The 57,671-nt window shown below is 35.6% G+C and carries 53 protein-coding genes and 2 pseudogenes (2 of these 55 cut by a window edge); 33 read left to right on the top strand and 22 right to left on the bottom strand.

What is annotated here, in order from left to right:
* Positions 1-1,170, top strand: the 3' portion of a protein-coding gene (locus IV494_RS08090; RefSeq protein WP_196079659.1) for a restriction endonuclease subunit S. 264 nt of this gene lie to the left of the window's left edge; 1,170 of the gene's 1,434 nt are visible here — the last part of the coding sequence; the start codon falls outside the window, past its left edge; the stop codon is at positions 1,168-1,170.
* Between the two features lie 133 nt (positions 1,171-1,303).
* Here the strand turns inward: IV494_RS08090 and IV494_RS08085 are convergent, their stop codons facing one another.
* The 6 genes from IV494_RS08085 to IV494_RS08060 all read right to left on the bottom strand — a co-directional run bounded on the left by IV494_RS08085 (position 1,304) and on the right by IV494_RS08060 (position 8,577).
* Complete coding sequence (locus tag IV494_RS08085) at positions 1,304-1,891, bottom strand: recombinase family protein (RefSeq protein WP_196079658.1); 588 nt, start codon at positions 1,889-1,891, stop codon at positions 1,304-1,306.
* A 38-nt stretch (positions 1,892-1,929) separates the two neighbouring features.
* Complete coding sequence (locus tag IV494_RS08080; protein ID WP_196079657.1) at positions 1,930-2,472, bottom strand: antirestriction protein ArdA; 543 nt, start codon at positions 2,470-2,472, stop codon at positions 1,930-1,932.
* 376 nt (positions 2,473-2,848) lie between these two features.
* A complete protein-coding gene (locus IV494_RS08075) occupies positions 2,849-4,399 on the bottom strand; it encodes a hypothetical protein (protein WP_196079656.1) in 1,551 nt (516 codons plus the stop codon).
* Between the two features lie 251 nt (positions 4,400-4,650).
* Entirely contained in the window at positions 4,651-4,959 is a 309-nt protein-coding gene (locus IV494_RS08070; RefSeq protein ID WP_196079655.1) for a helix-turn-helix transcriptional regulator, read from the bottom strand.
* A gap of 101 nt (positions 4,960-5,060) precedes the next feature.
* The gene (locus tag IV494_RS08065) at positions 5,061-6,170 is read right to left on the bottom strand and encodes a hypothetical protein (protein ID WP_196079654.1); all 1,110 of its coding nucleotides are present in this window, start codon (positions 6,168-6,170) and stop codon (positions 5,061-5,063) included.
* Positions 6,171-6,426: 256 nt separating this feature from the next.
* Complete coding sequence (locus IV494_RS08060) at positions 6,427-8,577, bottom strand: endonuclease MutS2 (protein WP_196079653.1); 2,151 nt, start codon at positions 8,575-8,577, stop codon at positions 6,427-6,429.
* Positions 8,578-8,751: 174 nt separating this feature from the next.
* Between IV494_RS08060 and IV494_RS08055 the strand changes: the two genes are divergently transcribed.
* Complete coding sequence (locus IV494_RS08055) at positions 8,752-9,258, top strand: GNAT family N-acetyltransferase (RefSeq protein ID WP_196079652.1); 507 nt, start codon at positions 8,752-8,754, stop codon at positions 9,256-9,258.
* 35 nt (positions 9,259-9,293) lie between these two features.
* Positions 9,294-9,935, top strand: coding sequence for a uracil-DNA glycosylase (locus tag IV494_RS08050; RefSeq protein ID WP_196079651.1), 642 nt, complete (start codon positions 9,294-9,296; stop codon positions 9,933-9,935).
* Here the strand turns inward: IV494_RS08050 and IV494_RS08045 are convergent.
* Both IV494_RS08045 and IV494_RS08040 read right to left on the bottom strand, forming a co-directional pair.
* Positions 9,922-10,554: a hypothetical protein gene (locus IV494_RS08045; RefSeq protein WP_196079650.1), complete on the bottom strand. Its 633-nt coding sequence runs from the start codon at positions 10,552-10,554 to the stop codon at positions 9,922-9,924. The genes IV494_RS08050 and IV494_RS08045 overlap by 14 nt on opposite strands.
* Positions 10,555-10,557: 3 nt before the next feature.
* A complete protein-coding gene (locus tag IV494_RS08040; RefSeq protein ID WP_196079649.1) occupies positions 10,558-11,049 on the bottom strand; it encodes a DUF456 domain-containing protein in 492 nt (163 codons plus the stop codon).
* Between the two features lie 69 nt (positions 11,050-11,118).
* Here IV494_RS08040 and IV494_RS08035 point away from each other — a divergent pair, with 69 nt between their 5' ends.
* The 6 genes from IV494_RS08035 (at position 11,119) to IV494_RS08010 (ending at position 17,931) form a co-directional block, all read left to right on the top strand.
* Positions 11,119-12,378, top strand: a complete 1,260-nt coding sequence (locus IV494_RS08035; protein WP_196079648.1) for a mechanosensitive ion channel family protein — start codon at positions 11,119-11,121, stop codon at positions 12,376-12,378.
* 4 nt (positions 12,379-12,382) lie between these two features.
* Positions 12,383-13,102, top strand: a complete 720-nt coding sequence (locus IV494_RS08030; RefSeq protein ID WP_196079647.1) for a pyridoxine 5'-phosphate synthase — start codon at positions 12,383-12,385, stop codon at positions 13,100-13,102.
* A 72-nt stretch (positions 13,103-13,174) separates the two neighbouring features.
* Positions 13,175-13,963 (top strand): alpha/beta fold hydrolase, encoded by a 789-nt coding sequence (locus IV494_RS08025; RefSeq protein WP_196079646.1) that lies wholly within the window; start codon positions 13,175-13,177, stop codon positions 13,961-13,963.
* A 66-nt stretch (positions 13,964-14,029) separates the two neighbouring features.
* Positions 14,030-15,046 carry an NAD-dependent epimerase/dehydratase family protein gene (locus IV494_RS08020; protein ID WP_196079645.1) on the top strand — a complete coding sequence of 339 codons (1,017 nt, stop codon included), beginning with the start codon at positions 14,030-14,032 and terminating at the stop codon, positions 15,044-15,046.
* 1 nt (position 15,047) lies between these two features.
* Positions 15,048-16,811, top strand: coding sequence for an AMP-dependent synthetase/ligase (locus IV494_RS08015; RefSeq protein WP_196079644.1), 1,764 nt, complete (start codon positions 15,048-15,050; stop codon positions 16,809-16,811).
* A gap of 67 nt (positions 16,812-16,878) precedes the next feature.
* Positions 16,879-17,931, top strand: coding sequence for a diphosphomevalonate/mevalonate 3,5-bisphosphate decarboxylase family protein (locus IV494_RS08010; RefSeq protein WP_196079643.1), 1,053 nt, complete (start codon positions 16,879-16,881; stop codon positions 17,929-17,931).
* Positions 17,932-18,458: 527 nt separating this feature from the next.
* Here the strand turns inward: IV494_RS08010 and IV494_RS08005 are convergent.
* From IV494_RS08005 to IV494_RS07965, 9 genes are all read right to left on the bottom strand, one after another.
* Positions 18,459-18,656: a hypothetical protein gene (locus IV494_RS08005; protein ID WP_196079642.1), complete on the bottom strand. Its 198-nt coding sequence runs from the start codon at positions 18,654-18,656 to the stop codon at positions 18,459-18,461.
* An 11-nt stretch (positions 18,657-18,667) separates the two neighbouring features.
* Entirely contained in the window at positions 18,668-19,264 is a 597-nt protein-coding gene (locus IV494_RS08000) for a MarC family protein (protein WP_196079641.1), read from the bottom strand.
* Between the two features lie 43 nt (positions 19,265-19,307).
* Positions 19,308-21,047: a BatD family protein gene (locus IV494_RS07995; protein ID WP_196079640.1), complete on the bottom strand. Its 1,740-nt coding sequence runs from the start codon at positions 21,045-21,047 to the stop codon at positions 19,308-19,310.
* Complete coding sequence (locus IV494_RS07990) at positions 21,047-21,790, bottom strand: tetratricopeptide repeat protein (protein WP_196079639.1); 744 nt, start codon at positions 21,788-21,790, stop codon at positions 21,047-21,049. Before IV494_RS07990 ends, IV494_RS07995 begins: the two co-directional genes overlap by 1 nt.
* Positions 21,791-21,878: 88 nt before the next feature.
* Entirely contained in the window at positions 21,879-22,886 is a 1,008-nt protein-coding gene (locus IV494_RS07985; protein ID WP_196079638.1) for a vWA domain-containing protein, read from the bottom strand.
* 195 nt (positions 22,887-23,081) lie between these two features.
* Positions 23,082-24,089: a vWA domain-containing protein gene (locus tag IV494_RS07980; RefSeq protein WP_196079637.1), complete on the bottom strand. Its 1,008-nt coding sequence runs from the start codon at positions 24,087-24,089 to the stop codon at positions 23,082-23,084.
* Positions 24,090-24,095: 6 nt separating this feature from the next.
* Complete coding sequence (locus IV494_RS07975; protein ID WP_230380022.1) at positions 24,096-24,992, bottom strand: BatD family protein; 897 nt, start codon at positions 24,990-24,992, stop codon at positions 24,096-24,098.
* A gap of 59 nt (positions 24,993-25,051) precedes the next feature.
* Complete coding sequence (locus IV494_RS07970; protein WP_196079635.1) at positions 25,052-25,915, bottom strand: DUF58 domain-containing protein; 864 nt, start codon at positions 25,913-25,915, stop codon at positions 25,052-25,054.
* An 84-nt stretch (positions 25,916-25,999) separates the two neighbouring features.
* Positions 26,000-27,004 carry an AAA family ATPase gene (locus IV494_RS07965; protein WP_039351605.1) on the bottom strand — a complete coding sequence of 335 codons (1,005 nt, stop codon included), beginning with the start codon at positions 27,002-27,004 and terminating at the stop codon, positions 26,000-26,002.
* 389 nt (positions 27,005-27,393) lie between these two features.
* Here IV494_RS07965 and IV494_RS07960 point away from each other — a divergent pair, with 389 nt between their 5' ends.
* The 6 genes from IV494_RS07960 to IV494_RS07935 all read left to right on the top strand — a co-directional run bounded on the left by IV494_RS07960 (position 27,394) and on the right by IV494_RS07935 (position 30,625).
* Positions 27,394-27,864 carry a DinB family protein gene (locus IV494_RS07960; RefSeq protein WP_039351603.1) on the top strand — a complete coding sequence of 157 codons (471 nt, stop codon included), beginning with the start codon at positions 27,394-27,396 and terminating at the stop codon, positions 27,862-27,864.
* 93 nt (positions 27,865-27,957) lie between these two features.
* Complete coding sequence (gene rlmB / locus IV494_RS07955) at positions 27,958-28,707, top strand: 23S rRNA (guanosine(2251)-2'-O)-methyltransferase RlmB (protein ID WP_230380020.1); 750 nt, start codon at positions 27,958-27,960, stop codon at positions 28,705-28,707.
* Between the two features lie 83 nt (positions 28,708-28,790).
* Positions 28,791-29,240 (top strand): hypothetical protein, encoded by a 450-nt coding sequence (locus IV494_RS07950; protein WP_196079634.1) that lies wholly within the window; start codon positions 28,791-28,793, stop codon positions 29,238-29,240.
* Between the two features lie 106 nt (positions 29,241-29,346).
* Positions 29,347-29,718 carry a hypothetical protein gene (locus tag IV494_RS07945; protein ID WP_196079633.1) on the top strand — a complete coding sequence of 124 codons (372 nt, stop codon included), beginning with the start codon at positions 29,347-29,349 and terminating at the stop codon, positions 29,716-29,718.
* Positions 29,719-29,758: 40 nt separating this feature from the next.
* Complete coding sequence (locus IV494_RS07940; RefSeq protein WP_196079632.1) at positions 29,759-30,277, top strand: nitroreductase family protein; 519 nt, start codon at positions 29,759-29,761, stop codon at positions 30,275-30,277.
* A gap of 54 nt (positions 30,278-30,331) precedes the next feature.
* A complete protein-coding gene (locus IV494_RS07935) occupies positions 30,332-30,625 on the top strand; it encodes a TM2 domain-containing protein (RefSeq protein ID WP_196079631.1) in 294 nt (97 codons plus the stop codon).
* Between the two features lie 52 nt (positions 30,626-30,677).
* Here the strand turns inward: IV494_RS07935 and hemB are convergent, their stop codons facing one another.
* On the bottom strand, positions 30,678-31,670 hold the full coding sequence (gene hemB, locus IV494_RS07930) for a porphobilinogen synthase (protein ID WP_196079630.1): 993 nt from the start codon (positions 31,668-31,670) through the stop codon (positions 30,678-30,680).
* Between the two features lie 122 nt (positions 31,671-31,792).
* Between hemB and IV494_RS07925 the strand changes: the two genes are divergently transcribed.
* The 8 genes from IV494_RS07925 (at position 31,793) to IV494_RS07890 (ending at position 40,724) form a co-directional block, all read left to right on the top strand.
* A complete protein-coding gene (locus IV494_RS07925) occupies positions 31,793-32,149 on the top strand; it encodes a T9SS type A sorting domain-containing protein (RefSeq protein ID WP_196079629.1) in 357 nt (118 codons plus the stop codon).
* A gap of 92 nt (positions 32,150-32,241) precedes the next feature.
* Positions 32,242-33,504: an NAD(P)/FAD-dependent oxidoreductase gene (locus IV494_RS07920; RefSeq protein ID WP_196079628.1), complete on the top strand. Its 1,263-nt coding sequence runs from the start codon at positions 32,242-32,244 to the stop codon at positions 33,502-33,504.
* Positions 33,501-34,175 (top strand): tRNA (guanosine(37)-N1)-methyltransferase TrmD, encoded by a 675-nt coding sequence (gene trmD / locus IV494_RS07915; protein WP_196079627.1) that lies wholly within the window; start codon positions 33,501-33,503, stop codon positions 34,173-34,175. The genes IV494_RS07920 and trmD overlap by 4 nt, the downstream gene beginning before the upstream one ends.
* A 55-nt stretch (positions 34,176-34,230) precedes the next feature.
* Entirely contained in the window at positions 34,231-35,178 is a 948-nt protein-coding gene (locus IV494_RS07910) for an endonuclease/exonuclease/phosphatase family protein (protein WP_196079626.1), read from the top strand.
* Between the two features lie 23 nt (positions 35,179-35,201).
* Positions 35,202-35,672: an Lrp/AsnC ligand binding domain-containing protein gene (locus IV494_RS07905; RefSeq protein WP_196079625.1), complete on the top strand. Its 471-nt coding sequence runs from the start codon at positions 35,202-35,204 to the stop codon at positions 35,670-35,672.
* Between the two features lie 150 nt (positions 35,673-35,822).
* Positions 35,823-36,821, top strand: a complete 999-nt coding sequence (gene deoC / locus IV494_RS07900) for a deoxyribose-phosphate aldolase (protein ID WP_196079624.1) — start codon at positions 35,823-35,825, stop codon at positions 36,819-36,821.
* Positions 36,822-37,159: 338 nt separating this feature from the next.
* Positions 37,160-39,553 carry an aldehyde dehydrogenase family protein gene (locus tag IV494_RS07895; RefSeq protein ID WP_196079623.1) on the top strand — a complete coding sequence of 798 codons (2,394 nt, stop codon included), beginning with the start codon at positions 37,160-37,162 and terminating at the stop codon, positions 39,551-39,553.
* 307 nt (positions 39,554-39,860) lie between these two features.
* Positions 39,861-40,724: a glycoside hydrolase family 25 protein gene (locus tag IV494_RS07890; RefSeq protein ID WP_196079622.1), complete on the top strand. Its 864-nt coding sequence runs from the start codon at positions 39,861-39,863 to the stop codon at positions 40,722-40,724.
* A gap of 53 nt (positions 40,725-40,777) precedes the next feature.
* Here IV494_RS07890 and IV494_RS07885 read toward each other — a convergent pair whose 3' ends face one another.
* Positions 40,778-41,956, bottom strand: coding sequence for a thioredoxin family protein (locus IV494_RS07885; RefSeq protein WP_196079621.1), 1,179 nt, complete (start codon positions 41,954-41,956; stop codon positions 40,778-40,780).
* A gap of 65 nt (positions 41,957-42,021) precedes the next feature.
* Positions 42,022-42,840 carry a carboxypeptidase-like regulatory domain-containing protein gene (locus IV494_RS07880; protein WP_196079620.1) on the bottom strand — a complete coding sequence of 273 codons (819 nt, stop codon included), beginning with the start codon at positions 42,838-42,840 and terminating at the stop codon, positions 42,022-42,024.
* A 277-nt stretch (positions 42,841-43,117) separates the two neighbouring features.
* Here IV494_RS07880 and IV494_RS07875 point away from each other — a divergent pair, with 277 nt between their 5' ends.
* The 8 genes and pseudogenes from IV494_RS07875 (at position 43,118) to rpoN (ending at position 54,423) form a co-directional block, all read left to right on the top strand.
* Complete coding sequence (locus IV494_RS07875; RefSeq protein WP_196079619.1) at positions 43,118-44,998, top strand: ABC-F family ATP-binding cassette domain-containing protein; 1,881 nt, start codon at positions 43,118-43,120, stop codon at positions 44,996-44,998.
* A 180-nt stretch (positions 44,999-45,178) separates the two neighbouring features.
* Complete coding sequence (locus IV494_RS07870; RefSeq protein WP_196079618.1) at positions 45,179-46,555, top strand: APC family permease; 1,377 nt, start codon at positions 45,179-45,181, stop codon at positions 46,553-46,555.
* Positions 46,556-46,708: 153 nt separating this feature from the next.
* On the top strand, positions 46,709-48,979 hold the full coding sequence (locus IV494_RS07865) for a TonB-dependent siderophore receptor (RefSeq protein ID WP_196079617.1): 2,271 nt from the start codon (positions 46,709-46,711) through the stop codon (positions 48,977-48,979).
* Positions 48,980-49,089: 110 nt separating this feature from the next.
* Complete coding sequence (locus IV494_RS07860; protein WP_196079616.1) at positions 49,090-49,605, top strand: hypothetical protein; 516 nt, start codon at positions 49,090-49,092, stop codon at positions 49,603-49,605.
* Positions 49,606-49,758: 153 nt separating this feature from the next.
* Positions 49,759-50,310 (top strand): annotated as a pseudogene (locus IV494_RS07855) (30S ribosomal protein S16); the annotation flags it as partial.
* Between the two features lie 290 nt (positions 50,311-50,600).
* Complete coding sequence (gene rimM, locus IV494_RS07850; RefSeq protein ID WP_196079614.1) at positions 50,601-51,143, top strand: ribosome maturation factor RimM; 543 nt, start codon at positions 50,601-50,603, stop codon at positions 51,141-51,143.
* A 290-nt stretch (positions 51,144-51,433) separates the two neighbouring features.
* Positions 51,434-52,879 (top strand): asparagine--tRNA ligase, encoded by a 1,446-nt coding sequence (asnS, locus tag IV494_RS07845; protein ID WP_196079613.1) that lies wholly within the window; start codon positions 51,434-51,436, stop codon positions 52,877-52,879.
* 68 nt (positions 52,880-52,947) lie between these two features.
* A complete protein-coding gene (gene rpoN / locus IV494_RS07840; RefSeq protein WP_196079612.1) occupies positions 52,948-54,423 on the top strand; it encodes an RNA polymerase factor sigma-54 in 1,476 nt (491 codons plus the stop codon).
* Positions 54,424-54,454: 31 nt separating this feature from the next.
* Here rpoN and IV494_RS07835 read toward each other — a convergent pair whose 3' ends face one another.
* Entirely contained in the window at positions 54,455-55,129 is a 675-nt protein-coding gene (locus tag IV494_RS07835) for a beta-carotene 15,15'-monooxygenase (RefSeq protein ID WP_196079611.1), read from the bottom strand.
* Positions 55,122-55,616, bottom strand: a complete 495-nt coding sequence (locus IV494_RS07830) for an RNA polymerase sigma factor (RefSeq protein WP_039351552.1) — start codon at positions 55,614-55,616, stop codon at positions 55,122-55,124. The genes IV494_RS07835 and IV494_RS07830 overlap by 8 nt, the downstream gene beginning before the upstream one ends.
* 130 nt (positions 55,617-55,746) lie before the next feature.
* On the opposite strand from IV494_RS07830, the pseudogene lptB reads away from it, so the two are divergent.
* Positions 55,747-56,472 (top strand): annotated as a pseudogene (gene lptB / locus IV494_RS07825) (LPS export ABC transporter ATP-binding protein); the annotation flags it as partial.
* Between the two features lie 465 nt (positions 56,473-56,937).
* Positions 56,938-57,671, top strand: partial view of an ABC transporter ATP-binding protein gene (locus tag IV494_RS07820; RefSeq protein WP_230380086.1) — the start only. The gene runs 994 nt beyond the window's last position; 734 of the gene's 1,728 nt are visible here — the first part of the coding sequence; it begins with the start codon at positions 56,938-56,940; its stop codon lies beyond the right edge, outside the window.

Raw genomic sequence — 57,671 nt, 5'->3', positions numbered from 1 at the left:
AGCTTATATAAAAAGATTGAAAAGGGTGATATTATAAAACCAAAAAAAGGTGATATTCTTATATCAAAAATCCGTCCATATCTTAATAAAAATGTTTTAGTAAAATCTGAGGATATATACTTCACAAAAGCATTTATTCAAATTAGACCCAAAATTAATGCTGAGCTACTTCACATTGCAATAAGAAGTAAATTTATAAATCTATTAAATGCAGTTTCTCGCCAAGGAAAAGGTTATCCAACACTAAAAGAGGATGACATCAAAGCAATTCGATTTCCAAAAACATTTGTTGATGTATTAATTAAAAATGAAACTGTCCTATTAAAAAAAATTCAACCTTGTAATAGAGAGATTTTAGAATTAAAGGTTAATAGAAAGAGTACATTAGATATACTCAATGACGTTTTTTCTTCTCACTATAAAATAAACCTCGCTGAAGTACAAAAGATTGATAAAACGAAAATGTTATCAATACCATTAAGCAATGTTAGTAATTACAATGCAGGATTGAGAGGAAGTTTTCGTTGGAATAAGATGCAGTATATACAAGATATTATTTATTCTAAAATTGATTGTATAGAAACTCTCGGCACATTTATTCAATCAACTAAAAATGGTTGGAGTCCTTTGTCTGTAGAAGGAGGCGAAGGAGTCCAAGTATTAGGTCAAGAACATTTTAGCTCAAATATAATATTGAAAATTGAACCTTCAAAATCAACTGAACAAACTAGAAATAACATTGAAGATTTTTTAATCAAAAAAGGAGATTTCTTTGTAAGTAGAGGAAATACCGTTGACTTGGTTGCTCTTGCCTCAATTGTTGAAGAAGAAATTGAAGAGGATATAATTTACCCTGACCTCTACATTAAACTTGAGTTTGATGAATCAAAAGTTGATAAAAAATATTTAGCTTTCCTTTTTAACTCATTTATTGGTAGGCTATATTTCAAATATGTAGCAAAAGGTAAAAACCAGACAATGGTTAAAGTTTCTTCTGCTGAACTTTTAAATTTTCGAATCCCTATTCCAAGTAAAGAACAACAAGTGATAATAGTTGAAGCTATTAAAACTCAACTTGATTCGCAAAAAGAAATCGATCGAAAAATTCAAGAAAAACAACAAGCAATAAACAAAATAATTGAAGATGCTATAAAAAACGAACAGATCTAAAATGTACAGTAATTTTTTAATACGTTTGAGAGTTAACCCGAAAACTAGAAAAAGAAACTATTTATAATCCCATATTTTTAAAATAAATATGACTAATTAAATTGCAGATATTAAATTGTGAAATTTTTGATTTTTAAAGCATGCTTTTAACTTTTTGCACAGTCCCAATGCTTACCCTACAAATCTTAGCAGTATCTCTTATGCTATTGCCCTTTTTAAGGCTTTTAACAACCTCTTTATATTTCGCTAAGAAGACAGTACCAGATTCCTTAGAACCTAGCTCTCTGCCTTTATAAACTCCTTTTGCTTTTGCTATTGCAATACCTTCTTTTTGACGTTCTGAAATTACTTCTTTTTCCATTTCTGCAATATTAGCCATCACAGATATTATCAATTTAAATGCTTGATTTTCTTTACCGTTTATTCGACTTTCAATTCCTAAATTATCAACTTTCAGAATTATCTGACTACTCTTAAAGTTCTCTAACGTTGTTAGAATATCATAGAGGTTTCTTCCTAAACGATCAATAGAGCTTACTGAAACATAATCTATTAAACCAAAATCAATTTCTTTCATGAGTTGCTTTCCCTGTTCTCGTTTATTAAATGGAATCGATCCACTCACAACATCAATGAAAACTTTTTCATCAAGGGATTTTTTCGCTTCCTGTCTTGCTGTATTTTGGTTTCCTGTTGAAACTCGGATATATCTTGCTTTCATAGTAAAAAGCACCCCACAATTTGCAGGGTGCATTAATTTTAAATATTTCTAAAATAATAATTGTTGCTTGCTGAGTAATCCATCATAACGTCTCTTGCTGTTTTTGTCCAATCAATGTAAACGTAGGAAGGAAGGTCAGATGGAATAGATACGGTATCAATCAACAGATTTTCGACAAAATCTTCATCAGAATCAAATTCTCCGTTATAGGATTGTTCGATTTTTTCCAAAACATCATCAAGACTGTCATAAATTCCGAAGCAGTCAACAAAAGATTCAATCACCTCCAAACTGTAATCAGATGATTTAATTTTTTCAATGACTTCATAAATTTGTGGGGAAATAAAACATTCAGAAATTAATCCGATCTGCTCAAGTAGAGCACTATTTTCATAATCCTGGAACATAAATTCGGGTTCTTCTTCACCTTGGTGAAGTTCCCGCATTGCAGTTTGCAATTCATGAAAATCTGAATAATCAGATAATTTCAGCCATTTGCCGAAAATAGAACCTTCTGAGTATTTTCTGTAGGTTCCGACATAGATTTGGATTTCATCCAAAGAAAGATGTACATTTGCCATTGTAACAAAGTTTTAATTAACGTTAGGATTTTTTACACTTGCCCCATCTGATATTCACGTATCGGTGGGGTTTTTCATTGACTATACTTTGCAGCAATCAGACCAAACTGTACTAAAATTAGGATGATTTCCAATAATACATCAACAATGTAAATAACATGCTGATTTATCTGAATCTTAACGTACTACATTAAAACTATAATCTAAAAATGATATTTGAAAACCGTAAAAAGTCAACCGAATTTTTTTAAGTTTATTAGAATTTAGATGGGGGTAGTCGAAAAAAACATTCGTGATGCCGTGCCGATTCGGGTTGGTAGGTATTGGAAGAAGATATATAAAAAAAATACCCAGAGATATCTCGGGGTACTATAAACTACGCTACATTCTCATAAGGAATTTCACTTTGCCAAATTTCACTTTCAGAAATCGGCGGTATGCCATTGGAATATTCAAGTAGAAGATTCTGAACTTCAATCTCTAATAGATCGAACCAAAACCATGTAGTTGCTATAGAATCATGTATTGTAAACAAAGGCATCTCAGGATGTTTTACTGAAATTTTCTTTGTAACAAAATCTAATACGCAGTCTGCTTCGAAATGTTGCAAAAGTTTTGGAAACTTTTTATAACTATCTATTTCCTCAGAGGATGTTTTCAATATTTCCATAAATTTACACATCATTGGAAATTTAGTTTTGAATGCTTCGTAATATTTTGATGGCTTACTCAACGGAGTATATAGAAGCTGCATCGATACTTTTTTCATCAAGTTTCTTTTACCAGAAAATCTTAAAGTTTTTAATTTTCCAGAATTCTTACAAAAAAATTTATCCTGATAGATTTCGATCCCATTTGTATCGATATAACTTGGTAAAGTATCTTCAAAAACATTACCTAAAAATTCATAATATTGACCTGATAGAATAGAGCCCTTAATTACCTCAAATTCCTTCATAAATAATTCATTATTAGCACATTGTGATAATCTCTCGAACATTGTACTCTTATTACCATAAATATTTCTCATTATTACTTCCAATCTTTCATTCTTATACTTTCCCTCTTTACTATAATTTAGGGTTTCTTCTATAAACAAAATCAAGAAATATGGTTGCGAATTTTTTATGTCCAAACTCTTGATTTCTTCACCCTGATATCTAACATATTTTCGAATATCCTTATCTAAATTTGTCAAGTTCGTATGAAGTCTATTATCGGATTCTATGTTTCTAGTAGCTCTCCAATTTTGCAAATGAAAGTCGTAACCACTGTAATAAAATGATCTTGCCTCCATTAATTTATTTTCTGAATCTCTTGGATCATCAAATTTATTTATTTTAAAGTTTTTACTAGATTCGTTTAAAAACTGCGGAAAATCCAAATGTAAACCGTGATCAAACCATTCAAGCAAATGTCTGCAAGTGGTTTGTGCTTCTAGGTTAATTGAGTTATATTTTAGTGTATTTTCTTTAAGCTTTGAGAAATCGAAAGTTTCAAAATTTAGGTAATCTGATCCTTGCATTTTGATATTTTTGTAATTGTACCGAAATGAATTTGATTTTTTTTGGTTTGTGCTGTAATTTAATTTTTCAATAATCCCTATCGACAAGAAGTAATCCCAATAGTCTTTGTAATTATACTTTATTTTCTCCATAATTTTTGAACTCAAAGGGACGAACCCTTTAAAATAGTTCGCATCTTTTTTTCTAGCAGGTACACTGGAAATCAATGATAAGAAGTATAAAGCTATCTCGCCCCTAAAATTTTTGAAAGGTTTCATTTCTTCTATTTTGGCAGCCAAAAAATTTACCACTTTGGTAGGAAGGATAACCTTCCAATTAAGCTCTTTGACAAACACTGATTGTGCTTTTAGCGTGCGACCATTAAATTTTAGGTTCGCATTATTTAAATGTTTTAATTTCATTTTTTTTGTTTTTTTGCACTAAGAATCACCACACATATTCATTCGTGCTATTATTTTAAGTTGTAAAATGTGGATTTATGAAATCAGGAGAAGAAGTCTCTGGTGATTTAATTAAAAACTAGTCCCAATCAAATGGAAACTTACCGTAATTGGTATCTAAAATACAAGGGGTTTCTAAATAGTTGGTGGATTCCAAGTTGCTGGAGACCACTCGATAGTGGATTTATTCATAATTTTGATTTTTGGTATTATTAAACAACACATGAACTATAAAGATGATTTAGAACGTCACTTTTTAAATAGATGGGATTTTTACCTGATTTACCTATAGGTTTTAAAATGCCTGTTTTGTTCCATTTCCAAATAGTGACCCTACTTTTTCTTGTGAGTTTGCAAACCTCACTTATCAGTAAATGTTCTTCACTTGTTAAAGGATTTGAGGTGACATTTTCCATGATTTCTAACTTGGAAAGTATTAAATCCATTTTTTCATTCGTCCTCTTTTCAGACGAATCGGCAACTAATATTTTTGCCATAATTTCTAATAATTCTTTTTTCATAACTTTTTTGTTTAAATTATGATACAAAGTTTGTGAAAATCCCACTGAAATTCAATCAGTGGGATTAATTAGAGATTAATTAGGGATAAGATGGAAATGGGTCAAAAAGAATTTTTAATACGTTCAGAATCTGGCAAATGCTTATTAGGTTTTAGCCATGTGGTGACTGAACTAACTGTGAAATTTTTATAATCACCAGCTTTTTTATATTGAAAGTTTTGAACGATCCATTCAGCAATTTCTTGTGGATTGGTAATTGAGGTGATTCCTTTTTCTCTTAATATACCAAAGAAATGAGATAATGAATTTGACTGACAGTTGAGACGTATTTTTGTTAATGAATTGTCTATTTCGCCAAAAATTAGTTGTTTCAAATTATTTCTAAAAGAAATACTTGAAAGATATAACTCAAGACAATCATAGACTTCCTGCGGGAAATTAAATGTAATTCTAACAATTGAGTGTTGAACAAATTCAGGAAACTCAAATTTTAAACCTCTTGAAAATAATTTGATATTTTTTTTATAATCTTTCAGTAACACCAATTGTGAAATATATTGTTTGTTAAGTTTTTCCAATTCAAAATTGAAAGTGTCACCATCAATATATTGTGGTTCAATAATCTCTAAAGATATGTCGTATTCAGTATACTTTTGCCGTGTTTCAAGTTCAATTTTTTCGTACTGGTATTGATAATGATCTTTCAGAATTTGTATTTTTTTTTCATTTTCTAATTCATCAAATTTTGTTAGATTTTCATGATAGTAATTAAATAAATAGACAGAAATTGAAGTAGTTTCTCTAGATTTAGATTTGCCAAAATGAAAATAGTAATCATGCGCTAACAAAAAATAATAATTTGCGGAAAGTACTTTAGTATGATTAAATAATCTCTGATTAAGGTCAGAAATATCATATAAATTACTTTTCAGAAAAGTATAATCCATTTCAATAAAAGCTTCATAATTATGATATGAATCTTTTAATTTGTCCCAAAAGATTGATTTTGTTTTATCAACGTCATATTCTAGACGGACAAGCTCAAAGGCAGATTTTATATCAAATGGAAATAAATCTTTATATGTTAAGTAAAACAATTTTATTTCTTCAATAAAAGCTTCTTCATTTTCAGAATTATTTTTAAATTGGTTTAAGAATAAAGATCTTAAATCATCCAAAAACACAAAAAATTTATTTATTTTTGTAATCATAAATCAGAACATAAGAGGGTTAAACAAATATCGGGAAAAAAGATACAATGTTGATGGAACTGTCCCTAATTTGTCCCTTTCGCTATATGATTTATATTTAAGTTGCTGAAAATCATCATTAAAGGAGATTCCTGGAGAGACCACTTTTTTAAATCGATAAAGCGTTTAGTTTCACAACTAGACGCTTTTTTTTGTTCTGTTTTTTAAATTTTTATGAATTTAAAATCGTGTGAAAAACTCGTTATCTGACATCAATTTAAATCCGTTCGAGTTCATCGCCACTAATCTGCGTTTTAAAAGTACCGTAATTCACCGAGACTTTGCCGTTCTTTTCAATTTTTTCAATCGTACCAACACTTGTGGAACCCGGAATTCTTACTCTCTGACCGATCTTCATCCAGACCGCGCGCTCTTTTTGGCGCTTGTCTTCTAATTTCTCGTGGGTTTCTACGATTTTTTCCTGTACATCTACTTTTCTGAGTTGCTGTGTAATTTTGCGCTTTACGATAAGCAGTTTTTTATTTTCATCTTTATCAGCACCGACTCTTCTGAATTTTTCCTGCTCCAGTATTTTTACAAAATCTCCGACTACTAATTTGCGGGATTTCCCTTTGACATAAGCCTCGATGAAGGTTTCCACTTTATTTCCGAATTGCAATTTACGGTGTTCGTCTTCGTAAAGCTTTTGAAAATTAAAGAGTTTCTGCTGCAGTTGTTCATTAAGCTTCTCCAGATTTTCTTTTCTCTCTTGTGTGGAATCTCGTTTTTCTGCTAAATCGGTTTTTATTTTCTCGACCTCAAATTTTTCCTGCTGCAGTTTTACAATGGTTTTGTCCAGGTTTAAAATATCGTGTTCAACTTTCTTTTTTGCACTTCTAATAATGAAAGCGGGGATTTTATTTTTCTCCGCTACTTCAAATGTAAAAGAACTTCCAGCTTGTCCGACTTCTAATTTATAGAGTGGTTCCAGAGAGTTTTCATCAAAAAGCATGGCTGCATTTTGCGCATTCGGAAGTTGTTCGATAACGAGTTTAATGTTCGTGTAATGCGTCGTAATGATCGCGAAACTTTTTTTGTCATAGAAAAATTCCAGAAAAGCTTCTGCTAAAGCGCCACCTAATTCCGGATCAGAGCCAGTTCCAAATTCATCAATCAATAAAAGCGTGTTTGCATCGGCTTCTTTAATGATTTTCGACATTTTCTTCAAACGGGATGAATAGGTCGAAAGTTGATTTTCAATAGATTGATTGTCTCCGATATCGGTCATCAAATGGTCAAAGAAAAACATCTCAGATTTCGGATGAACTGGAACCAGAATTCCGGTCTGAATCATCAGTTGAAGCAATCCTACCGTTTTTAAAGTGATCGATTTCCCACCTGCATTTGGTCCCGAAATACAAATGATCCTGTTGTGTTCCGTAAAAGTCAAACTCTGGGAGAAAATTTTCTTTTTTTCTGCCTGATTTCTCAACCACAATAAAGGGTGAAAAGCCTGCACCAAACGCATGGTTTTGTGACGGTTGATCTTCGGGAGAACGCCGTTGATTTTTTGGGCAAATTTTGCTTTGGCTCTCGTTAAGTCTAAATCAAAAATATAGGTTTGATACTCTGAAAGTTGAGGTTGAAATTCAGCGATTTCTGCGGTCAATACTCTTAAAATTTTATCGACTTCTTTTTTTTCTTCTTCAATATCTTCCCGAAGTTTAAACTGATGCCTCACAACAGATTCCGGCTGAATGTAAGTGATAGAACCCGTTTTTGAAAGTCCTAAAACCCGTCCCGCAACTCTTTTTTTGTATGCCGATTTCACAGCCAAAACCCGCTGATCATCAATGATACTTTCTCGTATTGCGTCCAGATATTCAGTGTTGCTCAGTCCAGTTAAACTTTTATTAAAATTTTCCTGAATGGCTTTTCTTGCGTGAGAAATATCACTTCTCAATTTCCGAAGAATCGGAGAGGCTTCACTTTTAACTTCTCCATATTTATTAAAAACTTTGTCAATTCGGTCGATGATTTCTTTCCGGTATTCCAGATCTTTTACATCTAGGAGTAAATGAGGGAATTGCTCTTCAAAATTGGGATAAAACTTTTGCAGCCGAAAGATCTGTTCCGTTAAACTTTTAATTTTCAGAAAAGCAGCATTGTCTAACCGAAAGTTTTCAATGATCATCAATTTCAATTCCTCTTCAATATCATCGTATTCATTAAAGGGAATGGCGTTATCACTTTCAAAACTTGAAAGAAATTCGGCTACTTTTTTTAAGGAAAGTTCGGCTTCTTCAATCGCAACAGGACGAAGCTGTGAAATTTTTTCTGCGGTTTTTTTGGAGAAAGCAAAAGGGGAAATTTCCGCGAGTAATTCTGGAAATTCGAGTTCGTCTAAATCATCTTTTTGTATATGCACACGCAAATTTAATTATTTTAAACCAACACTTACAAAAGTTTTAATCTATTGCAATGATGAACTTTGCAGGGTTGAATTAATTTCTGAAGTTTGTTTGAACTTTTTTGCGGAAATAAAATAGGTTTATTTTGAAATAGAAACGGTTATGAAATTTCAAAATTCTATCTTTGAGCCATGATATTTTCGACCGAAAGATTAATTTTAAGAACGGTGACTGAGCATGATTCCGTGGAGATTTTAGGCATTCGAAGCAATATAGAAATTAACCGGTTTCTCCAGAGAAATCCACCCAAGGATTCTTTTGAAGCTTTAGAATTCATTCTCAATATTAAAAGGAAGTCGGCCAATAACGAAATAGTTTTTCTGGGAATTTCTACTCAGAATAATCCGAAGTTGCTGGGAACGATCTGTCTCTGGAAATTTTCTGAAGATCGAAAAACGGCAGAATTGGGTTATGAATTATTGCCCGAATATCACGGCAAAGGAATTATGTCAGAAGCGGTCAACTTTATATTAAATTATGGTTTCAATGATTTAAATTTAAATAAAATCGAAGCTTTTACCAATAAAAATAATTTGAATTCTATAAAACTGCTTCAGAAATCAAAATTTGTTTTAAATGAAAATCGCAGCGATGAAAAGTTTCCGGAAAATATTATTTTTGAATTAAATGCAGTTTGATTCATGATCACATCAATAAATCACAACATCAACAAATGACCTGGACTGAAATTCTTGCCCCAATAAAGGAAACCGAATATTTTGAAAATCTTTGGCAAAAGGTAAAAGAAGAATATGCTTCTGAAAAATGTTTTCCCCCAAAAAAACAGATCTTTCGTGCTTTGGAATTAACGCCATTTGACCAAATAAAAGTCGTGATCATCGGGCAGGATCCTTATCATAATGATTTTCAGGCAAATGGATTGTGCTTTTCTGTTTCTGAAAATGTTGCGACTCCGCCTTCCCTGAAAAATATTTTTAAAGAATTACAGGATGATTTAGGGATTGAAAGAACCAAAAAAGAATTGGATGATTGGGCCGAACAGGGAGTTTTGCTTTTAAATGCAACGTTGACCGTAAAAGCTCATTCACCAAATTCTCATAAAGATCTGGGTTGGGAGAAATTTACCGATGTCATCATTAAAGAAATTTCCGATAAAAAAGAAGATGTCGTTTTTGTTTTATGGGGCGCATTTGCACAGAAAAAAGAGGAACTGATTAATTCCTCTAAACATTTTATCGTTAAATCTGCCCATCCATCACCTTTTTCTGTGTATCGTGGATTTTATGGGAGCAAACCTTTTTCTCAGATCAATGGCTATTTAAAATCTAAAAAAATTGAACCTATTTCGTGGTAGGACTATTTGAGGAAGTTTGTCCGGGTGCAAGCTTTTTAATTTTAATTCCGATTTTGTATTGTCCCTGCATTGCTTTGAATCCTCGATCGGATGTGGTATTTGGCGCAACGTCGGATAAAGAGATTTGATAACCGTTAAAATCCTGTGAATCTGCATAACCTCTACTTGCATCATCCATCGTACTTATTTTTATGATCACTGGTCGTGTCGCCAAACCCATTACTTCAACTTCGGCGGTCGCAACTCCGGCCCAAATACAGTTTACTCCTTCCGGACAACGGCTGTCTTCCAGCATTTTTTTGAAAGTAACATTCATTTCATATTCTTTCAAAAATTTATTTTCCCCTTCTTTCAAATAAATTACGCCGCTTTGGGAAACTTTGGCACTGGCTTCTTTTTCAGCTTGTTTTACCGCAGCTTTATCGGGTGGCATTCCTGTGGACATTTCAGGTTCACTGTTATTTGAAGTTTTCACTGGAGTAGATTTTGGAGTTGAAGCAGGAGTAGTTGTTGAAATCTCAGTTTTTTCTGAGGTATTTGAATCCTGGGAAATAGTTTGGTTTTTACAAGTTGCCAAAGCCAAAAATCCGAAAGTGGAAATAATTATTCGATGTACCATAATTTAATTTTTAAAGATATCTATCAAAACAACCAAAAACATTGCCAAACCAACAATGAAGTTGAAGCCTGTTCCATAAAGAAAGCCGATAAAAGCCCCTTTTGTTGAATTCCATGCTTTTTTCTTATCATTTGCGTCATGCAGTAATTCGCCAACGAAAACCCCTAAAAACATTCCGATCAGAAAACCAAAAGGGATAGGAATAAAAAACATTCCTACTAAAGTTCCAACAACAGAACCAACGCTTCCCCAACGTGTTCCGCCGTATTTTCGATTTGTTCTTGCCGGGATGACATAATTTAAAACAACAGAAAGCGCCGTTAGAACTACAAAAATCCAGATATAAATTATTGATAATGGCGTGTCTGTTCCAAATTTATAAATTAATAATCCGCAAAGACTCAACAATAATCCGGGAAGAACAGGTAGAAAAGTTCCCAAAATTCCTGCAACGAGTAAAATGACACTTACTAAAATAATTAAGGGATGATCCATTCGTGATTAATTTTGTTAAAAGTAGGTATAAATCGGGGAAAGACAAACAGAATTCTTATTTTTGCGTGGATGAACAACGAACTGAAAGATACCAAAGATTTTTTGCAGAACATAAGTGATTATATTCACTTTTTTGTGCGCGATAATATTCCTGATAGCTGGGTTTTATTACTGCAGATTCTCCTTAAATTTGCTTTTTTCGTGGCGATTATTTATTTGATCGATTTTCTTTTCAAATTATTGATCAATACCATTTTCAAACTTTTTTTTGCAAAGGATAAATATCCGGTGCTGAAATCGATTTATCAGTCAAGAATCACGAATTCATTTTCGCATTTAATGGCTTTGTCATTTGGCAGTTATGCCTTGGAATCAATCTTTTACAGACATCCGAAAAGTTTTGTTTTTCTGGAAAGAATGATTTATTTAGCCATCGTTTTTTTCGTAGCAGGAATGCTTTACCGCAGTTTAAGCGCTTTCCGGAATTATTTCATCATCAAACAAGACTACTACAAGATCATCGCTTTAAATGCAGTTTCGCAAACGGTGAAAATTTTTGGAATTTTTGTTTCGGCAGTCATTGCGATCTGTGTGATTTTCGGAATAAGCGGTTCTGCGATCGTTGGAAGTTTGGGAGCAATTACGGCAGTGATGGTTTTGGTTTTTCGGGACACCATTCTCGGATTTGTGACGGGAATTCATGTCGCGACTTCCAAGAATTTAAAAGTAGGAGACTGGATCGGAATTCCAAAATATAATTTGGAAGGAACCATTGAAGATCTGAATCTTTTGACCACTAAAATTCAGAATTTTGATAAAACAATTTCTACGATTCCGACCTATGATTTACTGACAACCGAAATCAAAAATCTTCAGGTGATGTCTGAAAGTAATACGCGACGAATTAAAAGATCCATCATCTTTAATATCAATTCCTTTAAATTTTTAAATCTTGAAGAGGTAAACCGCCTGTCAAAAATTAATTTAATTAAAGATTATTTGACCACCAAGAAAGAAGAAATTATCAAGGAAAGAGAATCTATAGAAAATTCAGAACTCGTCATCAATGGCCGACAATTAACAAACATTGGAGTTTTCCGCGAATATGCCTTTAATTACTTGAAAAAAAGTGAACATATCGACCAAAGCGGAACCGTGATGGTTCGACAGCTGGAAAATACACCGCAAGGAATGCCGCTCGAAATTTACTGTTTTACCAATGATTCTGAGTGGGGTAAATATGAAATAATTTTAGCCGATATTTTTGATCATCTTTTGGTTTCTTCGAAGGAATTTGATTTAGAAATAATGCAGTTTAATAAAATGTAATAAAATGACAAAACTCAGCGTAAATATCAATAAAATTGCAACCATTCGAAATGCGAGAGGTGCCGAATTACCGAGTGTGACAGAAGCTGCGATTAAGTTGCAGGAATTTGGCGCGCAAGGAATTACCATTCATCCAAGACCTGATGAAAGACACATTACCCGAAAAGATGTTTATGATCTAAAACCTTTGGTGCACACCGAATTTAATATTGAAGGAAATCCGCACCGACCATTTATCGACATGGTTTTGGAAGTGAAACCAGAGCAGGTGACTTTGGTTCCGGATGGTGAAGATGCCATTACTTCGAATGCTGGTTGGGATTGCGAGAAGAATTTAGGGTTTTTAAAAAATGTGATCGCTGAATTTAAAAACGCCGGAATTCGAACTTCAATTTTTTTAGATCCAAATCCTGAAATGGTGAAATTTGCCGCCGAAACTGGAACTGATAGAATTGAACTTTACACCGAAGCTTACGCAAGCAATTATTCGAAAAACAAAGAAGACTCCATCAAACCTTATATCGAAACCGCGTTGGAAGCTCAGAAATATGGTCTTGGTATTAATGCCGGTCACGATTTAAGTTTAGAAAATTTAAAATATTTCGCCGATAATATTCCGAATTTATTAGAGGTTTCAATTGGTCATGCCTTGATTTCTGAAGCTTTGTATATGGGAATGGAAAATACGGTTCAAGCCTATTTGAAGCGTTTGGCAAAATGGTAAATAATTTAGACAATCTAATATTAATAGGCTTTCGCCGAAAATTACATTAATTTTGAACTTTAATTTTTATTGATGCAAATTCTACACTCAAAAATATACGGAGAAGATCAACCCGAAACACCGCTTTTAGTATTTCACGGCTTGTTTGGAATGCTAGATAACTGGGGAAGTTTCGGTAAAGAAATGGGCGAATTTTTTCCCGTGCATTTAATTGATTTAAGAAATCACGGCAAGAGTTTTCATTCGCCGGAAATGTCGCATGATGATCTGGCCCACGATATTTTGCATTACATGGAATTCCATAAAATCGATAAATGCAATTTATTAGGACATTCTCTCGGCGGAAAAGCCGTGATGCAATTCGCAATAAAATATCCTTTAAAACTTGAGAAATTAATTGTAGTCGATATTTCACCAAAAGCTTATCCGCCGCATCATCAAGGAATTTTGAAAGCTTTGGAAAGTGTCGATTTTAATAAAATTAATACAAGACAGGAAGCTGAAGAAGTTCTTCACCAATACATTCCGGAGAAATCGGTGATTCAGTTTTTGACCAAAAATCTTTACTGGACCGAAGAGAAAAAACTGGCGTGGCGATTTAATCTGAAAACGCTTTCTGAAAAGTATGCTGAATTTGTTTCAAACGCTATAAAATACGGTGTATTCACGGGAAAAACTTTATTTATTTCCGGTGCGAATTCTAATTATATTTTACCTCAGGATGAGTTTCAGATCAAGCAGCAATTTCCCAATTCTTCCATTGTGACTATAAAAAATGCCGGACATTGGGTGCAGGCAGAAAATCCGAAAGATTTCAATGAACTTGTTAAAGATTTTCTTTCTCAAACAGATATTGACTAAAAAGTTTTATATAATTAAGGTGAAAAAATCACCGTTCATCGTTCACTTTTCACCACTCAGAAAATTATGATTTTAGTTACGGGCGCAACAGGAATTCTCGGAAGAGTCATTGTTTTAGATCTACTGAAACAAGGGAAAAAGGTGCGCGCAACAAAAAGAAAATCGAGTGATATTGAAGATGTCAAACATTCATTTCAATTTTACACCGAAAATTCTGAAGAGTTTTTTAATCAAATAGAATGGACCAACGTCGATTTTGATGATATCGATTCTTTGAAAACCGCTTTAATTAATGTTGAAGAAGTTTATCACTGTGCAGCAAAAGTAAGTTTTCATCCGGATGATCGTAAAGAAATGTATCGTTCTAACATTGTTGGGACGCGAAATCTTCTTTATGCCTGTGAGAATTCAAGTGTGAAAAAGTTTTGTTTTGTAAGTTCAGTTGCCGTTTTAGATGGAACTGATGAAAACGGAAAAGTCACTGAGGATTCTAATTTTAATCCGAAACTTCATCATTCAAAATACGCAAAATCCAAACATTTTTCCGAAATGGAAGTTTGGCGCGCTTCAGCTGAAGGTTTAAAAACCGTAATCGTTAATCCCGGAGTTATTATCGGAAGTGGAAACTGGAAATCGAGTAGTGGAGAGATTTTCGGCACATTCGAGAAGTTTCCTTACGCCATGAGTGGAAGTTCAAATTACGTGGATGTTCGAGATGTTGCCAATATTGCGATCACTTTAATGAATAAAGAAATATTTGACGAAAGATTTATACTCATTTCAGAAAATAAAAAATTAGTAGATGTCGCCAATCTGATCCGCGATAAATTTGATAAGAGCAAAGCCAAAGTAATTCCGAAATTTATTTTGAATGTTGGTTACATTTTGAATCTATTATTGGGCTGGCTTATTCCACCTTTACGATTACTCAACAGAATCAATATTCAAGCGGTAACTTCGCATCATATTCTTTCCAACAAAAAAATTAAGGAAAAATTGAATTATCAGTTTATTCCAGTTTCAGAAAGCATCGACTTTCATTTAAAAAATTATATTTTAGACCACCAGAATTCCCCCAAATAATATGAATACTGCAGAATTTTTAAATACAAATGCCGAAAAATTTCCACGGAAAGCCGCGATAGGTTTTAAAAAGAGAGACAGCTGGACAGAAATTCATTGGGGAGATTTCCAGAGAATGGTATTCAAAACCGCCAATGCTTTAAGAAAAGCCGGGATTTTGGAAAATGATAAAGTAGCTATTTACGCCGATAATTCTGCAGAATGGATCGTTTTTGATTTGGCTATTTTGTCATTAGGCGCGGTAACAGTGCCGATTTATTCTACCAATAATCAGGAACAGGCTGCGTATATTTTGAATGAATCTGAATGCAAAATAATTCTTGTTGGTAATCAGGAACAGTACGATGCTTCTTACGGGATTTTAGAAAATAGTTCTTATTTAACTGAAATTATTGCTGCAAAAAGATTGATCAGGATACAGAAAGATCGCAGTCAACATTATCAAAATTTCATTAAATCAGCTGCTGAAAATTTCGATATTGTACCGAAAGACGATGATGATTTAGCAACTATTATTTATACTTCAGGAACCACAGGTGTTCCAAAAGGAGTCATGTTAACGCACGGAAATTTTCATAAATCGGTCGAAGCACATTTCGAATTTTTTAAGTTTAAAAACTTTGAGAATGAAACGTCGCTCGCTTTTTTGCCTTTAACTCATGTTTTCGAACGCAGCTGGACTTTGCTCGCTTTACACGGTGGTGCAAAAGTTTATTTCCTAGAGAATACCAAATTGATTGCAAATGCTTTGGTAGAGATCAAACCAACGATGATGTGTGCGGTTCCGAGGTTTTATCAGAAGATTTATGCGGGCGTTCATGAAATGGCACAAAACAGTTCAGACCAGAAAAAGAAAATTTTCAATTGGGCGATCGAAACAGGAAGTCAAGTCGCAGATCTGCGACGTTTAGATAAAAATATACCGATTTCCTTAATGCTTAAAAATACAATTGCAAATGCTTTGGTCTTTAAGAAAATTAAGAAAAAAATGGGTGGAAGACTTTGGTTCATGCCGTGTGGCGGCGCTTCTGTATCTGCGGAAGTGACGAGGTTTTTTGAGGCTTTGGGAATTCATATTACGGTTGGTTATGGTTTGACGGAAACAACCGCGACCTTAACTTGTTTTCCGTTTCATCAGTTCGAACATGGTTCTGCCGGAATTCCAATTGGAGATACTCAGATCAAAATTGGGGAGAACGATGAAATTCTGGCTAAAGGAAGCGGAATTATGAAAGGGTATTACAAAAAACCAACTGAAACCGCTGAAGTCTTTACCGAAGATGGTTGGTTTAAAACTGGTGATGCAGGAAGATTTGATGAGAAAGGAAATCTTTTTATCACCGACCGAATCAAAGATTTGATGAAAACTTCGAACGGAAAATATGTTACGCCGCAACCGATCGAAAATATGCTTTCCGATAATAATTTTATCAATCAGGCGATGATCGTTGCAGAAGGAAAACCTTATGTTACCGCAGTCATAATTCCTAATTTTGAAGCTTTGACGGATCAGTTAACGAAGATGAATATTCCGTTCACCAATTGGGAGGAAATCGTAAATTCAGACAAAGTAAAAGAATTTTACCGGGAAAAAATTGAGGAAATTCAGAAAGGACTTTCAGGATTTGAAAAGGTGAAGAAATTTATTTTGATGCCTTCCGAATTTGAAGTGAACAGCGGGGAAATTACACCGACTTTGAAAGTAAAAAGAAATGTGGTTTTGAATAAATATGCAGACTTAATTGATAAAATGTATTCTCATTAAATCTAAATCAGGAAGTTTAAAAAAAATTATTAAGTCGATAGATATTGGCAACACAGAAATATTATTTATGGAAGAGTTTTTTGGATCAGATCATTACAAAATTACAAACGCAAAGGTTTCAGAATCTTGCCCTTCAAATATTGCCTTAATTAAATATTGGGGGAAATATGAAAATCAAATTCCTGCAAATCCCAGTATCAGTTATACTTTGAGTCAATGTAAAACCAATACGGAAATTGAATTTTTTGCGGAAAAGAAATTCTCTGTTCAAACTTTTTTAGCAGGAAAAGAAGAAGTAAAATTTGGTGAAAAAATTGAAAAATATTTCAGAAATATCGAAAAGTATTTACCCTGGATCTTAAAAGGAAGATACATCATTAAGACTGAAAATACTTTTCCCCACAGTTCCGGGATTGCAAGTTCAGCTTCTGGATTTGGCGCGATTGCAAAATGTTTGATGGATTTTGATGACCTTTTTAATGGAAAGTCTGATGAGGATTCTAAATTGAAGAAAGCCAGTTTTCTAGCCAGATTAGGAAGTGGAAGTGCGTGTAGGAGTTTGTACGACGGTTTGGTTGTTTGGGGCGAAACAAAAGAAGTTTCTGACAGTTCTGATCTTTTTGCAGTTCCCTATCCAGCAAAAGAAATTCACTCTGTATTCAAAAATTTCAACGACTGGGTTTTACTGATTCACGAAGGTGAAAAGTCGGTGAGTTCTACTGTTGGTCATGGTTTGATGAATACCAATCCTTATGCTGAAAAGAGATTTCAGGAAGCGCACGAGAATTTTTCTTTGTTAAAAGATATTTTGAAATCAGGCGATATGAAAAGTTTTATCCAATTGGTAGAACATGAAGCCTTGACTTTGCATGCAATGATGATGATGAGCGAACCTGCTTTTATTTTGATGAAGACAGGAACTTTAGCCGTGATCAACAAAATCTGGGAATTCCGGAAACAAACAAATCTGCCTTTATTCTTTACTTTAGATGCAGGTGCAAACGTTCACTTGCTTTTCCCGAGCAATAATGATGAAGATAAAATTAAATCATTCATCATCAAAGAACTGGTGCAGCATACTCAAAACAATGGCGTTGTAAAAGATGTGATGAGGTTTTGAAATGAAGTTTTGTAGAGAAAAAATTGCTTATAGAAAAACTCAAAGACTGTCTAAGTTTAGAGTTTTAGATGAAATACCTAAGAAGAAAATTTTTCGGAGAAGTAAAGAGCAGTTTTTCCTTCTAATTTTATTTTTAATTCTTATGTTTTATTTCAGTAAGCGGATAAATCATATAGAAGATGCGATAGGAATGTCGGTAAGTGTTTTTATGTCAGCAATCTTTGCTTTCGGTTTTGCTGTAAAACTTATTTTAAGCCTGATCTTCCCAATCATCGTTCTGAACGAAAAAGGAATAAAACTTATTGGTGATAAAATTATCAGATGGGATCAAATTAGAACGATTAAAGTAAAACATAATCTCAATTTTGAACAAGTGATTTACATTACTAAAGTAAATTCAAAAGTAATTAAAAAAAATATCAAACCCGACAATTTCTCGCGGTTAGATTTATATTGCAGGGGTTATTTAAGAAAACATAAAGGATTGCGAATGAAATCCTGTAATGATTTTAGAAGGATTTAAACGTTTATTTCTTAGCCACTGCAAGTCTGCTCATCGTGTGTAGTACTAAAACTACGATTATTCCTAAAACAGCAGCAGAACCGGAAAAGACAAATTTAGCATTTTCTTCATTCCAAAATCCTAAATCCCATTCGATTACATAGAGATTAAATCCGATGAAAATCACAAAAAGAGCTAAGAATATTTTATAAAACAATTGCATTTTTTTAAATTTTAAAATTTAACATATGTTGAGAAAAGTTGCGCAAAATTAGCGGTAAACAGTTTAATAGAGATCGCCAGTAAGATAATTCCGAAAACTTTCTGCAAAACCTGAAGCGTTCCGTCGCCTAATTTACGCTCCAACCAGTTAGAAGATCGAAGCACCAAATATACGAAAATAGTATTGAGAATAATGCCACAAATGATATTGATATCATGATATTCCGCACGTAATGAAAGCGTGGTCGTTAATGTTCCAGCTCCTGCAATCAGCGGAAAAGCAATAGGAACAATGGATGCTGACTTCGATTCTGTATTTTTCTGTATTTCAATTCCCAGAATCATTTCCAAGGCTATTATGAAAATTACAAAAGCTCCTGCTATGGCAAATGAGTTAACATCAACACCGATCAATTTCAGAATCTTATTTCCAATAAAAAGAAAGGCGATCATCAAAATTCCGGCAACAATCGAGGCACGTTCGGCTTCAATTTTACCAAACTTTTTCTTTAATCCAACAATGATAGGTATCGATCCTACAATGTCGATTACAGCAAACAAAACCATTGTCGCAGTCAGGGTTTCTTTTAAAGAGAAAGCTTCAAACATAAGATGAAATTATTAATTTCGCAAAAATATAAAAAAAATTTGGTTATTTTACAATATCGCTGTATAAAGAAATAATTGCTTCCAAAATTGAATCAATATGTTCTTCGGTATGAAAAGGCGCGAATTTTTCGATTTGAATTTTTTCAGAAAGCGCTCTGTATTGCTCAGCAATGTGCGCGCCTTTGTTTTGTTCCAGATATTTTCTGAATTCAGATTCATTTCCGACCGAAAAGAAATTTTTAGTTTCTGCATTCAATTCCTGATAAACCGCAAAGAAAGTTTTGAAATCTTTATTTTCTCTTAATTTTTTTAAATATTCAATATTTTCATCAAACTGGTGGCTCAGTTTTTTTCTGATGATCTCTTCGGTTTCTGCGATGGAAGTTGAGTTTCTAATAACTGGTTCAGGTTTTATTTTCTTCTTGTCCGTTTTCTTTTTCAACACAAGAAAGAGGGAAAAAACGGCAACCATTAAACCTAAATTACCGAAAACAATTTTCCAGTTGATCTTATCTTTATTTTTTATTTTTAAATTATGCGTTTGCAAAACTGGAGTATTCACGGTCTCTAAAACGATATTCGTATAATCATTTACTTTCTCGATGGTACTTTTTGCATCTGCAATTTCACCCGGTGTTTTTACATCTAAAACAATAGATTTAGGTCCCAGATCAACGTACTGTCTGACGTCAGGATTGAAGAAGTTGAAGTTTTCAAAATTGACCGAAATCGGGCCGGCTTTTTTTGGAATGACCACATAATCTGCAATCACATCTCCGCTAAGTCCATTGCTTTGCGTAGCGGTTTTCGTGGAAATTTGCGGCGTAAAAAAAATGTAATCGGGAGAATTAATTATTTTGGGCAAATGAAAAGTTCCAAAATTTCCTGCACCTGAAACCCGAACGCTTATGTTGATCGGTTTTTCCACTTCAGGAATTTCGTTTGCATTGGTTTGCGTCACCGCAACATCAAAATTTCCCACAGCATTTTTGAAATTTGAAGGCATTCCGTCGGGAAGTTTTTTTACACTCAGTCTAACTCTGTTAGAAGAAACCTTCGTTGGTTTAGAAGCATTTGCGACAAATGCAGAGATAGAATTTATTTCGATGTTCCCACTTTCATTCGGGAAGATCATAAATGTTCCGATAACCTGAGAAGCCATTCCGGCGTTGGTTTCAATTTCAGATTTTGTAAAGTTGATGGGTTTTATACTTGCATTTTTTTGGGAGGAGAAATTAATGTTACTCACTTTCCGGAAATTCCCGTAATCCTTGCTGTATGCACGAAGAACCGCAACTGCAGGTTCATTCTTATAGACCACTTTGTTTTTAAGTTCCAGGTTTAAAAAAACATCATTAACAGCATTTAAATTTTCGGCTACCGCGGATTTTTTTTCGTTGTCTTTTACGTTAATTTCAAAAGGCTCCGTTTTATAAATTTTTCCATTGACGGTTACCAAGACTGACCCGAATTTGATTTTTCCGGCTTCTTTCGGTGTTAAGACCCATTGATAGACCATTTGATTCAAAACGTCTCCTTTTTTTGCATCTAAAACAACTGTGTTTTGATCAGATGCGGAACCCAGAATTTCAAATTTTGACAGATCCGGCATTCTGAGCGGCGTTTCCTGTTCCATATTTTCCCCGCTGATCTCCAGGATCACCGTTAAATTAAAGCGCTGATTAACTTTTGGGTTTTTCACTTCAGAAACTGCAAGAGTAACCTGACCATAAGTGAAAATGGCAGAGAAAAGAAATAATATGTATGGAATTTTCTGTTTCATTACCAATCCTTCTCGTTGCTTTGCGGCGTAGAGTAGGAGTTTTTGTTGAGGATTCGTTTTGCGGTTTCCCGCTCTTTATTTTCTACGCGGTTAAGAATGGAATTTTCTAAATCTTTTGGCATTTTGCCTTCATTGTCACCCTTATTTTTATTGGGATCATCACCCTCACCTTCGCCTTTGTTTTTTAGTCCACTACCGGCTTGTTGTTCTGGGGTATTTCCTTTTTCCTGGCCTTTATTCTGATCCTTTTCCTGACCGTCTCCACCACCACCGCCAGATTTTCCTTTCTGTTTTTTCTGGTTTTCCTTCTCCTTTTCTTTCAGCATTGCAATTTCGTAATTTTTTCGAATGGCTTCATTGTAAGGATCCTGTTTCAAAGCCTGCTTGTAAAGTTCGGCTGCCTTTTTTGTATCATCTTTTTCAAAACTGCTGTTTCCCAGATTGTAAAGCGCTGCAGCTTTGTCGGGAAGAGAAGATGCGTGTAATTCGGCTTTTTCGTACTCGGCTTTTGCTTCATCGTACATTTTCCTCTTGTAAAACGAATTGCCTAAATTATAATGAGCCGTAAAATCATTTTCCTTCACTTTCACAGCTTCCAGGTATTTTGAGGAAGATGATTCGTAATTTTTATTATTAAATTCCTGATTGCCTTTATATACAAGGGTGTTGTAATTTTCCTGGGCGGAAAAAAAGGTGGTGCAAAAAATTGCTGATAAAATAGAAAAAAGTACTCTTAGATTCATTACTGCAAAATTATCCCTTTAAATGTTAAGATTCTTATGCGAAATTGTTAAATTTCGGTTAAAGTCTTTAGAAATCATTGATTATGAACTAAATATTGAATTCTTTTTTGGGATTGAAGAGAAAAATTATTAAAAATAAAAACAACGAAACCGCTAAAAAATATTGATAATAATGAATTGCATTTTGAGATTTCACGACACTTTCAGAAGTAGTTGAAGTTTTACTCAGACCATCGATAATTTGTGAAGTGGCATTTTCCAGATTATTTCCGTCGACATAAGTTCCACCAGTCTCAGAAGCGATATTTTTCAGCGCGTTATCCTGCCGTTTTGAAATAACGGTTTGACCGTTTTGATCAGTTTTATAACCCATCAATTGACCAAAAACATATTCGGGAATTGGAGCGCCTTCTTCAGAACCAATACCGACCGTAATTGCGGTGATGCCTTCTTTGTTTGCCAGTTTAATGGCCGGTTTCTCATTGCCTTCATTATCTTCTCCGTCGCTCAAAATAACAACTTTTCGGGATCCTTTTGGAATGTCCTTGAACTTTTCTGCGACAGTATTTATTCCGGTCAGAAAATCGGTTCCCTGCTTTTTTACAATATTCGTTTCAACACCGCCAATGTAAGTTTCAACTGCGGAAAAATCGGTGGTCAAAGGCATAATTGAACTGGCTTCACCCGCAAAAACTACGATCCCAACTTTATCATTCCGCATTTTGCTCATGGTGTTGATGATGATATTTTTTGCTTCATCGAGGCGGTTTGGTTCCACATCCTGAGCATTCATCGAGTTGGAAACATCGAGCATGAAAATGACATTGTTCATTTTCTGTTTTGTTTTTACTTCTTCACTTCCACTTAAAATATCGACGATGGAAAGGATAAGGAATAAGGTTGCCAACAAATAGAGAATCGGTAATATCTTTGAAAATCCAGATTTTTTCTCAAAAAGCTCTGGTTGAAAACGGGCTTCAGCAAATGCATTTTTTTTACGGTTTTTCCATTTGAGATAGGCGACCATAATGATCCCAAGCAACGGCAATAGCAGCAGCAAAAGTAAATACCAGTAATTTCCTAAATACCAATTCATTTTTATGATTTTGCGGGTTTTAAACTATTCCCGCTTTTTTATTTTTTCTAAAGACAAAATCTCTAAGATTCCAGCCCCGATCGCAGTGGTATCCTTTTTCTTCCCGATTTTGATCGGGAGGAAAAGATATAACGGAGAGCGGGTACCAACTTGTAAGAAGCTAAAATGGTTTTGCTCCTAAAAATTATCATTTCGTTAACTTAAAAACTTATATAAAACCCAGCGCAAGAGCGCATCGAACAACAAAGTGCCTAAAGCGATCCAAAGAAAAATCCGGAAATATTCCTGGTAATTATACAATTTGGTCGTCTTAAGTTCGGACTTTTCGAGTTGATTTATTTCGTCGTAGACCTGTTCTAAACTTTCGTTGGATGTGGCTCTAAAATATTTTCCACCTGTAGTTTGCGCAATTTCCCGCAAGATGGGTTCGTCAATTTTCACTTCGGCTTCTGAAAAGACCAGATCGCCGAAAATATCTGTAGAAGTAGGCATCAACGCATAACCATTGGTCCCAATTCCTATGGAATATACTTTGATCCCGTTGGTTTTTGCAAGTTGTGCGCCAACCTGAGTCGGCATCGCGTTTTCGATCGTATTTACACCGTCGGTCATTAAAATAATGATCTTCGATTTTGCTTTGCTGTTCCGCAAATGACTTACAGCAACAGAAAGTCCTTCGCCGATCGCGGTTCCGGGCTGTAATTCGAGCGGGTTCAGATGATCCAGTTCATCGATGACAACGGCGTGATCGGATGTGACGGGAACTTTGGTGAAAGCTTCGCCGGAATAGGTGACCAAACCAATGCGATCGCCGGGTCTTTTTTCCACAAATCTTTTTGCGATATTTTTCAGCGCGGTGAGTCGGTCGGGCTCCAGATCTTTTGCTAACATACTCAGAGAAACATCCACGGAGAGCATGATGTCGATTCCTTTGCTGTCATCCTGATCCTGAGAAATGGTGAAGGTTCTCGGTCGCGCCATTGCAATAATCAAGCACGTGAGTATGATATACTTTGAAATTTTCAACAGAAAAAGAACGAATAAAATTCCTTTATTTTCCTGCATATTTTTCGTCGTGGGAACTTTTATTCCGGCGCGTTTTTTCTTTCGAAGATCGAGAATAAAGAGCGGAATGAATGCCAGAAAAAGCAGTAAAAACCACGGACTGTAAAATTCAAAGTTAAAAAAATTAAATGCCATCATTTTCTGTTAAACTCCTGTTCGTAATTGGTCCATTTCCAGATCCTTTGAAGACCTTTTCACAAAGGTTTTCATATCCTCGAAATCTTTTTCCATCATTGTTTGATCTGGAAATGTTTTTGCAAATTTAACGAGATCTCCGCGCAGAAAGATATCTTCTACAATGGTTTCATTTTGGGGAGAAATTGCGTTGTTTAGCTTCATCACATCGATCAGATCATCCGTTAATAAAACATCTGCCGGAATTTGATATTGTTTCGTAATAAAGTTTCGGGAAATGTCGATCAGTTCTACATAAAAAGAACGGTAATCACCATTTTCGATAAATTTTTTCTTTCTTAAGATCTCCAGATCTTTTAATGTTTGATTCGTCATAACTACCGGCGAACTTTTTCTGCGTTTTCCGTATTTTACAATTTGATAGATGGCGAAGATCAAAGCCAGTAAGATCAGCACTCCTAAAATATAAAATTTATACAGCTGCCAATAGTCTTTTACATCAAGAGTGACCTCTTTGTTTTTCATGATGTCGTTGATCTGATCGCCTTTCTGCGCAGTATTTACGACTTCAATTTCATACGGAATGGTGTGGAAAATTTTTCCGCCAATTGTGAAATCTAAAGCCGGGATGGTATATTTTCCTTCTTCGAAAACGGCAAATTCAATGATCCGGTCGTAACGATCTGCCTGCTTGTTGATGCTGTCTTTTATCTCTTCAAAATGAAAAGGAAGCAGTTCGTTTTTTGGTGCAGAAACTACATCTTTGCCCTGAAGATTAGAAATATTTACGCGGAAAACTCCGGCTTCACCCAGAGCCAGGGTCTTTTTGTCGAGTGTAGATCCCAAAGTTTGCGAAAACGCGAAGACATTGAGAACAGAAAAAATGATAAAAAATATTTTTTTCAAAACTAAATTTCTTTTTGTGAATGCTGTTTGCATTTATAATAAGCAAGGGTATTTAAATTTTACCGCTTCCGAAAATACTGATAGAGGAATTTCGAATAATCTTCTCCGGTATTAATGTTCATCAATTTCGCAGAGGAGTTTTCAAAATCTTCTTCTAAATTTTTTACTTTTTGTTTTTGTTTTTCTGCAAATTCGTATCGCCATCTTGCGCTCGACGTATTCGCCCAAATTTGTTTGCCGGTTTCTGAATCTTGAAAAAGCGTGTAACCTACGTCCGGAATTTCGACATCTTTATCATCGAAGATCCGCATTCCTAATAACTGGTGCTTTCTGGATGCAACTCTCAACATTTTTACATCATATTCATCTTCAAAATCAGAGAACATAAAAAGCATTGATCTTTTTTTGAAAACGCTCATCATATATTCCAGAGCCATGTCTATTTTCGATTCTGCGGGAACGTAATCTGCGGTGAGAATGGTACTTATAATTGCCAGAATATGCTTTCTTCCTTTTTTTGGAGGAATGACCTTGTAAACCTTATCAGCAAATAAGATCAATCCCACTTTATCGTTATTTCCGGCAGCGGAAAATCCTAAACTTGCAGCGATCTCAGCGACGAATTCTCTTTTCAACTGCGTTTTTGTGCCATAATCCATTGAAGCTGAAATATCGACCAAAAGCATCATCGTCAGTTCGCGTTCTTCTTCCATTACTTTCACGAAAGGTTCGCGAAAACGAGCAGTTTTATTCCAGTCAATTCTGCGGATCTCATCGCCAAACTGGTAAGGGCGAACTTCCGAAAAAGTCATTCCCTGACCTTTGAAAGCACTGTGATATTGACCCATCAAAGTAGCTTCGGACTTTTTCTTCGTCCGAATCTCGATCTGTTTTACTTTTTTGATGATGTCTTTAATCTGCATTTCAACTATTTTAAATTTTGAATTTTAGATTTTAAATGATCGAGTTTGATTCATTTAAAATTTATAATCTACAATTTATGATTTTTAAGGAGCCTGAACTTTTCCTAAAATTTTGTCCACAATATCGTCTGCTGTAATTTCCTCTGCCTCTGCTTCGAAACTCAAACCAATACGGTGACGCAAAATATCTTTCGCGATCTCTTTGATATCTTCCGGAATGACGAAAGCTCTGTTTTTCAAGAATGCCATTGCTCTTCCGGCGATTGCTAAGTTGATCGAAGCTCTTGGTGAGGCTCCAAAACTGATCAGACTTTTTAACTCTGATAATCCGTATTTTTCCGGGGAACGGGTGGCAAAAACCATATCCAGAATATATTTTTCTATTTTTTCGTCCAGATAGATTTGATTGATGAGCTCTTTGGCTTCTACAATATTTCGCAGGGAAATAACGGGTTTAATTTCCGGTTGATGCGAAGTTGCAACCATTTTCATGATCTTTCTTTCATCCTCAAAATCTGGATACGTGATCGTACATTTCATCATAAAACGGTCACTTTGCGCTTCCGGTAAAAGATAAGTTCCTTCCTGATCAATTGGATTCTGCGTTGCCAAAACTAAAAACGGTTTCGGTAAAGGCATTGTTTCATCACCGATCGTTACTTGCTTTTCCTGCATGGCTTCCAAAAGAGCCGACTGTACTTTCGAGGGCGCTCGGTTGATCTCATCTGCCAAAACAAAATTCGCGAAGATCGGACCTCTTTTAATAGAAAAATCATTGTCTTTAATGTTGTAGATCATCGTTCCAACAACATCTGCAGGCAATAAATCGGGCGTAAACTGTATTCTCGAAAACTGACCTTCAACAGCATCAGCTAAAGTTTTGATTGCCAAAGTTTTGGCTAATCCCGGAACCCCTTCCAACAAAACGTGACCATTTCCCAGAAGACCGATGAGTAATCGATCTACCATGTATTCTTGTCCGATAATTGCTTTGTTGATTTCTTGTTTGAGGAGGGTGAAAAAATAATTTTGTTCTCTTACTTTTTCCGTGAGCTGTCTGATATCTTCCGCTTGATGTAGTTCTGACATAGTGTTTCTAAAATTTAAAGTGTAAATTTCTAATAAATACCCACACCAATCAACACAATTAATGCCAATGTAAAGTTAAAGTTTGTTAAAAGAAAAGCAGTAGTATAAATGGTATTCAATATTTTTTGATGTTTGGTGACTAAGTTTTTCCGTTAAATTTTTAGAAGCTGATCCCGCTTTCCGCTATATCTTTTTCTTTGCCATCCCACTTTCCAGCCGCCAAAAAGAAAAAGGATGCCGCTGCAATCGGGGCTGGTTACGATTTAGTCTTTTGTTGACAGTTCAATTTTAATTGATTAAAGATTCTTGAGTATTATCGTAAATGCGCATGCTGCAATTTTGTCTTTTTCAGTTAATTAACCTATTTTTGGGGCATTAAAAATAGTAAAATGAATTATCATTTTCAGGCACACCGCCAGGTTCGAAGAAATCTACTAGAAATTCTGCAAAATACTTCTCAAAAAGATTTAATGCTGATTCCCGATGGTTTCAACAACAATCTCTACTGGAATATTGCACATACTGTTGCGACACAGCAACTTTTGTGTTATTATCTGAGTGGAAATCCTTTTAGAATTGATAAATACTGGATCGAGACTTACAAAAAAGGAACGCTTCCAAATCTCAATGTTCAGCAATCTGAAGTTGATGATCTGGCTTTTCTGCTCACCGAAACGTCAAAAATTTTGATGAAAGATTATGATGCAGACTTTTTTGCAGATTACACGCCTTATACCACCAGTTTTGGTTTGGATCTGAAAAATATTCAGGATGCCATCATTTTTAATAACATGCACGAAAGTTTGCATTTAGGCTATGCAATGGCTCAGAAGCGAGCAATTTTAGGAGAAGGCTTTTAAAAGAGCAAAGTAAAAAGAGCCAGGTAAAAAGAATAAGGAATAAGAACTTAGGAAGCGACAAATTTGACTTGCTAAAAAATAAAAATTAAGACATTGAAAGAGAAAGACGACTTTATATTTGGTTTAAGACCCGTGATAGAAGCTTTGGAAGCTGGGAAAACCATCGACAAGATATTTGTGCAAAATGCCCTTCAAGGTGATATTTACCAGGATCTGAAAAACCTTTTGGCAAAACATAAGATTCGTCCAAACTTTGTTCCCGTGGAAAAGTTGAACCGTTTCACAAGAAAAAATCACCAGGGAGTTGTTGCATTTATTTCCGATGTTCCTTTTGAAAGAATTGAAGATGTTTTGCCGCAACTTTTCGAAGCCGGAAAAACGCCTTTTCTTTTAATTCTAGACCGATTGACTGATGTGAGAAATTTCGGAGCAATCTGTCGTACTGCAGAATGTGTAGGTATCCACGCCGTTATTCTTCCGGAAAAAGGAGCAGCCCCAATTAATTCAGATGCAATAAAAACTTCAGCCGGCGCCATTTATAATTTGAAGATCTGTAAGGAGAAAAATCTGGCACATGCTGTAGATTTCCTTCAGCAATCCGGCGTTCAGGTTTTTTCAGCCACTGAGAAAGCGCAGAAATTATACTACGATGTTGATTACACACAACCTTGTGCGATCGTTATGGGTAACGAAGAAACCGGAATTTCAAAAGAAGTTTTACATCATTCAGATGAAAAAATAAAACTTCCCATCGAAGGTAAGACCGAATCTTTAAATGTATCTGTTGCGTGTGGCGCAATTCTGTACGAAGCCATGCGTCAGAAAATTAGAGAGGTTTTATAATCCCGATTTCAAATCACCACCATTTAAAAACTAGATAACGCAATTCAAAAATATTTTTTACATTTATTAAAAAATTGACGTTTATGCTGAATAAGACAGTTTCAAAATCTGATGTACGGGATTACGTAAAGGAAACCATACTTGCAAAGATCGAGAAACTCAAAAATTTCTTAGAATTCACACTTGAAGCCAGTCGTGAAATTAAGAAAGCACCGAAATATGATTCTATGCGCGAAGAAATGCAGGAGGAAATTTACCAAATGCAAAAACAATTGGCTTCTCTCCACGATCTGCGACGAAAATTAAATAAGGTTTTAAATAGCCCTTCGGAACGGGTAAATATTGGGTCGCTTGTTTTTACGAATAAAGCCAGATTTTATATTTCAGTTTCTTTGGGGGAATTCTTTTTTGAAGGCGATCGTTTTTATGCGATCTCTGAGGAAAGTCCGATGGCTAAAATAATGTTCGGTAAAAAACCGGGCGATTCTTTTATCCTGAACAATATTCATCAGGAGATTATGGAGATCATGTAGATTTTTTTGAAAACTATAAATTAGACTTCCCATTTTTTTTCCATATTAAATGTCGACGTTATGAAATTTGACCAGTTGCGGAGAAATAAATGGAATAACTGGATCATTGTTCGCAATTATTACGAATATCTGGATCATCACCCTCAGTTTATATTTTAAAGGAACCTGGGTGATCACTTCATTGATGATGATCGCTGTTATCATCTTATTAATTTGGGATCATCAAAAATTGATTCCGCTCGTAAGCAATCAAAAAGATCTTGTTATTAAAGATTTTCCACCCGTCGATAAAATCTGGATCATTGCAGGAATTAGCTATACCATCTGTTTTACTTTTCTTTCCTTATTTAATCCGATGATGGAAGAAACATCAGGGTTACTAACTGCTATTTTACTGGGACTAATTTTCCTGACTTTTATGGTGAGCAATTATATCTACTTTAAAAATCGAAAAAAAATCCTTCAAACCCGACATTGAACCAGCTTTAAAATTTATTTACAATTCGTAATTTCGCCCCATGAATGAAGCATCAGTTTTAAAAGCAATTATAGAAAAGAGAAGAAGTGTTTTTCCAAAAAATTATTCTGAAACACCAATAAAAGAAGAGATTTTAGCAGAAATTTTAAACTCCGCGAACTTTGCGCCCAATCACAAGAAAACAAAACCCTGGAGATTAAAAGTTTTTCGCAATGATGAGAAAGATCAGTTAGGTGAAAAACTCGCTGAGATCTACAAAGCGACCGTTGCTTCTCAAAATTTTTTGGAAAAAAAATACCTTGATATTTCCAATAAGATTTCAATGTCCGATGCGATCGTTACGATCTCTGTAAACTTCAGTGGTTTGCTTCCGGAATGGGAAGAGATCGCTGCGACTGCAATGGCTGTTCAAAATATGTATTTGACTTCCACCGCGAATGAAATTGGCTGTTACTGGAGTACGCCGGGAATGATTCAGCATCTGAATGAATTTCTGGAACTAGAAGAAAATCAGCGATGTTATGGTTTATTCTACCTGGGAAACGTAGCGTCACTGTAACTTTTTAAATTTCCTGCCGACTACTTTTAGAACTAATAATTTAAAAAGTAAATCATGGAAACTTACGGTTACAACAAAGGACCTTCGCAAAATCAAAATTTTAGCAACACGAATTATCGTTCAGAAAAAAAATTGGCGGCAGGACTTTTAGGAATTCTTGCAGGACTTTTCGGCGCGAATAAATTTTATCTCGGCTACATCAATCAGGGATTAATTCAGATCGTTTTAAATATTTGTACGTGTGGAATAGCAACCGTAATTCCTTTTATTGAAGGAATTGTCTATCTAACGATGAGCGATGAGCATTTCGATCAAACTTATATCCAGAATAAAAAAACCTGGTTTTAAAAATGAAAAGAACTTCTAATTATAGAAGCTCTTTTTTTGTCTTAAATTGTTCTTAGTTGTTTAAAAGAATCGCAGCTTCCTTCGCAGCGTACGTGAAAATCATATCTGCACCGGCTCTTTTGATACACGTTAAACTTTCAATAATGGCTTTGTCATTGTCTAACCAACCATTTTGAGCCGCAGCTTTCAACATCGCATATTCGCCGCTTACATTATAAACTGCAATTGGAAGATCGATGACGTCGCGAACTTTTGCCACAATATCCAGATAAGGCATTCCCGGTTTGATCATAATGATATCTGCACCTTCCGCCACATCTTTCAAAACTTCATCGATTGCTTCCCGTGAATTATGAAAATCCATTTGATAGGTTTTTTTATCTTTTGGAATATCCTGATTATCAACAGGCGCTGAATCTAAAGCACTTCGGAAAGGTCCATAAAAAGAACTCGCGTATTTTGCAGCGTAACTTAAAATTCCAACATCGGTAAAGCCACTTTCTTCTAATCCGGTTCTGATCGCAGCAACGCGGCCATCCATCATATCACTTGGCGCTACAATATCGGCACCTGCTTCTGCGTGCGAAACTGACATTTTGACCAACGCATCATTTGTTGCGTCGTTGTCGATTTTTCCGTTCGTGATAATTCCGTCGTGACCATAGATCGAGTAGGGATCCAAAGCAACATCGGGCATAATGATCATTTCTGGAACGGCATCTTTTATCGCTTTAATGGTGTTTTGCATCAAACCATTCTTATTCCAGGATTCAGTTCCGCGATTATCCTTCAAGTTTTCTGAAACTTTCATATAAAGATTAACAGCTTTTACACCCAGAGAAAATAATTCCTGACATTCTTTCACCGTAAGATCTAATGTCCGCCTATAAATCCCCGGCATTGAGGCAATTGCTTCCTGCTTATTTTCGCCCTCCATTACAAATATGGGCATTACAAAATCGTTGGTGGTAAGAACTGTTTCCTGTACTAAAGCCCGCATGGAAGCACTTGTACGTAATCTTCGGTTTCTGGAATAGATAATCATTATTGGAATAGTATTTGATTTAACTGCTGCAAATTTAATTATAGTTTTATTAAAAAACTATTGTGTACTTAGACTAAATTCTTACATTTGTAAGGATATTATAAAATTTAAAGCGTTATAAGGTGAAAAAATTATTATTTTCTTTGATATTTATTGGCAGTTTAACAGTTTTCTCGGGATCAGTTTCCGCGCAATCTATTAGCAGAGAACCAGTTGCATCAGCACAAAAATCCGATGATGGAGTTTTGATGGCTTTTCCAAATCCAGCGAAAGATTTTATAATAGTAAAATCAAAAGACAGCAATTTAAAAGTTAAATCGGTTACCTTTTACTCTATATTAGGAATGCAGGTTGCAGAATATGTCGTTAATATGAATTCCGGTGAAATTCGATTGGATAAGTTGAGACCAGGAAAATATCTCATGAAATATACCTTGAGTGATAACACGCAGAAAGTCACCCAAATAATCAAACAATAAAAAATCAAATCCTTTTCACGAAGGATTTTTTTTATTTAAATCACCTTCCGATCCACGCTTTTGAACTGTAAAAAATTCCCTAATTTTGTAGTATGGAAACAAGGGAGAAAATTGTGATTATTGGTGGAGGCTTTGCTGGACTTCAATTGGCAAAAGCACTAAATAAAAAACGTAAAAAAGTATTAGTTATTGATAAGGTGAATCACCACATGTTTCAGCCGCTTTTCTATCAGGTTGCATGCGGAAGGATCGAACCCAGTAATATTTCTTTTCCTTTCCGGAAAATTTTTCAGCGCTCCCGGAATATCCAGTACCGTATGGTCGAAGTTCAGAAAATCGTTCCTGAACAGAATAAGATCATCACCGCTGAAGCAGAATTTACTTACGATAAACTCGTCATCGCCACTGGTTGCAAAACCAATTTCTTTGGTAACGAAAAAATGGCTCATCTTACTTATGGGATGAAGAATACGCAGGAAGCCATTTCCATTAGAAATAATATTCTCTTAACCTTCGAGAAATTAATTATTGAGAAAAGCAGATCAGATGACGGAAATTGGAATATCGTCATCGTTGGAAGCGGACCGACGGGAGTTGAACTAGCCGGAGCGTTTGCCGAGATGAAAAAAGATATTCTTCCACGAGATTATCCGCACATGAATTTTGATGATCTGAAAATTATATTGATCAGTTCTACAGAAATGCCTTTGAGCGTGATGAGTAAAGAAGCTCAGGATAAATCAGAACAATATTTGAAGGAACTTGGTGTTCAATTAATGAGTGATGAGTTTGTAACCGATTATGACGGCGATAGAGTAACCATGAAAAGTGGGAAAAGTATTCCCTCCAATAATGTGATCTGGGCCGCAGGAGTTACTGGTAATGTAATTGAAGGTTTAAATCCTGAAATCGTTATCAGAAACCGCTACAAAACCGATCGTTTCAACCGAGTTAATGGTTATAAAAATATTTTTGCAATTGGTGATATTGCGCATATGGAAACTCCCAAATATCCAGACGCTCACCCACAAGTAGCAAATGTGGCAATTCATCAGGGAACTAATTTAGCAGCAAATCTCCTTAAAAATTCGGAAAAAGATTGGGTGGAGTACGAATATAAAGATCAGGGAAGCATGGCAACCATCGGAAAGCACCGTGCAGTTGTTGATCTGCCTGGATTTAAATTTCAAGGTTTTCTTGCGTGGTATTTTTGGATGTTCCTCCATTTAATGCTCATTTTGTCCGTAAGAAACAAGCTTGCCATATTCTTTAACTGGATGTGGAGTTATATCAACAGAGATTCCTCCCTGCGTCTGATCATCATTCCAAACAGAAAAAATAATACCGAACAATGAGAATTGATATCATAAGTGTTTTGCCTGAATTAATGGAGAGCCCTTTTAAAGCATCAATTTTAAAAAGAGCGGTTGATAAAGGAGTTGTAGAAGTCCACTTTCACCAGCTGCGAGATTTTGGCTTAGGAAAACACAGGCAAGTCGACGATGAACCTTACGGTGGTTCTGCCGGAATGGTCATGATGATCGAACCTTTGGATCATTGTATTTCTGAATTGAAATCTCAGCGTAATTATGATGAGGTCATCTATTTGACGCCGGATGGAGAAACTTTAAATCAAAAGATAGCCAATACACTTTCTCTAAAAAATAATTTAATTTTTCTTTGTGGACATTATAAAGGAATCGATCAAAGAGTTAGGGAAATGCATATTACCAAAGAAATTTCGATCGGTGACTATGTTCTGACGGGCGGTGAATTAGCGGCCTGCGTTTTGGCTGATTCGATCATTCGGCTTGTTCCCGGCGTTTTAAACGATGAGCAAAGTGCCTTAACCGATAGTTTCCAAGATAATCTTCTTTCTCCACCTATTTATACGAGACCTTTCGAATACAAAGGAATGAAAGTTCCTGAAATTTTATTGAGCGGAAATTCCCGGAAAATTGAAGACTGGCTTCATGAACAAGCCGTGAAAATAACGGAAGAAAAGAGACCTGATATTTTAAGATAATTCATCCATAATGAATTATTTTTTTTATATTTGACAAATACGCGTTCAAATTTCAATGGAAAATAATGAAAGAAAAGGGCTTATTGCTTTTTATAATGTAGAAAATTTATTTTCTCCCGATCCCACTCCAAATCATCGATTAGACCCTACCATTTCTGGACTAAGAAATTGGGACGAAAAAAAATATAAGAACAAGTTATTCAAAATTGCACACGTTTTCGAGTTGATGCGGGAGACTGAAGAAGTCCTTCCAATGCTGATCGGTTTGTCAGAAATTCAAGGACAAGCGCCTCTGGATGAATTGATTACGATGCCGCCCTTTAATTCTGAATATGGCGTTATTCATTACGATTCGATGGATGAAAGAGGAGTTGATGTCGCTTTGTTGTACGACAAAAGTAAGATCGAGATTCTTTCCTCCGAACCCATCACCTATTTTTTCGAAATTGAAGACAACAATCCTGCGAATTACGACACTACAAGAGATATTTTACATTGCAGGATCAAATATGCAGCGGAAATCATCAATGTTTTCGTCTTGCATCTCCCGTCAAAGAGGGAAAAAGATGTGAATAAACCCAAACGTCAGTATATCTTAAATGACGTTCGCGGCAAGGTTATGAACATCATTTCAAAAACAGAAGAAGCGGTTCTTATTTGTGGAGATTTCAATGAAAATCCCGATGATGAAAATATAAAGAATCTTCTTTATGATGACGATTTAAGTAAAATACTGACGAATCCGTCTCTCGAATTGTTCGAAAATAAAAATTTTTCCACATTTTACTATAAAGATGGCTTGCTTTTTGACCAAATTCTGCTGTCAAATAATTTTTTTGATGGAAACTCTGCTTTACAATTTAAAGAAGCAAAAGTTTTCAATCATCCAAAATTAGCGAACTGGGAAGGTAATTTTAAAGGAAAACCTTTCCGAACTTTTGCAGGCACAAGATACCTTGGTGGTTACAGTGACCATTTTCCTGTTTTAGTAGAATTTTTGTAAACAAGTTAAAATATTTAAAATAAGTGAAAAACGCAACAAACACCGGTTATCATTTAGATACAGTCGATAAACAGATCATTTATATGTTGATGGATAATGCCAAAACTTCTTTGGCGCATATTTCCAAAAACGTCGGGATTTCTACGACTGCAGTACATCAAAGAATTAAGAAGCTGGAGCAGGCCGGAGTAATTGAGAACTCTATCTCTTTTCTGAATCCACGAAAAATTGGTTTCAAAGTAGTTTCATTCATAGGAATGTTTTTGGAACAACCAAGCCATTATCAAGATACGATCAAAGCATTGAACGATGTGAATGAAGTAGTAGAAGCGCATTACACCACAGGAAATTATACTATTTTCCTAAAAGTTCTCTGCCGCGACAACGATCATTTGATGGAAATTTTGAACAAACTTCAAAAAATGAAAGGAGTGACAAGAACGGAAACTTTTATTTCTTTAGAACAAAGTATAAACCGTCAGTTAAAAGTTTGATGTCCTTAAACTTCTCATAAATAATAAAATACATTTCTTCGGGAGTGTATTTTTTTTGATGAGATGAAGCTAATTTTCAAAACCAATTGCAGTAAATTGCTTAGAATTGGTTAAATTTACCATCCTAATTTTTATTAAAATTTTTGATTCATGACTAAAGTAATGGAAAAAAATCATACGCAACCTGTTCAATTGCATACCGAAGAAAGAAACCCCGGTTTACCTTTCAATACCAAATATTTCGACGCAATCAATATCAACCGAAGCGCGATCGAAAGACGGGTTTCAACCTTAGGCGGAAGAAGAAGTGTGAAAAAAGAATTTCAGGCAGCCTGGTTATTGAAAGCAATTTCAATGATCGATTTGACGACTTTAGCGGGAGACGACACCCGCGGAAACGTAATGCGCCTCTGTGAAAAAGCTAAAAATCCCGTTCGTGCAGATATCTTGCAAATTTTAGGAATGGAAAACGCGAATTTGACGACCGGTGCAGTTTGCGTCTATCACAATTTAATTCCCTTTGCAAAAGAAGCTTTAAAGGGCACGTCAATACCAATTGCCGCAGTTTCTACAGGATTTCCTGCAGGTAAAATTTCCCTCGAAGATAAAATTACAGAAATAAAAAAATCTGTCGCAGCCGGAGCAACCGAAATCGACATCGTTATTTCCCGTGATCTGGTTTTAGAATCCAAGTGGAAAGAACTTTACGATGAGATCAAATTATGCAGACAAGCTTGTGGCGATGCGCACATGAAAACCATTCTGGCAACAGGCGAAATCCCTACTTACACCAAAGTAGCAAAAGCATCCTGGGTCGCCATGATGGCAGGTTCAGATTTCATCAAAACATCAACAGGCAAAGAATCAGTCAATGCCACTTTAGCCGTGAGTTTGGTGATGATGCGATGTATTCGCGATTACTACGAATTAACAGGCGTGAAGATCGGTTACAAACCAGCCGGCGGAATTCAAAAAGCAAAACAAGCCCTCGATTATTTAATATTATTAAAAGAAGAATTAGGCGATGACTGGTTGACTCCAGACTTATTCCGATTTGGCGCAAGTTCCCTATTGGGCGACATCGAGCGACAATTAGAACATTTCGTAACCGGACGATACAGCGCAGGATTCAGACATCCGATGGCATAATCGTCTACTGAGCCTGTCGAAGTACGGTTAATAAGCCTGTTGTCGAAGTACGGTTACTGAGCTTGTCGAAGTACGGTTACTGAGCCTGTCGAAGTAGGGCGCCTTTTTCCGTCTTCCACTCCCGCTTTTTTGTTTCACTTCGTTACACAAAAAGAGCTCCGTTCAAGCCGGGGCGCAGTGAGAGATAGAAAGACAATAATTTTGTAAAACAAAGACTTAGATTTTTGACTGAGTAGAGACATAACACTATTTTGCTCTTTTGAAAAACTTAAAAAATAAAAACTTTTGTGACTTTTGTGGTTAAAATTTCCGCAACATCACATCAACACCTCATAAAAATGGAAATCAAAGAAATATACGACACCATGGTTTACGGTCCCGCTCCAGAAAGTGCAGCTGCTGCTGTGGAATTTTTAGAAAATCACAACAGAATTTTTGACCTTTTCATCGGCGGAGAATGGGTAAAACCAAACGCTAAGAAATACATGGATTCCAATAATCCTTCCAATAAAGAGTTTTTAGCAAAAATTGCCGAAGCCGACGAAACCGATGTTGACAAAGCAGTAAAAGCTGCGAACAAAGCATTGCCGGAATGGGTTGCAATTGGTGGATTTGAACGTGCAAAATATTTATATGCGATTGCAAGACAGATTCAAAAACATTCCAGACTTTTTGCTGTTCTTGAAACCTTAGACAACGGAAAACCAATTCGCGAAACCCGTGATATTGATATTCCAATCGTTGCCAGACATTTCTATCACCACGCAGGCTGGGCAAAATTGATGGACACCGAATTCAGAGATTACCAGGAAGTTGGCGTTGTCGGTCAGATCATTCCCTGGAACTTTCCCTTAATGATGCTTTCCTGGAAAGTAGCTCCGGCTTTAGCAATGGGAAATACCGTTGTTTTAAAACCAGCTGAATATACTTCTTTAACCGCTTTGCTTTTTGCAAAGATCTGTGAGAAAGTTGGTTTGCCAAAAGGAGTTGTCAATATAGTTACTGGTCGTGGAACCGTTGCCGGAAATGCTTTGGTTAACCATAAAGACATTCAGAAAGTTGCTTTCACAGGTTCTACCAAAGTTGGTAAAATCTTAAGAACAAATATTGCCGGAACAGGTAAAAAAATATCATTAGAATTAGGCGGAAAATCACCATTCATTGTTTTTGAAGATGCAGATCTAGATTCAGCAGTTGAAGGAATTGTTGATGCCATCTGGTTTAATCAGGGACAAGTTTGTTGCGCAGGTTCTCGATTGTTAATTCAGGAATCAGTTTCAGAGGTTTTCTACAAAAAACTTCGTGCAAGAATGGAAACGCTTCGTATCGGCGATCCAATGGATAAAGCAGTTGACATGGGTTCAATCGTTGATCCAATTCAATTGAAAACCATTAAGGATATGGTGCAAATTGGAATTGATGAAGGTTGTACCATTTACCAACCCAAAAATGGTGTTCCGGAAAACGGCTGGTTTTATCCACCCACTTTATTTACCGACGTTCCAACAAGTGCTGTAATTGCGCAGGAAGAAATCTTCGGACCGGTTTTAGTCGCCATGACTTTCCGTTCACATTCAGAAGCCGTGGCTTTGGCGAATAATACAAAATACGGTTTGGCTTCTTCAGTTTGGACAGAAAATATCAATTTAGCTTTAGATATCGCACCGAAAATTAAAGCAGGAAGCGTTTGGATCAACTGTACGAATCAGTTTGACGCTGCTGCAGGATTTGGAGGTTACAGAGAATCAGGTTTTGGTAGAGAAGGAGGAAAAGAAGGTTTGCATGAATACTTGAAACCTAGAGTGGAAGCAGAATTTACCTCAAAACCAATTTTGCCGAAAACTGAAAAACCAAAAGAGGGTAAAAAAGCAAAAAATACTTTAGCAGAAATCGACCGTACCACAAAAATGTACGTCGGTGGAAAACAAGCGCGTCCGGATGGAGGTTACAGTACTGAAATCAAAAATGCGTTTGGTGAATATATCGGTGAAGTTTCAGAAGGAAACAGAAAAGATATCCGAAATGCGGTAGAAGCAGCACATGCAGAAAAATCTTGGGGCGGAATGACAGGTCATGCAAGAGCCCAGGTTTTATATTATATCTCTGAAAATTTAGCCATCCGTTCAGAAGAATTTGCAGAAAGAATTGTTGAAATGACGAATCAATCTTTAGAATCTGCACAAGATGAGGTTGAGAAATCAATTGAAAGAATTTATACTTACGCCGCTTATGCCGACAAATACGATGGAGCAGCACATTCTACCGTTCAAAGAATGGTAACTTTAGCAATGCCCGAAGCAATTGGAGTAATGGCCATAATTTGCCCGGATGAAAATCCATTATTAGGATTTATCTCTACCGTAATTCCAGCGATTGCGATGGGGAATAGAGTGGTGGTCATTCCTTCTGAAAAACATCCGTTCTCGGCAACCGATTTCTATCAGATTTTAGAAACATCAGATGTTCCTGCAGGAACGGTAAATATCATCACCGGACCAAAAGAAGAATTAGCCAACGAACTCGCGAAACATTATAATGTTGAAGGGATTTGGTATTTTGGAACTGCGGAAGGAAGTAAAAATATCGAATTATTATCCACCGATTCTATGAAGCGTTCTTGGGTCAATTTCGGTAAATACAGAAACTGGTTGAATCCAAAACATGGGGAAGGTCAGGAATTTTTAAGACACGCAACAGAAATTAAAAACATCTGGATTCCTTACGGAGCTTAGAAATTTTAATAACAATAAAAATAAAGCCACGATATTTTTTCGTGGCTTTTCTATTGACAGAAATATGCGTATTCTGCGAGAGATTTGACGAAAAGTAAAATTCTCTAAGCATAAAGATTACAGGTAAAGAATTAAGAGCATTAAGATTTCCTTCGGAAATTTGAAACATAAAACTAATGTGAACTTTTACTTAGAAAACTTTTAATAAAACTAATGTGACTAATGTGTCAAACAGATTTGTGGTTTAAGTCTCAACAAGAAAATTTTCATGGTTTTTTGTCCTCAAAAAATCTATTTTTGCAAACCGATGGCGAAGAGAACTGTTAAAAGAAAAATAACCCGCAAAATTCACAAAAAGCGCAAAAGACATTTTCTTCTGCGTCGTGAGATTTTACTGCTGTTTTTGGCGATTGCCTTGTTGGGAACAGGATTGTATTTGAAGCAGAAAATTTCCTTTTACTACGCCATGTATTTCAATAAATTCGAACATAAAAAATTGTCGAATTCTGAAACTGAAGAAAACAGGATCAACCGAATTATCGGTGATTATGCCGATAAAACTTTCGGGATGGATGTGTCTCATTACCAAAGAAAAGAAGATATTACCTGGGATAGTTTAAGTATTGGAAACCGGACGATCCCTATAGAATTCGTGGTTCTTCGCGCAACAATGGGCAATAGATCTGCGGATAAACATTTCGATGAATTCTGGCATTTGTCAAAAAAGCATAAGCTCATTCGGGGTGCGTATCATTTTTACAGAGCCGATGAAGATCCTGTGATGCAGGCCAATAATTTTCTGGCCAATGTAAAATTAGAAGCGGGAGATTTACCGCCAATTTTAGATATTGAGAAAATCCCGAGACGGAAATCTACCAAAAAACTCATTGAAGACCTTAAGATCTGGTGTAGAATTGTGGAGGAAACTTATGGCGTGAAACCTATCATTTACACCTATTATCATTATTACAAAGATTTTCTTAAAGGCGAATTCGACGATTATCCAATTTGGTTGGCCAATTATAACGATGTTCCGCAACCTTCGCCCGACGCTGACTGGAAGATCTGGCAGTTCACAGAAAACGGAATCGTCTATGGAATCAATACCAAAGTTGATCTGAATGTTTACAATGGAAATCTATGGTCCCTAAAAAGATTGACTTTAGATTAACAAAAAAAAGGATGCTTTTCAGCATCCTTTTCTATAATAAATGAATTGGTTTTTTATTTAACCTTGTCAAATAAAGCCTGAGTTTCTGCATATTCCTCACCTTCTTTCTTTGCTAATTCAATTGCTTTGGCTGCCCACGTTTTTGCGTTTGCTTTATCGCCTATTTTGAAATAAAGATTTGCAACGGTATCAGTATTGGCATAACTTTCAGCAAGTTTTACAGATTGTTTTGCCCAAAGAACAGCTTTTTCTAAAGCCACTTTATTAGTGGTGTTTTCAAAAAAGTTCCAAGCTACCGTATTCAACTCGTCTGAAGTAAAAGTTGATGATGCTCCGTCTTTGTAATATTCTAAAGCAAGTTTTTCGTACTCCGCGTTGTTTTTTGTACCCGCAGCAATTCGCATTTTTGTTTTCAGAACCAATGTTTTTACCTGCTCTTCCGACATGGTTTTTCTCGCTTCTGAAGCGTATTTTTTCTCATCGAAAACCTTCGTCGTTTTATCGTAAGACGAATTGAATAAGGCGTTCAACTTAAAGTTTTCGAGCGTTTTATTATAACTTTCTTCGGGCATTACTTTTATCAATTCCGCTTTACGGGAAATAAATTCCGGATAAAGTGGTGAAGTACTGTCTTTCGTTAATGAGAACAAATAAGAAAAATCTTCCTGAGTCAAAGGCTCTGCTTTTTTGCCCGCAAAATATTTCGCTGCTGCTTTGCTTGCTAAATCAGGATCTGCAAAAGCGAAAACTTTGATAAAACTTTTCAGGAATTCCGGATCTTTATTTCCAGCTTCATATTTCGTTTTAAGCGCTCCCATTTGTTTAGAAGGATCTACCGCATCTTTTCCTACGTTGATAAATTCTTCCGGCTCATAATAAGAAGTCACTCTGTGAATCAATTCTCCGTCTCCATTGATGAAAAGATAAGTTGGATACGCTCTCACATTATATTTTTTTGCCAGATCGATTCCTTCGCCTTTTTCCATATCAATTTTAGAATTAATGAAATTGGCATTGTAAAATTCACCAACAGTCGGTTGTGGGAAAACGTTTTTTGCCATCAGTTTGCAAGGTCCGCACCAGGTGGTAAATGCATCTACAAAAAGTAATTTATTCTCTTTTTTTGCAACTGCGAGAAGATCGGTGAAAGATTTATTGTCTTCGAATTTCATTCCCTGAGCGAAAGTAATGATACTGAAAAGGACAAGTAAGAGTAATGATGTTTTCTTCATTTTTTTTAAATTTATTAGGATGCTAAAATAATGTATTCTGTGTAAAAGACGATTAAAAGTGGTATTTATTTTTGAACTTTCACGTCGAGATTAATTGCCGGACTTACCATAGGAATGTTTTGCCATTCTCCCAGATACTTTCTGTAAATAGTTTTATTTCCCATCAATGCACCACTCATATAAAATCGACCATTAAAGTTACTCAACAGCTGAATTCCCACATAGAAATTATCTTTCACCCAAATGTTGTTTTTTGAGACATCAAAATTATAAGTGTCATCTATAATTTTATCTGAAGTAATTTCGTCGTGCAAATCTTCGGTAAGAATTGGGTTTAAATTTCTATCATAAACCGTAAATCGTATAAAGACAGGTTTATCGCTTTCAAAACTTGAAATATTAATGTTGATCTTTTCAATTTTCGTCTTTTTATTCGTCTTAAAAAGCATGGCAACTTCTTTTGACTGATCGCCACTTTCTTTCGATGGATTATGACCGATCATTATCCTTTTTGTTTTCGTTGTAATTCCCCAATTTTTTCTGTCGAATTTTGCGGGATTAATTTTTACTTCTTCAATGTCTTTTACCTTTTCAACCAAAAAGATAGTTTGTGGATTTTGTTTTAGAAATTTTTCTACGGAAATCGTGAATTTTTCGAAACCGCCAACTTCAACTTGTAGATTTTTCTTTTGGTCAACAGCTGTCAAGTCGATTTTGAAATTTCCTTTATCGTCTGCGATCGAACCTGCATTGTGATTGTCGATTCCAATTTTTGCGTAAGGAATTGGCTGGTTTTCTTCTTTGGACAGGATTTTTCCGGCGATGATTTGCGCGTTCATTAAGAAACCGAAAAAGAGGAGAAAGAGTAAAGGTGCTTTGTTCATATATTAATTTCGGCAAATATTAGATAATTATTAATAATAATGTCCTAATGAATTGTTAAACAATATCGAATGAAAGTTATATTTATCTTAATAACAGAAAATTGACTTTTAAGCCAAATCTCCGCCCCGACCTGAATGGAGCTCATTTTTATTTTTTCCGGAAAAATAAAAATAGCGGGAATGGAGGGCGGAAACAGGCGCCCAAAAATAGAAGAAAATAGAGCCATTTAATTTCCGTACTTTTGCACCTTTCAAAAATCATCCATTCCTATATATAATGAATTACATTTCAGCCGAAAATCTTACGAAATCTTACGGAGTAAAAACGCTTTTCCGGGATATTACTTTCCATATTAACGAAGGTGATAAAATTGCGATCGTTGCCAAAAATGGTTCCGGTAAATCGACTTTGCTCAAAATTTTGATGGGTAAAGAAATTGCAGATTCGGGAACAGTTGCGATCAACAAAGATATTCAGGTCGTTTTGTTCGATCAGGAAATCGATTTTGAAGGCGAATTGAATGTTGAAGAATTTATGATGACTTTGGATTCTGCACCGATCATGGCGTTGAAAAATTATCATCATGCTTTGGTTTCAGAAAATCCGGATGATATGGATAAAGCGCTGAATGAAATGGAAATTCACGAAGCCTGGGATCTGGAAAATGAGATGAGTCAGATTTTGAGTCAGTTGAAAATTACAGATTTGACATCGAAAATGAAAACACTTTCCGGAGGTCAGATCAAAAGAGTTGCGCTGGCAAAACTTTTGGTTGAAACGCGCGCTCAACACCGTCATACATTGATTATTATGGATGAGCCGACCAATCACCTTGATGTTGATATGGTAGAATGGCTGGAAAATTATCTTCAGAAAGCGATGGTAACTTTGCTTTTGGTAACGCACGACAGGTATTTCTTGGATGCAGTTTGTGATATTGTCTGGGAAATTGAAGATTTCAATATGTACGTTCACAACGGAAGTTATGCGACCTATTTAGAAAATAAGATCATTCGCGAAGACAATATGAATTCGACGATTGATAAGGCGCAAAACCTTTACAGAAAAGAGTTAGAGTGGATGCGTCGTCAACCGAAAGCGAGAACTACGAAATCTAAATCTCGACAAAGCGATTTTTACGAAACTGAAAAAGTGGCAAAAACCGATACCAGAAAAGAAAAACTGGAGCTTGATTTTAAAATGAAACGTCTTGGGACAAAGATTTTAGAATTACATGATATCAGCAAAAGTTTCGGACAAAAATTATTATTAAAAGATTTTTCTTACCAGTTTCAGCGTGGTGAAAAAGTAGGAATTGTTGGGAAAAACGGGGCAGGAAAATCTACGCTTCTCAATATTATTCAAGGTTTTGAACCGTATGATTCCGGTTCCATCGAAACGGGAGAAACCATTAAATTTGGTTATTTCGCGCAGAAAGGTTTAGTATATAAAGAAGATCAAAGAGTGATTGACTTTATCAAAGATATTTCAGAAAATTTCCCATTGGCAAACGGAAGAACGATTTCTGCATCGCAGTTTTTGCGTCTTTTCTTATTTGATGATCAAACGCAATATGCGCCGATCTCAAAATTGTCGGGTGGTGAAAAACGTCGTCTGCATTTGATGCATGTCTTGTATCAGAATCCGAATTTCTTGATTTTCGATGAGCCGACAAATGATCTGGATCTGCCAACTTTAACAGTTCTAGAAAATTTCCTTTTGCAATTCCAGGGAAGTTTAATTATCGTTTCGCACGATAGATATTTCATGGACCGTATTGTTGATCACGTTTTAGCCTTTGAAGGCGATGGAGTGATTAAAGATTTCGTGGGTAATTTCACCGAATATCGTGAAAAGAAATCGCAGGAGAAAAACGAGAAAGTTGCTGCTCCAATCATTGAAATTCCGAAGAAAGTTGAAGCCGTGCAAACTTCAACACCAAGTGTTGCTGCGAAAAAATTGACTTTCAAAGAGCAGCAGGAATTAAAAGACATCGATAAAGAAATGCCGAAGTTGGAAAAAGAAAGAGCAGAAATTCTGGAAAAGTTGAACAATGAAAGTGATTACGGTAAGATCGCAGATTTTTCTAAAAAGCTCGAAACCATTGCAGATAAACTTCAGGAACTAGAAATGCGCTGGTTAGAACTTCAGGATTAATTTTTATATAAATAGAAGATTTAAAATAAAGGAACGGGTTTTTGCCCGTTCTTTTTTATTGTATTAAAAGGCACGAATTCAAGTATTTCATTTTTAATTAGTTGTTATTTTTGTATCTAAAAAGCTTTCACTTTCTTTGTAACAAACAATTCTTTCAAAATCCCATTACTATATTTTACGATGAGCAACGACCAAAAACTAGAAGCCAAATACGGATTATTCACAGCCATTTCTATGGTTATCGGACAAGTAATTGGATCCGGCATTTTCTTCAAAGTTGATGATGTTTTACAGGCAACACAGGGAAATATTCTAGCAGGACTTTTAGGTTTCTTAATTGTTGGGATCAGTGTTGTTTTTGCGGGGATTTCTATGGCGAACTATGCTGAAATCTTACCAAAAGATGGCGGAATTTTAAGTTACGTCAACTATAGATTTGGTGAAACAGCAAGTTATTTTGTAGGCTGGATGTATATGAGTTTGTTTTATCCGGCGCTTACCGCCGTTCTTTTCACGGTTTCCGGGATTTATATTGCGCATCTGCTCGCAGAATTTATGAATTTCGAACCAACGTTTTTACATTTTGCTTTAATTGGTTTTGTTAATTTGATCATCTTCTTTTTCATTAATATTTTCCGTCCGAGAAGCAGTGGGATTTTCCAACAGTTGACCACTGTTTTGAAAGTAATGCCTTTAATATTGATCGCTTCTCTGGGAATTTTAAGTTTATTTAAAGGAGATGTGAATCAGGTGAATACTTTTTCTGAAGTAGGAAATGGATTGCAAAATCAGTCGTTTATTCTTTTGGTTGCAGCGAGTTTTATCCCAATTTCTTTTGCATTTGATGGTTGGTATATTGCGACGCAGATTTCTGGTGAGATCAAAAATTCAAGTAAAAACCTTCCGAAAGCCTTAATTATAGGAACTATTTCGGTGATGGTTATTTATATCGCCTATTATTTAGGGATCGTTTTCCGAATGAGCGGTAATGAGATCATTCAACTAAAAGATACTTATATCACAGAGTTTGCAAGAAAGATCGCTTCGAATTCCGGCGCTTTGATTATGCAACTTTTCATTATTATTTCCGTTTTGGGAACGTCAAATGGTTTGCTTTTGGCCACGATTCGGGTGCCTTATCAATTCGCTAATTTAGAAAAGTCGAAGAAATTTCTGAACTTAGATAAAGTGAATGAGAAAACGAAAATGCCCGTAAACAGTACGGTTTTTGGAACTACGATTATCATTTTTTACATTCTTGTTTATTATTTTACCAATACACATCCTTTTTTTACGGAGAGGAATTTTGATATTTCTGCGATCCCTATCGTTTTTATTTATTTGGTTAATGGTGCTTTGTTTTTAGGATTGTTTCAACTTTTAAAGAAGAATGTTTTTCCCGGAAATCGGTTTTTCAAAGCGACGATGGCAACGATTGCCGTTTTAGGAAACTTGGTTGTTCTCTTCGGAACTGCGACTGCACCGAATGGTATTACTTATTTTATCATCAATATTCTTTTTATTCTTGCCGGATTTCTGCTGATGAGAAAAAACTGATAAATATCAGTTCCTTTAAATTAATCTCATTTTCAGTGATTTAGCGAATTTCCCTTAATTTTATTTAGAATAATTCAAAATAGACTTGTCTGTTAGTAGATGGTTTTTTACTTTTGCGCTGTTATTTTAATTCAGTCTAAATAAAAACGTTCTATGAAAAAACAGATCATTTCCCTTGGAGCCTTATTAATTGTCTCGACAATCGGTGCACAGATGAAGTTTGAGCAGATAAGTGATACCCTTCGGGTTCAGCAAATTGAGGATATCAATATGCATAAAACGGGAAATCCCAATACAGCAAGACCACTTTCCTCAAAGTCGAATTTATCGATAATGGAAAATCCACAACCGATTGCCATTGTTACTCATGAGATCATTGAGCAACAGCAAGCGAAACAGTTGAGCGATGTTTTACAAAACGTGAACGGACTTTATATTACTTCCTCGAGAGGAAATTCGCAGGACAGTTTTGGTGGGAGAGGTTTCGCGCTTGGAAATGATAATATTTTTAAAAATGGGGTAAGAGTAAACAGTGGTGTTTTTCCTGAAGTTTCCGGTCTGGAAAGAGTGGAGGTCTTAAAAGGAGCCAATGCAATGCTTTATGGAAATACTGCGGCAGGCGGAATCATCAATATGATCACCAAAAAACCCCGGTTCAATTATGGTGGAAGCATCGGATTAAGCGGTGGAAGCTGGAATTCTTATAAACCAACTGTAGATTTTTACGGTCCTCTTTCAGATAAAGTTGCTTTTCGAGTTGATGGCGCTTATGAATATGCAGACAGTTTTCGTGATGTCGTTTCCTCTTCAAAATATTATTTTAATCCTTCTTTTTTAATCAATTTGGGGGAGAAATCCCAGTTGATCGTTGAAGCAGATTATTTGAAAAATGATTTCACGCCAGATTTTGGTATTGGTTCTATCACGAACAAAGATCTAAGTTACAAGTTAAATGATACCGTTGGAAGAAATGTATTTTTCGGGGCAGACTGGCAATATCAAAATGTACAACAGGCTTCTACAAATATTACTTTCAATCATCAATTCAATGAGAGCTGGACTTTAAATGCAATTGCGTCTTACCAGAATTACACGAAAGATTATTTTTCTTCGGAAAGAGTACAATGGAGTTATGCAACACCTACAGCAACTCGTTTATCCTGGACAAGACCATTCAACAAAACGTATAACGAACAAAGTTATGGTTCTGGTCAGATCAATATTAATGGTGAAATTAATACCGGAAAAATAAACCATAAAGTGTTATTTGGTACTGACGCGGATTATAACCAAGCGGATTCTTACGCTTACACTCTTGGAGCAACAAGAAACGTTTTGTATTTAGATGACCCTTCAACCTGGGGAAATGTCGCAATGCCATCATCAACCCTTAATAACAGAAACAGAATTAATACCAGAAGAATTGGGGTGTTTGCGCAGGATTTTATTAGTCTGACCCAACAATTCAAAGTGATTGCAGGTTTGCGTTGGTCTTACATCGAAAATATGGCAACGATCAATACCAATTTTGTGACAAATGTTAAAAGTATTACCAATAACTCTGCAACATCTGATCAGGCGCTTTCTCCTAAATTAGGTCTGGTTTATATGCCAAATGATAATTTATCGATTTTTGCAACGTATACCAACTCATTTGTATCCAATGCTGGTGAAACTTCTTCTGCCTTAGGATCGTTGAATACAGTTGGAGCTCCTGCAGAAATTCTGGCTAGAGTGCAAAATCTTTCAAGAGAAGGTATAAAACCAACCACTGTCGACCAATATGAAATTGGAATTAAGAAAAATCTTTGGAATAATACTTTAGCGGTGAATTTATCGATCTATCAAATTGATAATAATAACACTTATCAAAGTTTTTGGTACCAAAATACAGCCGGTGCAGTTGTAACTCCAGATTCGAATTTAAAAGAATTCGCCGGAAAAATGAGAAGCCGTGGTGTTGAGTTAGATATTACAGGGAACCTAACGAAAAATCTTTCGATCATTGGCGGTGTTTCTTATAACAATTCAGTTTATTTGGATACTCCGGAAGATGGATATGTTGAAAAACAAAGATTGGTTAGAACTCCCGCAACCACTGCGAACGCATCAATTTTCTATAAATTCACTGATAAAATTAAAGGTTTGAAAATCGGAGCTGGAGCGTATTACATTGGCGATCGATTGGCAGGTTGGAATGATTCAAAATCAACCGTTATTTCAAGAAACGGTGTTTCCAGAATGATCGATGTTAAAGATTACGTTACCGTAAATGCATCTGTTGGTTACGATTGGAGTAAATTTTCAATTCAGGGAAAAGTCGGTAATTTATTTGACACGATTAACTATAATGTTCACGAAAATTATTCTGTGAACCCGATTACACCTAGAAATTATTATGTTACTCTAACCTATAAATTGTAGAAAACACTTCATCATATCAATTAAATTCAGTTAGCATAAACAGTGGGAATTTCGGTTTCCGCTGTTCTTGTTGAAAAGCAAGAAGAATTAAAACAAAAAAACAGAAAACGATGACAGCAATTAAAAACACCCGAACATTCATGAGAATTGTTCACCGATATTTAGGATTTTTCATGGCAGGAATTATGGCAGTGTACGCAATCAGTGGAGTATTGATGGTATATCGCGATACCGATTTTCTTAAACAGGAAAAAAAATATGAAAAAATTCTCGATAAAAATCTGGATGAAAAATCACTCGGTAAAGAAATTAAAATGAAAGGCTTCGAAGTTAAAAAAACAGAAAATGGCATTTTATTTTTCAAAGGTGGAACTTATAATTCGGCAACCGGAGAAGCGAAATATTCAAAAAAAGAACTTCCTTTCGTTCTCAATAAAATGACACAACTGCACAAGTCACAATCAAAAGACACGCTTTCACCCCTAAATACATTTTTTGGTCTCTCTTTATTTTTCTTTGTAATCTCCAGTTTTTGGATGTTCAATGTAAAATCAAAAGCGTTTCGACAGGGAATGTATTACACCATTGGAGGTTTGATTTTAGCAATTATTCTTGTTTTTATTTAAAAAAAAGAGATTTTAGAAGTATTAAATTTTACTTATTTTAAACTTTAAATATTTCAACGAATTTAGAGTTGATCCCGTTGTCAAATTAGAAAATTTGGTTATCTTTGCACCCTTATAAATAATCGGGACGAGTTCCCACAAAATCAAACATTTATGTCAGTAAAAATTAGATTACAAAGACACGGTAAAAAAGGAAAACCTTTTTTCCACATCGTAGTTGCCGATGCAAGAGCAAGTAGAGATGGTAAATTCATCGAAAAAATCGGTACTTACAATCCTGTAGTTAACCCAGCTGTTATCGAACTTAACGTTGATGCTGCTGTAAAATGGTTAGACAATGGAGCACAACCAACCGACACTGCTCGTGCAATTCTTTCTTACAAAGGAGTTCTTTACAAAAGACACTTACAAGGTGGAGTAGCAAAAGGCGCTTTCGATCAGGAAGCAGCTGATAGCAAATTCGCAGCTTGGTTAGAAGGAAAAGAAAAACAAGTTGTTGGTAAAAAAGACGGTTTGAGCAAAGCAAAAGATGATGCTAAAAAAGCAGCATTCGACGCTGAAACTAAAGTAAACCAGGCAAGATTAGACGCTGCTGCAAAAGTAGAAGCTGATGCGAAAGCAGAAGCAGATGCACAAAAAGCAGAAGCTAAAGCTGCTGCAGATGCAAAAGCCGCTGAAGCTGCTGAAGCAAAAGCTGCTGAAGAAGCTGCAAACGCGCCGGTTGCTGAAGTTATTGAAGAGCCAAAAGAAGAAAAATCAACTGTTGAAACAGTTGCTGAAAAAGTAGGTGAAGCCGCTGCTGCTGTTGCAGGAGCTGTAGATTCTGTAAAAGAAACAGTAGCAAACGTTACTGAGAAATTAACAGGAAAAGACGAAGCTGCTACTGAAGAAAGAACTGACGAAGCTAAAGCTTAATCAACTTTCTTATCAGATAAGATTCATAGAGACGTCATTTTTGGCGTCTCTATTATTTTAAAACAACTTATATTTGCATCATGAAAAAAGAAGATTGCTATTTTTTAGGTAAAATCACTCGTACCCACGGTTTACACGGAAATGTTTTCCTGAAACTCGATACCGATCAACCTGAAATGTACAATAAATTAGACACCATATTCGTTGACGTCAACGGATTGTTGGTTCCTTTTTTTGTTGCAAGACAATCCTGGAGCAAAGGCGAAACGCTGATTGTTTCTTTCAAAAATTCCTCTGAAGCACTTGTTAATCAAGCCGTCGGAAAAGATGTTTATCTTCCGCTTTCTACCTTGCCTGTTCTTACCGGAAACAAATTTTACTACCATGATGTGATTGGCTATGAAATTCGCGAAGAAGACGGCAAATCTTGTGGAATTATCGAAACGATCAACGATCAAACCGGTCAGCATTATTTCGTGCTTACTTTAGCCGGTAAACAAATCGTTATTCCGATCATCAAAGACTGGATCATCGAACTGAACCGTGAAGAAAAATTCATCAGAATGTCTTTACCAGAAGGTTTAATGGATGTTTTCTTGATTCCTTCCAAGAAAGACGAGTAATTTTCTAAATCTTTTTTGGGCGATAATTTCCGTCTGGAGTTTATACTGAGCTTGTCGAAGTACTCCCGCGTTTTTATTCCAATTCGTTCCATAAAAAGGGATCCATTCAAGCCGGGTCGCAGATCATTTTGTATTGCGAAAACTCCAATAATTTAGACCGAATTCTTTTCTAAAATTTTTTTTCCCTGCATCAAAAATTACGCCAATTTTTAGTAAGTTTGCATCTATTGATTATGGAAAAAGTTTGACCATAATTCTACATTTTACATTAAAAAAAGCACTGTCAGGAAATGAGAACAACCATCAAAGAATTACTTTCAGATTATAAAAAAATACTTCATCACGACATTACCGTTCAAGGTTGGGTCAGAGCATTTCGCTCCAATCGTTTTATCGCTTTGAATGACGGATCAACCATCAATAATTTACAAATCGTGGTCGATTTTGAGCAATTTGATGAAAATATTATTAAGAATATCAGCAATGCAGCCTCTTTGAAAATAGTAGGTGAAGTTGTAGAAAGTCAGGGCGCTGGACAAAGCATCGAAATTATTGCTAAAAAAATAATCATTTTAGGAGATAACTTTACTGAAGAAAGAGATAAAACGATTCTACAACCCAAGAAACATTCCTTAGAACTTTTACGCGAACAGGCGCATTTGCGTTTCCGCACGAATTTATTTAGTGCTGTTTTTAGAGTGCGAAGTTCTGTGAGTTTTGCGATTCACCAGTTCTTTAATCAAAATCAATTCTTCTACATGAATACGCCGATCATTACCGGTGCAGATGCAGAAGGAGCTGGAGAAATGTTTGGCGTAACAAACTTCGATCTGAATAATATACCGCGTGATGAAAACGGAGATATCGATTTTGACCAGGATTTTTTTGGTAAGAAAACCAACTTAACAGTTTCCGGACAACTTAACGTAGAAACTGCAATGATGGGACTGGGAAGAGTTTATACTTTCGGGCCAACTTTCCGTGCAGAAAATTCAAACACAACGCGTCACCTCGCAGAATTCTGGATGGTAGAACCTGAAGTTGCTTTCAATAATTTAGAAGACAACATCGATCTGGCGGAAGATTTCTTAAAATATGTCATCAATTATGTTTTAGAAAACTGCAAAGATGATCTGGACTTTTTAGATAAGAGATTTGCGGAAGAACAAAAGCAAAAACCTGAAAAAGACAGAGCTTCTGAAGGTTTGATAGAGAAATTACAAAACGTTCTCGAGAAAAGATTCAAAAGAGTTTCTTACACCGAAGCGATTGATATCCTGAAAAATTCAAAAGAAAATAAAAAAGGAAAATTCCAGTTTCCGATTGAGGAATGGGGCGCAGATCTGCAGAGTGAGCACGAGCGTTTCCTCGTAGAAAAACATTTTGAATGTCCTGTTGTCCTTTTTGATTATCCAAAAGAGATCAAAGCTTTCTATATGAAACTGAATGAAGATGGAAAAACGGTTGCCGCAATGGATGTTTTATTCCCGGGAATCGGTGAGATCATCGGTGGTTCACAAAGAGAAGATAAATTTGATGTTCTGACTGCCAAAATGAAAGCGATGAATGTTGATGAACACGAGCTTTGGTGGTATTTAGATACACGAAAATTTGGTTCAGTTCCGCATGCTGGTTTCGGTCTTGGTTTAGAAAGACTGGTACTTTTTGTAACAGGAATGACGAACATCAGAGACGTAATTCCTTTCCCAAGAACGCCTCATACCGCGGAGTTTTAATTAAAATTCAGTACTTTTAGATTTTAGAAATAATATTCTTTCCATTAAAATAGAGATAGCATCAAAATATGTTAAAACAAAACCTTCAAATGCGACTCGGCCAGAAATTGGCACCGCAACAAATTCAGTTGATGAAGTTGATCCAGCTTCACACGTTAGAATTTGAGGAAGAATTAGAACGCGAATTAGAAGAAAATCCGGCCCTGGAAAAAGCGGAAGAATCAAAAGAAGAAGAGTATTCCTCACTTGATGAAACGTATGAAGACGAAGGTACAGACAGCATCAATACAGATTTCGATGTAAATGAATATATTTTTGATGATGAACCGGCTTATAAAACCAGCTCAAACAATTATTCTGCAGACGATGAAGAATTTGACAATCAGTCACTCTTAACAGAAGGACAATCGCTCTACGATTACCTTTTGGAGCAGATCCGTTTGATCAATATCGATGGTGATGATCTGAAAATTGCAGAATATATCATCGGAAACCTTGATAACGACGGATATCTTCGAAGAGAAGTGAAACAGATCGTTGATGATCTGGCGTTTTCTCTGGGAGTTTACACCACGAAAGAAAAAGCGGAAGATATATTGGAGAATTACGTTCAAAAACTGGATCCTTCCGGAGTTGGCGCAAGAGGTTTACAGGAATGTCTTCTGTTGCAAATTGAGAAAAAAGTAAGCGCTGATAAAGCCGTTATTTTAGCTGCAAATATCCTTAGAAATCAATTCGATGCATTGACAAATAAGCATTACAATAAAATCATCCAGAAATACGATATCGAGGAAGAAGATCTGAAAGATGCTTTGGAAGTGATTTCAAAACTCTCCCCAAAAGTTGGTGGAAATTTTGATACGCAGACGATCACCATTAATCAGGAAATCATACCGGACTTTGTAATTCATGTTAAAGATAATGGCGAAAAAGGAGTAGATGTTCATCCAACATTGAACAGTAAAAATGCACCTTCCTTGCGTGTTTCAGATGAGTACAAAGATATATTGACGACCTATTCTCACGATAAAAAATCTGCTGAACACAAACAGGCTGCACTTTTCATCAAACAAAAATTAGATGCGGCAAAATGGTATATTGATGCGATAAACCAGCGACAAAATACTTTGCTTCAAACGATTTCTGCTATCGTGAAACTGCAGAAAAACTACTTCATTACAGGCGACGATAAATCTTTGAAGCCGATGATCTTAAAGGATGTTGCCGATATTACAGGTTTTGATATTTCTACAATTTCCCGTGTAGTAAAAAGCAAATATGCCGATACTCCGAATGGAATTGTGTATCTAAAAAATCTCTTCTCAGATTCGTTGACCAATGATGATGGCGAAGAAGTTTCTACGAAAGAAATTAAGAATCATTTGATGGATATCATCAACGCCGAAAATAAGAGAAAGCCTTTAACAGACGACGCTTTGGTTGTTTTGTTGAAAGAAAAAGGATATAATATTGCCAGACGAACCATTGCAAAATATCGGGAACAACTCAGTATTCCTGTTGCAAGATTACGAAAAGAACTCTAAAGAAAAAGGTCACCGAAAAGTGACCTTTTTTTTATGCTTGTTCGATTTCTATTTTCTGCAGTTCTTCGAGGTTTTTACCTAATTTTTTAAGAATGATTCCGTACACAATTCTGTAGTAAACCCAGATCAACACTACACTTAAAACCATCATCAGAAGAAGACCTACATAGAATCCTATCAAGGTTGGATGAGTAAGTTCAATATTTTGATTTGATAACGCCCAGGATGTAAAAATTCCAAGAACAATGGTGTACAAAACGATCAAAAATACGTTCGCAAGAATAAAATAGTTGACCGTATTTTTAAATTTAATGATCTGAAGAATCAATTTTGTCAGGTTCGATTCAATTTTGATATGCTTATAATTTTGATAAAATTTAATAACGAAAAAAGCCGTTAAAGCCAGACTGATCACCTTTAGTCCAAAATATAGATGGGACAAATTAGCAACCAGATTCTCATTGTTTTTCACACCGAGTTTTTCTAAAATATTTAAATAACTATTGGTGTCGTCTCCCAAGAAAAGATAGTAAAAATTCATACCCAGAATGACCAGAAATTCGGCTATGCTTATTCCCAGAATATATTTCACATAATTGCGTGAAGATTTATTCAGCATCGACCGTATTTCATCGCTGTTGTATTTTGGCTGAATTTCGTGTTCCTGCCAGGTTTTTTTGAAATTATCTAGATCAAATTTAGGCATGCTTTTCCATTAATTCTTTTAGTGTTTTTTTTAGCCGGTTCATTTTCACCCGCGCATTTACTTCCGTGATCCCTAAATTTTCTGAAATATCACGGTAAGGAAGATCATCTAAATACATCATTACAATTGCTCTTTCTACGTTCGGAAGCATTTTCACCACTTTATAAAGTAATGAGATCTGCAACTGCTTTTCATCGTCATCTTCGATAAAATCCGCATAATGAAAATCCATCAATTCATCAGTTTGCGGTGATTTGGTTTTTTTTCGAAAAAGAGTGATGGCAGTATTTAATGCAACTCGGTACATCCACGTTGAGATTTTGGAGTTTCCTTTGAATGTGTCGTAAGAACGCCAGAGTTGTAACACGATTTCCTGAAATAAATCCTGCTCATCTTCCAGTGAGTTTGTATAGAGCCGGGAAACCTTGATAATCAGACCTTGATTATCTTTAATAAGTTGTGAAAATACTTTTTCTTTAAGGCTCAAAACAGGTAAAAATTTACACAAGCGAAGATAACATTTTTTGCGGAAAATGCCCTATTTAAAGAATGGAACACCTTTGGATAAGACCTCACCAATCAATCGAACTTTCGAACAAAAATGATATATTTGCCACATGATTCTACGCGGAGAAAATTTAATTAAAGAGTACGGTCCCAAAAAAGTTGTAAAAGGCGTGACAGTCGAAGTTAGACAGGGAGAAATCGTAGGACTTCTGGGTCCAAACGGTGCCGGAAAAACCACTTCTTTTTACATGATAGTCGGTTTGGTAAAACCAACTTCTGGGAAAATTTTTCTCGATGATAAAGAAATTACACACGACGCCATGTATCGCCGCGCACAGAAAGGAATCGGTTATCTGGCGCAGGAAGCTTCTGTTTTTCGCAAGCTTTCGGTAGAAGATAATATTCTGGGCGTGCTTCAATTGACCAAACTTACCAAACGCGAACAGGAAAGGAAACGGGATGAACTGATCGAAGAATTTTCTTTGGAACATGTTCGCAAAAATCGCGGAGATCTACTTTCCGGCGGGGAAAGGAGAAGAACTGAAATCGCGCGTTGCCTTGCTACAAGTCCGAATTTTATTTTGTTAGATGAACCTTTTGCGGGAGTAGATCCAATCGCAGTAGAAGATATTCAGAAAATTGTAAGAAGTTTGGTCGATAAGAATATCGGAATCTTAATTACCGATCACAATGTTCAGCAAACTTTAGCGATCACTCATAAAACATATATCATGTTCGAAGGAAGAATTCTGAAAGAAGGACTTCCACACGATCTGGCAAATGATCCGCAGGTTCGTGACGCCTATTTGGGAGAGAATTTTGTGTATCAGGATATTTTGAACAAACCTAAAAAGAAATCTTTAGTCTATAATATCTGGGCCGGAAATTTTGATTCTAAACTTCAGTTTCAGGATTATGTAGACCGCAACTTTGCGGGCGTTGATAATTTGAGACTTCTTTATGGTTTCGAAGATATCAGTTTTGCCTCCTTATCAAATTCAGAAATTGAACATATTTTCAGAGAAGTGGTTGATAAAACTGCCAATAATTCTTTTCTTTTTCAAAAACAGGAGTTGGGAGAATATTACAGTAAAGATACCGCTGTATCTGAGGCAAATATGCGAAACAGTTCCGAACTTCGTTATCTGACCACGTTCCCTTTTGAGGGATCAATTTAATTGAAATTCACAGGGTTTTGAACCTTGATCGATCGATAAAATATGCCAAAACCATTTAACAGAACAATCACGCTTTATCATATTTATCAGCAGTTGATACCGTTTATAAAGCCGTATCGAGTGATGATTTATGGGACTTTGTTTCTGACATTTATTGGGGCTTTATTGGCGCAGGTCAATCCACTGGTTTTAAAATATACCGTAGATGAAGTAACAAAACTCACGCAGTTGCCAGATCCTATGGCAGAAGGAATTCATGTTCTGATTCTTATTTCTGCGATTTTACTGGGAAAAGAATTGCTGAACATTTTTATTCAGTTTGGTCAGAAATTTTACGGCGAAAAAATTCGGATCAATACGAGTTCAGTTTTAGCACAATCAGCGATTGATAAAATTCTGACGTACAGAGTTGCTTATTTTAATGATGAAAACCACGAATCAGGCAAACTTCAGATAAGAATTGACCGCGGGATTGAAAGTTTAACAAAACTCGTTCAAAATTTCTTTATCGATATTTTACCACTATTTTCAAATGCTTTTATTGCACTGATCATCATGTACATGCAAAATGTATATGTGGGTTTGGTTTCTACCATTGTTGTTCCTATTTATTTTGTGATCAGTTCTCTTCAAGCCAAAAAATTATCTGGAGTTCGCCGCACTTTAAGAAATCAGAGAGAGCAAAAAACCTCCGGACTTTTAAATTTGATCAATTCGATCATGGTGATTAAAAGTTTCGTACGGGAAAAATTTGAAGGTAAAAAACAGTACGATCTGCAGATGCAGTTGATGGACAGCCAGATGTTCACGCGAAGAACGAACTTTATATATGACGGTCTGAAAACCTTTATTGAGCA

The organism is Kaistella gelatinilytica (assembly GCF_015679325.1).
In the GTDB taxonomy this organism is placed as follows: domain Bacteria; phylum Bacteroidota; class Bacteroidia; order Flavobacteriales; family Weeksellaceae; genus Kaistella; species Kaistella gelatinilytica.
This window is presented reverse-complemented; position numbering and strand designations above follow the sequence as displayed.

Excerpts from the sequence above, each read along its gene's own strand:
- IV494_RS07990 (WP_196079639.1), bottom strand. The coding sequence starts at position 21,790 with ATGAATCTAAGAGTACTTTTTTCTATTTTATCAGCAATTTTTTGCACC.
- IV494_RS07965 (WP_039351605.1), bottom strand. The coding sequence starts at position 27,004 with ATGTCAGAACTACATCAAGCGGAAGATATCAGACAGCTCACGGAAAAA.
- rpoN (WP_196079612.1), top strand. The coding sequence starts at position 52,948 with ATGTTAAAACAAAACCTTCAAATGCGACTCGGCCAGAAATTGGCACCG.
- IV494_RS07980 (WP_196079637.1), bottom strand. The coding sequence starts at position 24,089 with ATGATGGCATTTAATTTTTTTAACTTTGAATTTTACAGTCCGTGGTTT.
- IV494_RS07875 (WP_196079619.1), top strand. The coding sequence starts at position 43,118 with ATGAATTACATTTCAGCCGAAAATCTTACGAAATCTTACGGAGTAAAA.
- IV494_RS08040 (WP_196079649.1), bottom strand. The coding sequence starts at position 11,049 with ATGGATCATCCCTTAATTATTTTAGTAAGTGTCATTTTACTCGTTGCA.
- rimM (WP_196079614.1), top strand. The coding sequence starts at position 50,601 with ATGAAAAAAGAAGATTGCTATTTTTTAGGTAAAATCACTCGTACCCAC.
- IV494_RS08035 (WP_196079648.1), top strand. The coding sequence starts at position 11,119 with ATGAACAACGAACTGAAAGATACCAAAGATTTTTTGCAGAACATAAGT.
- IV494_RS07920 (WP_196079628.1), top strand. The coding sequence starts at position 32,242 with ATGGAAACAAGGGAGAAAATTGTGATTATTGGTGGAGGCTTTGCTGGA.
- IV494_RS08005 (WP_196079642.1), bottom strand. The coding sequence starts at position 18,656 with ATGCAATTGTTTTATAAAATATTCTTAGCTCTTTTTGTGATTTTCATC.
- IV494_RS08030 (WP_196079647.1), top strand. The coding sequence starts at position 12,383 with ATGACAAAACTCAGCGTAAATATCAATAAAATTGCAACCATTCGAAAT.
- IV494_RS08080 (WP_196079657.1), bottom strand. The coding sequence starts at position 2,472 with ATGGCAAATGTACATCTTTCTTTGGATGAAATCCAAATCTATGTCGGA.
- IV494_RS08020 (WP_196079645.1), top strand. The coding sequence starts at position 14,030 with ATGATTTTAGTTACGGGCGCAACAGGAATTCTCGGAAGAGTCATTGTT.
- deoC (WP_196079624.1), top strand. The coding sequence starts at position 35,823 with ATGACTAAAGTAATGGAAAAAAATCATACGCAACCTGTTCAATTGCAT.
- IV494_RS08025 (WP_196079646.1), top strand. The coding sequence starts at position 13,175 with ATGCAAATTCTACACTCAAAAATATACGGAGAAGATCAACCCGAAACA.
- IV494_RS07860 (WP_196079616.1), top strand. The coding sequence starts at position 49,090 with ATGACAGCAATTAAAAACACCCGAACATTCATGAGAATTGTTCACCGA.
- asnS (WP_196079613.1), top strand. The coding sequence starts at position 51,434 with ATGAGAACAACCATCAAAGAATTACTTTCAGATTATAAAAAAATACTT.
- IV494_RS08050 (WP_196079651.1), top strand. The coding sequence starts at position 9,294 with ATGACCTGGACTGAAATTCTTGCCCCAATAAAGGAAACCGAATATTTT.
- IV494_RS08055 (WP_196079652.1), top strand. The coding sequence starts at position 8,752 with ATGATATTTTCGACCGAAAGATTAATTTTAAGAACGGTGACTGAGCAT.
- IV494_RS08045 (WP_196079650.1), bottom strand. The coding sequence starts at position 10,554 with ATGGTACATCGAATAATTATTTCCACTTTCGGATTTTTGGCTTTGGCA.
- IV494_RS07950 (WP_196079634.1), top strand. The coding sequence starts at position 28,791 with ATGCTGAATAAGACAGTTTCAAAATCTGATGTACGGGATTACGTAAAG.
- IV494_RS07995 (WP_196079640.1), bottom strand. The coding sequence starts at position 21,047 with ATGAAACAGAAAATTCCATACATATTATTTCTTTTCTCTGCCATTTTC.
- IV494_RS07910 (WP_196079626.1), top strand. The coding sequence starts at position 34,231 with ATGGAAAATAATGAAAGAAAAGGGCTTATTGCTTTTTATAATGTAGAA.
- trmD (WP_196079627.1), top strand. The coding sequence starts at position 33,501 with ATGAGAATTGATATCATAAGTGTTTTGCCTGAATTAATGGAGAGCCCT.
- hemB (WP_196079630.1), bottom strand. The coding sequence starts at position 31,670 with ATGATTATCTATTCCAGAAACCGAAGATTACGTACAAGTGCTTCCATG.
- IV494_RS07895 (WP_196079623.1), top strand. The coding sequence starts at position 37,160 with ATGGAAATCAAAGAAATATACGACACCATGGTTTACGGTCCCGCTCCA.
- IV494_RS07970 (WP_196079635.1), bottom strand. The coding sequence starts at position 25,915 with ATGCAGATTAAAGACATCATCAAAAAAGTAAAACAGATCGAGATTCGG.
- IV494_RS07835 (WP_196079611.1), bottom strand. The coding sequence starts at position 55,129 with ATGCCTAAATTTGATCTAGATAATTTCAAAAAAACCTGGCAGGAACAC.
- IV494_RS08015 (WP_196079644.1), top strand. The coding sequence starts at position 15,048 with ATGAATACTGCAGAATTTTTAAATACAAATGCCGAAAAATTTCCACGG.
- IV494_RS07865 (WP_196079617.1), top strand. The coding sequence starts at position 46,709 with ATGAAAAAACAGATCATTTCCCTTGGAGCCTTATTAATTGTCTCGACA.
- IV494_RS08065 (WP_196079654.1), bottom strand. The coding sequence starts at position 6,170 with ATGATTACAAAAATAAATAAATTTTTTGTGTTTTTGGATGATTTAAGA.
- IV494_RS07940 (WP_196079632.1), top strand. The coding sequence starts at position 29,759 with ATGAATGAAGCATCAGTTTTAAAAGCAATTATAGAAAAGAGAAGAAGT.
- IV494_RS07960 (WP_039351603.1), top strand. The coding sequence starts at position 27,394 with ATGAATTATCATTTTCAGGCACACCGCCAGGTTCGAAGAAATCTACTA.
- IV494_RS07870 (WP_196079618.1), top strand. The coding sequence starts at position 45,179 with ATGAGCAACGACCAAAAACTAGAAGCCAAATACGGATTATTCACAGCC.
- IV494_RS07985 (WP_196079638.1), bottom strand. The coding sequence starts at position 22,886 with ATGAATTGGTATTTAGGAAATTACTGGTATTTACTTTTGCTGCTGCTA.
- IV494_RS07935 (WP_196079631.1), top strand. The coding sequence starts at position 30,332 with ATGGAAACTTACGGTTACAACAAAGGACCTTCGCAAAATCAAAATTTT.
- IV494_RS07880 (WP_196079620.1), bottom strand. The coding sequence starts at position 42,840 with ATGAACAAAGCACCTTTACTCTTTCTCCTCTTTTTCGGTTTCTTAATG.
- IV494_RS07885 (WP_196079621.1), bottom strand. The coding sequence starts at position 41,956 with ATGAAGAAAACATCATTACTCTTACTTGTCCTTTTCAGTATCATTACT.
- IV494_RS08000 (WP_196079641.1), bottom strand. The coding sequence starts at position 19,264 with ATGTTTGAAGCTTTCTCTTTAAAAGAAACCCTGACTGCGACAATGGTT.
- IV494_RS08070 (WP_196079655.1), bottom strand. The coding sequence starts at position 4,959 with ATGAAAAAAGAATTATTAGAAATTATGGCAAAAATATTAGTTGCCGAT.
- IV494_RS08085 (WP_196079658.1), bottom strand. The coding sequence starts at position 1,891 with ATGAAAGCAAGATATATCCGAGTTTCAACAGGAAACCAAAATACAGCA.
- IV494_RS07890 (WP_196079622.1), top strand. The coding sequence starts at position 39,861 with ATGGCGAAGAGAACTGTTAAAAGAAAAATAACCCGCAAAATTCACAAA.
- IV494_RS08075 (WP_196079656.1), bottom strand. The coding sequence starts at position 4,399 with ATGAAATTAAAACATTTAAATAATGCGAACCTAAAATTTAATGGTCGC.
- IV494_RS08010 (WP_196079643.1), top strand. The coding sequence starts at position 16,879 with ATGGAAGAGTTTTTTGGATCAGATCATTACAAAATTACAAACGCAAAG.